Below are 57,671 nucleotides of genomic sequence, written 5' to 3'. Positions count from 1 at the left end.
AGACGATGCCGATGGCAAAATCCTTGCCGAAGGCCCCGAAGCCATAGCTCAACTTGGTTTTCAGCGAGACGCTCATGGTTTATCTCCTTGGGGGTTAAGCCCCCCGCAGGGGGCTCTTGCTCAGCCGTGAATCCACTCCGGCAACCAGCCGCGGTGGGCTTCAATCAGTTCGTCGATCAGGGCGTAGATCTCGTCCATGCCAAGCACTGCCGCCGTGTGGGGATCGAGCAGGGCTGCATGGTAGATGCTTTCCCGCTTGCGCTCGGTGATCGCTTCGGTGACTAGCGCCTGCACGTTGATGTTGGTGCTCATCAGGGCGACCAGATGGGTTGGCAGCCGACCGATGGCGGTGGGCTGAATGCCGTTGGCATCCACCAGACAGGGCACCTCCACGCAGCAGCCATCCGGCAGGTTGGTAATGAGGCCGTCGTTTCTGACGTTGCCATAAATGACGCTGGGCTCACCGCTCCAGAGGGAGTTGATGATGACGCTCGCATACTCGTTCGATTCGGGCACCTCGACCCGTTCGGCCTGACGATAGGCAGTGAGGTCATCCTGCCAGCGGGCAATCTGCTCGACGCAGCGCTTGGGATACTCGTCGAGCGGCACCTTGTAGCGCTCGATGAGATCGGGGCGTCCCGGCTTGATGAAGTAGGGGGTGTACTCGGCAAAGTGCTCGGAAGATTCGGTAACAAAGTAGCCAAACTTCTTGAACAGCTCGTAGCGCACCAGATTCTGGCAACGCTGGTTGTGGTGCAGGCCGGGTTTGGGGGCAGTCCCCGCTTCATAGGCAGCCAGCAGCTCGGGATAGAGATTGACGAATTCGCCGCTCTCCAGCTGATGCTCAAGGGTCAAATAGAAGGCCATGTGGTTGATACCGGCACAGCGATAACGCAAGGTCGCCGGATCGATGCCGAGATCACGGGCCAACTCGTGCGCCGTTCCCTGCACCGAGTGGCACAGTCCCACCTGCTTGATATGAGGGAACTGTTGATACATGGCCCAGGTGTTCATCGCCATCGGGTTGACGTAGTTGAGCATGGTGGCGTCGGGGCACACCTCGCTCATTACCTCGCACACCCGCCAAAGATGAGGGATGGTGCGCAGTGCCCGCATGATGCCGCCGGGCCCAAGCGTATCGGCAATGGTCTGTTCGAGACCGTGGCGTTTGCACACCTCGAAATCGGTCACGGTACAGGGCTCGTAACCGCCGATCTGGAAAGCAACGATGACAAAGTTGGCCCCTGCCAGCGCAGGTTTCAGCTCGGTATGGCAACTGAGCAGCCCCTTGGCACCGCTGGAATCCATCAGCTTGCGCACCACAATCTGGGACTCTTCAAGCCGCTGTGGATCTATGTCCATCAGGGAGATGTTGGCATTTTTCAGGGCCGGTTTGTGAAACACATCGCCCAGGATGTTCTTCACAAAGATGGTAGAGCCTGCGCCGATAAAGGTGATATTGGGAGTTCTCATGTCCATTGCTCCAATGACGGTGAAACCAGTGTGCCTACTATGCAGGGCTGGTCCCGTCAGGTGCGTCTCGCTTACGGAACAGAGACTCCCAAAAACTCATTTTTGATGGGCTGGCTGACAAGATCTTAGGAAACGGGACACTTGTTCCCGAAAGTGGGACTCCCTTCTCCTGGCATCGACCGGCTCGCAGACAGCCGGAACGTTACTCCGTTACCCCGGATTCGAGCAGCAGGCACTCATCGGCATCTTCGCTCAATTTGACCAGTCGACTGTGCACCAGCCCCAGCTTGGCCAGCAGGCCGATGGATCGCTCGTTGCCCGGAGTGACGATGGCAACTACCTGCCCGATCCCCAACCGGCTTTTGCCATCGGCAAGGGCGGCCTGCGCCGCTTCAATGGCGTAGCCCTGGCCACGATATTGCGGCAGGAAGGCGTAACCGATATCGACCTGCTCCAGGGTATCGCGCTTGATCAGACCGCAGATACCGAGGCTGGCACCGTCATCCTTGCGCTCCACCAGATAGAGCCCGTGACCATAGCGGGCATAGCTGACTGCCGGCCCCTGCTGGATATACTCCTGCGCCTGTTCGAGGGTGCGAATGCCCCGATCACCGATGTAGCGATAGAAGTCACCGTCATTGAGCAGCTCAAGGATGAAGGGGGCGTCGGTGGCGATCATTTCGCGCAGGATCAGGCGGGAGGAGGCAATCATGGCAAGGGCTCTCAAACGGAAAGTGAAGGGCAAAGAGTGCCCCGTCACTCCCGGGCTGGCAAGCCTGTGGCACCATCACTCATACAAAAGGGGCCGCAGTGCGCCCCCTGACGAGATGGGAGAAACGGGCTCAGGCGGCCAGCAGTCCGGCATAGCCGTTGCCCTGCTCGCGCAGCGCAGTGAACTGGGCAGCGCAATCGGCCCAGCTCAGCCCCAACGCATCTGCCACCTTGTGGGGCCACTCAGGGGGCGCCTCTTCCCCCACATCGGACTGGGCCGCCAGCACAATGGCCAGATGGATCAACCCGGCCTCGGCGGAAAATACCTTGGCCAGCATGGGATTGTAGTGATACTCCACCGCATTGCTGATGGTATCGGGAAACTTCCAGTAACGAGCCATGGCCGCCCCGACCTGGGCATAGTTGAAGCCAACCACCAGCTCTTCTGCCTTGGCCCGCCCCTTGTGCAGCTCCAGATCGTGAATGTGGTGGACAGTGTTTTCAGGCAGCCCCACGTGCATCACCAGCCGGCCAAGATCGTGCAGCAGAGCGCAGGTAAAAACCTCATCTCCCTTCATCCCTTTCTTCACCGCCAGACGGCGGGCCAGTTCAGCCACGTTGAAGACGCAGCCCCAGAAATGTTTGAGATCAATGCCGGGCACGGCCTTGACCGATTCGGTGAGCCCGCAGGCCAGCACCATGTTGCGCACCATCGCCAACCCCAGCCGCACCGCGGCTTCATTGACGGTGCCGATCTGACGACTGCTGCCGAATTTGGCCGAGTTGGCCAGCCGCAGCAACTTGGCGGAGATGACAGGGTCCTTGTTGATCAACTTGCTGATCTTCAGCAGATCCGGATCCTTTTCATTGAAGGTCTGGATCAAATCGCGCATCACTTCCGGGATCTGGGGCAGTAGCTTGGGCTCAGCCAGCAGGGAATCTATCGTGGGCATAGGCGTGTCCATCCATGTTATCTGTGTTCCAACCTGTTTGCCTTGGCAAACTCTTCCTAATTATGGGTAACAAATGGCCTCCTCATCGGATTGTTTATTCGCTGGCCATTCAAGGTGTTAGTCACATTCAGGCTATACTGGCCGCCACATTCACTGTTGCGGATATCCCATGAACGACACTCAGGAATTTTTTGACGAAGAGACGCTGCTGGAGATGGTGGAGAACCAGCTCAACGATGGTCACCCTCCCCATGTGAAGGCGACCCTGATGCGGCTGGTGATGAAGGGCACCCCGCGGGAAGAGGCGTTGCAATATATCGCCTGCGCCCTAGGGGCCGAGCTGATGGCGATGGAGGCCGATCAGGGCCCCTTCAATCTGACCCGCTACGGCGAATTCCTCGACAGCCTGCCCGAGATGCCGTGGGCTGACTGATAACCGGAGCTGACCAAGGCGCTACGCCTTTGCATGACTCCTTAAAAACAGAAGGGCGGGCGCCAATGGCCCCGCCCTTGTTGTATGGATCCGCTCCGGATCAGAACTGGGAGTTGATGACCACCTCTTCCCCCAGCGCCCCTGCCAACGGCAGTGGTCGATAGCTGGAGTTGGCGGCCCGCAGCAGCCGAATGCCGCGAATGCCGACCTCCTGCGCCGCCTTGATATCACCGTAGAAGAGCGTCATCGGCTTATCCTTGAGCCACTGCACCTTGGTGTTCTGCCCCGCTGGCCACCGGCGAAGATCACCGGATTGAGCTGGTCGGCCGGAATATTCATGGTCTGCTGCAGGATCTGGCTCACGGTCTCGGTCTTGGTGGCTAGCCCCCCATTTTATCCGCCCGGGATAAGCCTCCACCAACCAGGATATGACAAGCCTCTTTTGACCCTAGATATCGGCTGGAAGAGCCAGAGTGGGCTATAACTGCTTAACACCCGCTATTGATATCAAAATCAACGACTCTCTCTGGAGATGCCATGGACGCGCACACTTCCTCTTCCAATACCACAGGTTCGGCCCCTTCCACTCATCATGCCGGGATAGACACCCTCGATCAGGTGCTGGTACGGCTCGAACTCTCGCCAGAGGGGCAGATCCTTGATGCCAACCCGCGATTTCTGAGCCTCATGGGCTACACGCTAGATGAGCTCTCCGGCAAGCACTACGGCATGCTGCTCTCCCCGGACCAGGTGCAATCCGCCACACATGACACCTTTCAGGCCGCACTGCGCAGCGGCTCCTCGCAGGAGGACGAGCTTCACCTGCTGGACAAGCCGGGACGGGATGTCTGGATCCGTGGAGCCTGCAGCCCGGTTCTGGATGACAATGGACAACTATCTCGTATGACTCTGTACGCCATGGATCTGACCGGGCAGAAGCAGCTCACGGCCAGCTTCGAGGGCCAGCTCAATGCGCTGAGCCGGGTCATGGGCAAGGTCGAGTTTTCGCTGGAGGGCACCATACTGGATGCCAATCCACGCTTTCTCGACATAGTGGGTTACCAGCTGGAAGAGCTGAAAGGGCAACACCACAGGCTGCTGGTTGACCCAGACTACGCCCAGTCGGCGGATTACCTCGCCTTCTGGGACACGCTGCGCCGGGGCGAGTTTCTGGCTGGCGAATTCTGCCGCCTGAACAAGCAGGGACAGGAGGTATGGATCCAGGGCTCCTACAACCCCGTGCTGGATCTGAACGGCAAGCCCAGTAAAATCGTCAAGTTTGCCACCGACATCACGGCGCAGGTGGAGCAGCACCGCCAGCTCAAACAGGCGATGGTGGAAGCGGAAGAGGCCGCCAGAGTGCGCGAGGAGCTGCACAAGTCTCTGCAAGAGATGTCGACCCCTGTCACCCCTATCTGGGACGGGATCCTGCTGCTGCCACTGGTTGGGATCATCGACTCCATGCGCACTGCCGACGTGATGAACAAGTCGCTCACCAAGATTGCCGAAACCCGCGCCCGGGTCTTTGTGCTGGATATTGCCGGAGTCGCCACCGTGGACACTGGCGTCGCCAACCAGCTGATCAAGATCACCAAGGCGACCCAGTTTATGGGCTGTGAAGCCATCATCTCGGGAGTCTCCCCCGCCATTGCCCGTACCATGGTGGAGCTGGGGGTGTCGGTCGGTGACGTCCGTACCACAGCGACCCTGAGAGACGCCTTCGAAATAGCGCTCAAACGGGTTGGCTCAGCCCTCTAGGTCGCGGCAATGACCATGCAGCTCAACAACGATCTTGGCATCGCCGATATGGCCGACTGCATAGTAGTCAGCATGCGCCCCGATCTCGGAGACGACGGCATGCAGATGCTGATGCAGGCCCTCTCCCAGCGACTGGTACACGGGCGTCACCATGCAGTCTTGCTCGACTTCTCCGGCGTCATGCTACTGGATCACCATGAATTCAGACAGGTTTGCAAACTTGCCGAGGTGTGCCGTCTGTTGGGTGCCACCTGCCTGCTGGTAGGGCTAAATGCCGGGATCGCCGCATTTCTGGCGCTAGCCGAGGCACAGCCCGGGCCACTGCGCTGCTTCATCGACATGGACGACGCTTTTGCCCATGTCAGCCGCCTCCAGGGCGAGGAGTAAACCGCCATGATACAAGAGCATGCGACCCGGGAGGCCAGCTATCCGCTACGCCACGATATCGATCTGCACCTGGCTGTGATGTCGGTTCGTCGGCTCCCATTTATCGCCAACCTATCCGACGTGGATCGCGCCATGCTCTCCACAGTGGTCTCCGAACTTGGCAGCAATATCCTGAAATACGCCGGGCAGGGGGAGATCACCCTGATGCTCCATCACCCGAAGGGGAGATCCTGCATCGACATCATCGCCCGTGACAAAGGGCCCGGCATATCGGATGTCTATCAGGCCCTGCAGGATCACTACAGCACTTCCGGCACCCTGGGACTGGGACTGCCCGGCGTGCGGCGCATGATGTCAGAGCTCACCATCAGCACACCGCCGGAAGGGGGCACCCTGGTGCAGGCGCGCAAATGGCTGGGTTCTGTACCCTCGGTCCCACGTCTCATCACGCCCACCCAACAATGGGGGCAGGCAGGTCTGACACTGGTCTGGGCTAGCGAAAACAGACCCTGTTATCCGGAAAAGGTCTCCGGCGATCTGGTCTTTATCCGGCCCACATCCGACGGCGTCTTGCTGGTACTGATCGATGTCAGCGGCCACGGCTCCTCGGCCAACAAGCTGGCACTGATACTGCAAGAGGCGCTGCAAAACACCCCTGAACAGGAGCCGGCACCTCTGCTGCAGCTGTTGCACCAACACTGCATCGGTACCCGGGGAGCGGCCGCTGGCATAGCCCTGGTCAACAGTGAACGGGGTGAACTGAGCTACGCCGGCATCGGCAACACCCGCATCTGTCTGCGCGGCCATGACCTCTGGCGCGGTATCTCCCGTGATGGGGTGCTGGGGGAGCGCTTCCCCACCCCCTTGCTGCAACGGCAGCCCATCAAGCCGGGGGATGTGCTGATGCTCTATTCGGATGGCATCAGCGAGTCACTCAACCTGCGTGACGGCGCACTGGATCTGGGGGCTGATCCCGTCATTCTGGCCCGTCAAGTCATAGACCATAGTGGGCGCAGCACCGACGATGCGAGCTGTATTGTGCTGCGGGTACAACCAGAGAAGGAGCGCTAGATGCGGCAGCTGATCGGTGATATCAGGCTCTCTGGCCCGACGGCAGCCCTCACCGCCAGACGCAAGGTGATCCAGGTGCTCACCTGCATCGACAAGAGCCCCACCTTCGTGGCGCCGCTGGCGGGTACCACCTCGGAGCTGGTGCGCCAGCTGACGGCAACCATCGACTCACTGCAACTCCAGCTTTGGCTGGAGAGCAATACGCGGGAGCTGTGGGTCTCCCTCTCGGCCGACGAGCCACTGCAGCACAACGCACCCGGTGCAACCCATGGCAGCATCCGGCTGGTTCCTCATGCTGACACCGCCATCGCTCTGGTATGCCACCTGCCACACTGGCCCGATGACGCTCTGCTGTTGCAGATGCAGCAGCAGTTCGCTGAACCGACCCGGGATGAGCTGTTCGCCGTGATGCAGACCAAGAATCAGGAGCTGGAGCAGGCCTATGAGCTGGCAGAAAGCGCAACCCGGGCCAAAAGCGATTTTCTCGCCAACATGAGCCATGAAATCCGCACCCCGATGAACGCCATTCTGGGTATGGCCCACCTCGCCCTGCAAACACGCCTCGACTCGCAGCAGGCTGATTATCTGGGCAAGATCCAGCGCTCGGCCCATCACCTGCTCGGCATCATCAACGATATCCTCGACTTCTCCAAGATCGAGGCGGGCAAGCTGGATCTGGAGCAGATCGAGTTCGATCTCGACCATGTGCTGGAAAATCTGGCAACCCTGGTGGGCGAGAAGGCCGAAGCCAAAGGCATAGAACTGCTGTTCGAGGTCGATCACCAGCTAGACACCCTGCTCTATGGCGATCCCCTGCGGCTCGGCCAGATCCTGATCAACTACGCCAACAACGCAGTCAAATTCACCGAGCAGGGGGAGATACTGGTCAAGGTCACTTGTCTGGAGAAACGACCGCAAGAGGTGCTGTTGCACTGCTCGGTGCAGGACACGGGGATCGGCATGAGCCAGGAGCAGCAGCAACGGCTGTTCCAGTCTTTCCAGCAGGCGGACAGCTCCACCACCCGCAAATACGGCGGCACCGGCCTCGGGCTCGCCATCTCCCGCGAACTGGCGGCACTGATGGGAGGGGAGGTCGGCGTGCAGAGCGAACCGGGCAAGGGAAGCACTTTCTGGTTTACTGCCCGACTCGGCCGCGGCAGATACCGCTCACGCTATCTGCCAAGTCTGGATCTGCGTGGCCGCCGCATACTGGTGGTCGACGACAGTGCCAGCGCCCGCACCATACTGGCTGCCCTGCTGCGCAGCATGAGTTTCGTGGTCGACACCGCCGAATCGGGTCAGCAAGGGCTGCAGATGATCGCCTGTGCCGAGCAGGAAGGTAACGCCTACGAGGTGGTGCTGCTGGATTGGCACATGCCCGGGCTGGATGGCATAGAGACGGGGCGCCGCCTCATCGCCCGCGGCCTTGGCAAGCGGCTTTATCGGGTCATGGTGACAGGTTATGGGCGGGAAGAGATTTTTCGCGAAGCAGAGGCCGCCGGCTTTGATAGGGTGCTGGTCAAACCAGTCTGTGCCTCTGTGTTGTTTGATACCATCATTGGGCTGTTCGGCCAGCAAACCACGGCGACTGCCTTGAAGCCCACCCAGCCTACCCACAACTATCGCTTCGAGGGACTCCGTATACTGCTGGCAGAAGACAACGAGCTGAATCAGCAGGTGGCCATGGAACTGCTGCGAGCGGCGGGCATCGACGTCAGCATTGCTGCCAATGGTGCCATTGCTCTGGAAATGGCTGCGCAACAACCATACGACCTGATCCTGATGGACATGCAGATGCCGGTGATGGATGGACTGACTGCCACCCGTCAGTTGCGCCAGCAAGAGAGCGAAGGGCACCACACTCCGATCCTCGCCATGACGGCCAATGTCATGGCCGGTGACCGGGAACGCTGTCTGGCGGCCGGTATGGATGACCACATCGCCAAGCCCATCGACCCCGACAAGCTTTATGCCGCACTGCAGTGCTGGGCCCCTGCCTTCAGCGTTGAAACCGATGCAATACCCAAGAGCGCACCTTCACCACAGCACCAGCCATTGCAGCCTCAGTTAAGAGCGCTCGGACTCAATGCCGAAGCCGCCCTGCAACGGCTGATGTACAACTGGGGGTGGTATCAGGATCTGCTGCAACGATTTGCCCAACAGGGCACCCGGCCCATGCAGAGCCTGATCGCCGCCCTGCAGAAGAACGACCGGGAGGAGGCCCATCGTCAGGCCCATACCCTCAAGGGGATTACCGCCACTCTGGGCGCCGAACCACTGCGGGGTATCTCGGCCAGGCTGGAGAGTGCACTCTCCCGGGGGGATGACACCACCAGCCTGCTTCCACTGGCGGAACAGGGGCTGCAGATGCAGCAGCAACTGAGCGATGGCCTACAGGCCCTGCTACCCACCCAGACCACAGCCGACCTGCCGGAGCAAGAACAAGTCGACCTGGCGCCCCTGCTGGCGCAGCTGATCCGGCTGCTGGCGGAAGATGATGCCGGAGCTCTGACCCTGTTCCAGCAGCATCAGCAGCAGCTGACGAGAGTGCTGGGAGAGACGGCATCCAGGATAGCTGACGCCATTACCGGCTTCCGTTTTACGGATGCACTTGCACATCTGCAACGAGTCCGGGCCCTCAGGCCCGATCTGTTCAACCAAGAGTGAGGGCACCACCATGCTCAACCTGCTGGATCCCGATACCAAGCCCACCCTGCTGGTGGTCGATGACACCCCTGAAAACCTCTCATTGCTCAGCGCCTTGCTCAGCCCACAATACCGGGTCAAGGTCGCCATCAGTGGCCAGCGGGCACTGGAGATACTGTCATCAGACTCCCGGGTAGATTTGATCCTGCTTGATGTCGTGATGCCCGGGATGGATGGTTATCAGGTGATGCAGGCACTGCAGGAGATGCCGCAGGCACGGCATATTCCGGTGATTTTTCTGACTGCCAAGGTAGAGGAGAGCGCCGAGGCACATGGACTGGCTCTCGGCGCCGTGGACTATATTCACAAGCCGATCTCCCCCGCCATCGTGCTGGCCCGCGTCAGAAACCACCTTGAGCTGAAGGCGGCACGGGATCTGCTACATGACCAAAATGCCTATCTGGAGCAGGAGGTGGAACGACGCACCCGAGAAAACGAGCTGATCCAGAACATCACCATCCACTCCCTCGCCTCTCTGGCCGAAACCCGGGACAACGAGACCGGCAACCACATTCTGCGCACCCAGCATTATGTGAAGCTATTGGCGGAAACTCTCTGCGAGCACCCTCGCTTTCGTGCCGAGCTGACCCCCAAGACAATAGAGCTGCTGTTCAAGTCGGCCCCCCTGCACGATATCGGCAAAGTCGGCGTACCGGACCGGATCCTGCTCAAACCTGGCAAACTCGATGAAGATGAGTTCGCCCAGATGAAACACCACTCCACCCTTGGCAAGGAGGCCATAGTCCACGCCGAGGAGGCACTGGGGGTAGAGGTGGAATTTCTGAGACTGGCCAAGGAGATCGCCTGCTACCACCACGAGAAGTGGGATGGCACCGGCTACCCCTACGGTCTGATAGGAGATGAGATTCCCCTCTCGGCCCGACTGATGGCGCTAGCAGATGTGTACGATGCCTTGATCAGCAAGCGGTGTTACAAGGCAGCCATGACCCATGCAGAGGTGGTGCCCATCATTTTGGCGGGAAGGGGCAACCATTTTGATCCCGACATCACGGATGCCTTCGCTCACATCCACGTGCAATTTCACGAGATCGCGCTGCGCTACAACGACGACAAGAGCGATCAGGAGGCCAAACTCGACTAGGTGCTGGAATCAGCAGGCAACAAGTCAGTGAAGATGAAACCATCGCGCTCCACCGTCTTCCCCGTGCAGATCGCCAGCGGGCGCAGAAACATGGGGCCATCATAGGCCAGGGTGTGAAACTCGCCGTTCTCGCCGCACGGATCGACCCCCTCCGGCAGCGCCGCCAGCAGTGCCTCGTCAAAATTGTGCCCCCCCAGGCTGGCATCCAGCTTGTTCGGGTCGAGAGCACTGATCCGCGCCTTCAACCCAGCGGCCACCATCTGCGGCGCCAGTTCACGGGTATTGCTGCCCCACAGCGGGAACAGAGGTTCGATGCCGGTACCTGCCAGCTGCTTTTCACGGTAGGCGCGCACATCCTCGAGAAACAAGTCGCCAAAGGCCATATGGCGGATCCCCTGTGCCACCACATCAGCGATAAAGCCGGTCATGATGCGGGCGTAACCCTCGTTGCTGCAGGGCCAGGGCAGATCGATGGTGATAAGAGGCAGCCCTACGCAGGCGGCCTGCTCGGTCAACAGCTGCTTGCGCACCCCGTGCATCGCCACCCGCTCGAATGCCTGATTGAGGGTAGTAAACAGCCCCACCACCTCGATGGCGGGGTCTTGCCGCAACTGATGCAATGCCCATGCGCAATCCTTACCGCTGCTCCAGGAGAGCAGCACCCGTTTCTTTTCCATCATTCCTCCGCCAGCGGGGCATTCGGATTGCCCCAAAAAGATGCAAGACAGTGTTGCGAATTGCGCGATTTACACACAAGAGGCAGGCAGCATACTCTCGATCACCTGTATATGCCCCTTGCACGGGGTGACAATAACTAAAAAAACCGATGGGAAACATACGGATATGACCACGACCACACAACAGCACGATCACGCCCGCCCCCTCAATCGACAGGATTACAAAACCCTGAGTCTGGCTGCCCTCGGCGGCGCGCTGGAGTTTTACGACTTCATCATCTTCGTCTTCTTCGCCGTGGTCATCGGCGAGCTGTTCTTCCCGGCCGACATTCCCGAGTGGCTGCGCCAGTTCCAGACCTTCGGCATCTTCGCAGCCGGTTATCTGGCCCGCCCGCTTGGCGGCATCATCATGGCCCACTTTGGCGATCTCATCGGTCGCAAGCGGATGTTCACCCTCAGCATCATCATGATGGCGCTGCCGACCCTGTTGATCGGTCTGCTGCCCACCTATGCGGTGCTCGGCATCGGCGCCCCCATCGCCCTGCTGGGACTGCGGATCCTGCAAGGCGCTGCCATCGGCGGTGAAGTGCCGGGCGCCTGGGTATTTGTCGCCGAGCACGTCCCTGCCCGTCGGGTCGGGGTCGCCTGCGGCACGCTCACCGCAGGATTGACGGCCGGCATCCTGCTTGGCTCCCTCATTGCCACTGCGGTCAACAAGAGCCTGACGCCGGCCGAAGTGAGCGAGTGGGGCTGGCGGGTGCCCTTCCTGCTGGGCGGCATCTTCGGCATCGTTGCCATGTACCTGCGTCGCTGGTTGCACGAGACCCCGGTCTTCGCCGAGATGAAAGCCAACAAGACCCTGGCTGACGAGCTGCCCCTCAAGGCGGTGCTGCGCAACCACAAGAGCAGCGTCGTAGTCTCCATGCTGCTCACCTGGCTGCTCTCCGCCGGGATCGTGGTGGTGATCCTGATGACCCCGACCTATCTGCAGAAGGTTTATGGCATCAGCCCGGCGGACGCCCTGACCGCCAACTCGCTGGCGATCGTCGCCCTGACCCTCGGCTGTATCGTCTATGGTCGACTGATCGACCTGCTGGGCAGCGGTCTTACCTTCATGTTCGGCTCCCTGCTGCTGGCTGGCTCCAGCTACGCCTTCTATCACGGTCTGACGGCCGGTACGAGCCAGCTGGTGCCGCTCTACATGCTGGCGGGCTTTGCGGTCGGGATTGTCGGTGCCGTGCCTTACGTGATGGTCAACGCCTTCCCGCCGGTGGTGCGCTTCTCCGGTCTGTCGTTCTCCTACAACGTGGCCTACGCCATCTTCGGTGGCCTCACCCCGATGGCGGTGACCCTCTGGATGAAGAGCGACATGCTTGCCCCCTCCCACTATGTGGTGAGTCTGTCGGTGCTGGGTTTTGCCATCGGCCTCTGGCTCTGGTTCCAGCAACGGGCCATCCGACAACAGCAAGCGCCGCAAGCGGCCTGACCCGAACAACAAGCCCCGGTAACTGCCGGGGCTTTTTTGTACTGCTTATGTTCAGTTTCGCCAGCATAAGATAGCCTCCCTCTTGAGTCAGGTGACCACCTGGATCAAGGTATTCCCATTCATCCTTGCTACCCGAGGCTCAACATGTTCTTTCAGGTCGTATTTCTCGCCTTGCTGGCGCTGCTGCCCATGGTCAATCCCCCCACCACAGCCACCCTGTTGCTGGGGCTGAGCAAGGGGATGTCGCGCGAACACGTGCGCCGTCAGGTCAATATGGCGGCCATCTATCTGTTCTGCACCCTCTGCATCACCTTCTTTATCGGATCTTCGATTCTGGATCTGTTCGGGATCTCCATCCCGGGTTTGCGCCTGGCCGGGGGGCTCATCATCGGCTTTATCGGCTTTCGCATGCTGTTCCCCGCCCCCAGCCAGCAGAGCGGGGTCGATATCAACCAGAGCATCGCCTTCGTACCACTCACCATGCCCAGCATGTGCGGGCCGGGCACCATGGCGCTGGTAATAAGCGGGGCAGCCCAGATTGCCGAGCTGCCTGACGAGTACAACCGCCTCACTATCTATGGCGCCATGGTCACTGCATTTGCTCTGATGAGCCTGATCAGCTGGGGAGTATTGAAGCTGGCGGATCCGGTCTGCAAGATCCTTGGCGCCACCGGCATCGATGCCATGACCCGCATCATGGGCTTCCTGCTGGTCTGCATGGGTATGCAGTTTTGCATCAACGGCATCAAGGAAGTGGCACAGGATCCGGTCTTCCACGGTGGCCAGGCCGTGCAAACCGCACCGGCGCTACCGCAGGCTTCCGGCACGTTTGATCAGTTGCCGCAAAAGCCCGTCAGCCCTGATTGAAAACGGTATCAAAAAGTCCCTGACGATCTGCACTGATCTTGTTCCTGATCATGTTATTGACACAAAAATGGGTTAGTTTGTTTTTTATACAGACTTTATTCAGACGGACGCTGATAGGTTTGTTGATGAATACCCACTCAACTTCAGGAGAGTATGCAGATGGAGAAGATACTGACCGAAATAGGGAGCCATAGCCTGTTTCACGAGTACCTGAACGTGGTTGGGATTGCGAGCCCATCCCTCGCCAAAATTGAGCAACACTGGGAATATAAAAAGCGGGAGCAGCTGGTCGCCAAAATCCAGATCGACAAACAGGGCAATGCCCGTTACTTCATCGATGCTCGCGCAATATCCATCAACTGATACCGAATAACCAGCCAGCCCCGCTCCACCGAACGGGGCTTTTTGTTGTCTGCGATCCCGCACTCGCTGACCCGCATTATCTCTGCTGTTGCCAGAAGCTCTGTTTGTTTTTTGTACAGCACTCATTCAGCTCGACATGGCTATCTTGTATCTGCCCCCCTTGTTCCAGAAGAGTGCCCATATGACCAAGATGCTGACCGAAATCGGCAGTCATAGCCTGTTTCACGAATACCTGAATGTGCTCGGCATAGCCAATCCAGCTCTTGCCAACATAGAACAACTGTGGGAACACAGGCAGCAAGAGAGGCTGCTCGCCAAAATCCAGATCGACAAACAGGGTAAAGCCCGTTACTTCATCGACGCCCGCGCCATCTCGGTCAATTAACACCGATGATTCTGCAAGCCCCGGCCTACTGACCGGGGCTTTTTGTTGCATGTCCATCAAGCAGGCTAGCCAATCCCCCTGTCACTCCCTCTTCTCTCTATGCTCCTCTGATGGAATTTTACCTCCTTTAAAAAGAAAATAATTGGAATAATTAATTATGCGACATCAGTCTCATAATAAAAATCAAAAATCGAGCATGATGACCCGCATCGAGAAGAATGATTTACGCCGGGAATGGCGACGACCTGAAGTAGAGGAAGCGATGACCATTGACCTATCAAGCATGATTACTGAAACCCGCAATCCAGCCAGCATCGAGATCGATCAGCTCCCGACGCTGGATATGCTGCGGATCATCAATCAAGAAGATCAACACGTAGCAGTGGCTGTAGGCCAACTGCTGCCCGAGATCGCCAAGGCGGTCGATGCTATTGCTGCGGCATTTGGCAAAGGCGGCCGCTTGATCTACATCGGGGCAGGCACCTCCGGGCGCCTCGGCATTCTGGACGCCAGCGAATGCCCACCCACCTACGGTGTCTCTGCCGAACGGGTCATCGGCCTGATTGCCGGGGGCCACAAGGCCATACTGCAGGCGGTGGAGAATGCCGAAGACGATGCAGAACTCGGTGCCAACGATCTTAAAAACATCCACTTCAGTGCCAACGATGTACTGGTGGGTATCGCAGCCAGTGGACGAACCCCCTATGTACTGGGCGCCATGCAGTATGCCAGGAGCCTGGGTGCCACAGTGTGCAGCATCAGCTGCAACCCGGGCAGCCCGCTCGCCAAAGCGGCCGACATCAGCATAGTCGCCGTGGTCGGACCCGAGATAGTGACCGGCTCCTCCCGCATGAAAGCGGGCACAGCCCAGAAGCTGATCCTCAATATGCTCTCGACCGGTGCCATGATCCGCACCGGCAAGGTCTACGGCAATCTGATGGTGGATGTGGAGGCGACCAACGCCAAACTGGTGGAACGCCAGAAGCGCATCGTCATGGAAGCAACCGAATGTGACCGTGGCACGGCCGAGCAGGCTCTTGCCGCCGCAGATAGCCACTGCAAGACCGCCATCGTAATGATCCTGGCCAATATCTCTGCCAGCGAAGCACGAGAGCGGCTGAAAAACAGCGGCGGCTTTATCAGCAAATGCACTGATTAATCGGCCGACCGCACATTGGCCGCGCCAGTAATGGCGACAGGATAACCACATCAGCGGGGGCATCCGCCCCCTCACATCAGACTGACCGGGTTCTTTATGGCAAAAATAACTGATTCCATGATTGGCCAGATCATCCAGGCCATCGGCGGCCGGGATAACATCACCAACTGTGGCCACTGCATGACCCGCTTGCGGCTGAGCCTGGCGGACAGCCTGCATGCCGATCGCGATACTATCAAACGGATCGCCGGGGTGATGGGGGTGATTGAAAGCGACAACCAGTTCCAGATCGTGCTTGGTCCGGGCAAAGCCCAGACCGCCTGCGAAATGATGAACGGTATGCTGAGTACGGATGCTGGCATCCTCACCGCCCCCCGCCCGCAACCTGCGGATCTTGGCGACATCGCCGCCGCCAACAAGCAGGCGCTGAAGCAGAAGCAGAGCAGTGCGGCGCACCGCTTCCTGGCCAAGTTTGCCACCATTTTCACTCCGCTGATCCCCGGTTTTATCGCTGCGGGTCTGCTGCTCGGCTGTGCCACCCTGATCGAACAGACCCTGTTGCTGGAAGGACAGCAGACAGGGGGCATGCTGGCCGAATTCGTCGGCTACATGAAGCTCTTCAGCAAGGGACTGTTCAGCTTCCTCAGCATCCTGATCGGCTACAACGCCCAGAAGGCGTTTGGTGGCTCCGGCGTCAACGGTGCCATCATCGCCTCTCTGTTTGTCATGGGTTATGACCCTCAGGCCAGCAGCGGCATCTACTCCGGTATCACCGACTTCTTCGGGCATCAGATCGATCCCCGCGGCAACATCATCGGCGTGCTGATCGCCTGCATCATCGGCGCCTCGGTTGAGCGCCAGGTTCGCCGCTACATGCCGGACAGTCTGGATATGATCCTCACTTCCTGCATCACCCTGCTGATCATGGGAGCTGTCACCTTTATCCTGATCATGCCCCTCGGCGTGCAACTCTATAACGGCATGTCCTGGCTCTTCATCAACCTCAATGGCAACCCGTTCGGTACCGCTATTCTGGCTGGCCTGTTCCTCATCTCGGTGATGTTTGGCATCCACCAGGGGTTCGTTCCCGTCTACTTTGCGCTGATGGATGCCCAAGGCTTCAACTCCCTGTTTCCTATCCTGGCGCTGGCCGGTGCCGGACAGGTAGGCGCAGCGCTGGCGCTCTACAGCCGGGCAGGCAAGGATTCCCTACTGCGCACTCAGGTGAAGGGCACCATCATTCCAGGCATTCTGGGTGTCGGTGAGCCGCTCATCTACGGCGTCACCCTGCCGCGGGTCAAACCCTTTATCACCGCCTGCTGCGGTGGTTCGCTGGGCGGCTTCGTGGTTGGCCTGATCTCCTGGCTGGGTCTGCCGGTCGGCCTCAACACCGTCTTTGGACCATCCGGTATCGTCGCCCTGCCGCTGATGACCTCCGCCCAGGGGATCTTCCCCGGCATGATGGTCTATGCGGTCGGCCTCGCCGTTGCCTACCTCGGCGGCTACCTCTTCACCCTGATGTTCGGCTGCAAGAACGTCGATCTGAGTTAATCCCTCCTCCGGATTTCTAGCCAAGGTCTGGCCCCGAGCAATCGGGGTCATGGCCAAACTCATCCCGGCTCTGGCACAGAGCCCGTACAGGAACGATAAAAAATGAAAAAATCCATGCTTGCTCTGATTCTTCCCGCGCTGCTCGGCACAGGTTCCGCTCATGCGGCCGTCATCTATCAGGCTGACGATGGCTCCAACGTCGACCTCTACGGTCGTCTTGGCTTCAATATTTCCGACAAGAAGAGCGGCAATGATCAGGGTGACTTCGATGGCCGTATCGGCTTTACCGCCCGTCAGACCGTCAATGACGATGTCGCAGTGATCGGCATGGCGCAATATCAGGTCAATGCAGCCGAATACGCCAACAACGTGCAGAAGAACAGCAGCGATCTCACTGCCCGTTACGTCTGGGCCGGGATCGACGGTGGCCAGTGGGGCAAGGTGACCGGCGGGCGCGTCTCTTCCGGCCTCATCATGTTCACCGATATTGGCGATGTGTTTGCGGCCTCTGATGTCTCCATGGCTCGTCAGGCCAGCAAGGTGGACTCCACCGCCGTGCAGGTGTTCCGTCAGGATGGCACCCTGCAGTACCAGAACACCCTCGGCAATCTGGATCTCTCGCTCGCCTACATCCTCGGCAACAGCACTTCGGATCTCGATTACGGCTACAACGGTGCCCTGCGCTACACCTTCGATCTGGGCAGTGCCGGCAAACTGGCTCCGGTCGTGGCGTATCAGCAGACCAAAGCCGCCCAGAGCAGTGGCAGCAAGGTCGATCCCAATGCCGATGAGTATCGCTTCGCCGGGATTGGTACCCGCTACTATCTCGGCCCTCTGATGTTGGGTGCCCTCTATAGCAAGGATCAGGTGACCTATCGCGACGGCCGTGCCGACAGTGAAGACAAGGTGTGGGAACTGACCGCTGTGTATGACATCAACCAGAAGTGGGGGGCCCGCGCAGGCTATCGTCACCTCGTCAACGAGGGTGGCGACCAGATGGCACTGCGCGATACTACGCTGGAGCTGCAATACAAGCTCACCCCGCGATCTTCCCTCTACAGCGCCTATGTGATCCGCAATGGTGAAGATGGTCTGGCTGGTAGCACCATCACCAGCTTTGGTGGCAGCAGCAACAGCGAGAGCTTCTACCACCTCGGCCTGCGCTACGAATTCTGATCTGGTTGCCGGCCTGCGGGCCGGCTCCTTCATGGAGTCTTATGATGGCACGATCCTCCCTGCTCTCTCCCCTACTATTATCCCCCCTGTTTGCCCTGCTGCTCAGCGTACCGGCCACGGCCGCCCGACTGGAGCTGGCCGATACCCTCACCCTGCTCGCCTCGCCACAGGGCAAACCCTCGGCCTTCACCCGGATCATTGAGCTCCCGGCGGGAGAGTCCCGACTGCTGGTCCGCTTTGACAGCCCAAGTGACCCTCGCTCCACCAACGAGAGCCAGGGACGCGTGACCTCGGCTCCTCTGCTGGTTACCCTTACAGCACCATCACAAGGGACGCTGCAACTGACCACCCCGGTGCTGACCAGCTCCTCGGCTATCCGCCAGTTTGCCGCCAGCCCGGCCCTGCTGCTGAGTGACGACAAGGGCACCTCACAACCGCTGGCACTACAAGCCCTGCCACGCAACCAGGATAGTCTGGGCACCGATTACCAGGCCCTGCTGGCAAGCCATACGCCAACAGTGAGTCCGGCCCCCATTTTCGCAACACAAGCCGCAACTACCGCTCATACAGCTTCGGCACTTACGCCGGAGCAGGCGGATGCCACCCTGCGGGAACTCTATCTGGCGGCCGATGCCAAGCGGCGTAAAGCCTTTATCCGCTGGGCCCTTGACCTCTAGCAGACAACAAAAAACCACCTGTTCAGGTGGTTTTTTGTTGTACGGATGATGCTGCGGGAGAGCAGTCATCACTCCTTGTTGAGTCGGTCGATGGCATCCCGGGTACCGTCAATCAGGGCCCAGGCTCGCTCGTCTCTGCGCTGCACCAGGCCGAGGAACAGGATGTCGGTAATGGTGTTCTGGGCGGTACGGGAGGAGATGGAAGAGATACGCAGTTCGTTCTCCTCCGCCACCGTATCCAGCACCATGTCGGCCATCTGGCGCAACTGGGTTTGCCGGAACGAAGTCACGGCAATCAGGGTGGCACCATTGCGCTTGGCCAGCTCGGCCGCCGCCAGCACATCACGGCTGGCGCCAGAATAGGAGATGACCAGCTGCACATCACCCGGTCCCAGGGTCTGGGCGATGGAGATCTGCACATGGCTATCCTGGGCAAACAGGGTAGTTACACCGATCTTGAGCAACTTGTACCAGAGATCCTTGGCGGTCAGTGCCGAACCGCCAATCCCCACCAGCTGTACCCGCCCAGCGCCATCTATGGTGTCGAGTACCTGCTTCAGCAGAGCACTGTCGAGAGCCTGAGTGGTCTCGATGATAGAATTTATCTTCTCCTGCGCCAGCTTCTTGGCCATGGTCTCCAGATCATCGTCTCGCCCGATGCCATTGTAGAGATCACCGACATTGTCGGTCTTGATGGCATGCTTGCGCCCCAGATCCTCGCTGACCGCCAGCTTGAAGGCGGTGAAGCCCTTGAACCCGATCTTCTGGGTGAACTTCACTATGCTCGACTGGCTCACCTCCGCCTGCTGGGCCAGCTCCTGAGAGGAGAAGTGGGTCACCTGTTCCGGACAGGAGAGGATGTAATCGGCAATCTTGAGCTCGCTGGGGGAGAGCTGGCTCCTGATATTGGATATTTTCGACAGGGTAAGCATGGTTTCTCTCTGTTCTTGTTCTGCGTCGAGGCTTACTGGGTGCCACCCACGGTGAGTTGATCCAGTTTGAGGGTGGGCTGGCCGACACCGACCGGCACGCTCTGCCCCTCCTTGCCGCAGATGCCGACCCCGCGATCCAGCGCAAGATCGCTGCCCACCATGGAGACCTGGCTCATCGCCTCGGGGCCGTTGCCGATCAGGGTCGCCCCCTTGATGGGGGCGGTGATCTTGCCATCTTCGATGAGGTAAGCCTCGGAGGCGGAGAAGACAAACTTGCCGGAGGTGATGTCCACCTGACCGCCGCCGAAGTTGGGGGCATAAATGCCCTTCTTCACCGAGGCGATGATCTCAGCCGGATCATGCTGGCCCGCCAGCATGTAGGTGTTGGTCATGCGCGGCATCGGCATGGCGGCGTAAGATTCGCGGCGCCCGTTGCCGGTGAGCGGTACCCCCATCAGACGGGCGTTCTGCTTGTCTTGCAGATAGCCCTTGAGGATGCCGTTCTCGATCAGCACGTTGTAGCCACCCGGCGTCCCCTCGTCATCGATGGAGACGGAGCCGCGCCGACCCGGCAGGGTGCCGTCGTCGACTATAGTGCAGTGCTTGGAGGCCACCTGCTCGCCGATGCGGCCAGCAAACGCGGAAGATCCCTTGCGGTTGAAATCCCCCTCCAGACCGTGACCTACCGCCTCGTGCAGCAGCACGCCGGGCCAACCGGAGCCCAGCACCACCGGCATGGTGCCGGCTGGCGCGTCGATGGCTTCCAGATTGACCAGCGCCTGACGCACCGCTTCACGCACATAGCCAAAAGCGCGGCTCTCCAGCCCGTCCAGTTCGAGGAACCAGTCGTAACCAAAGCGGCCACCGCCACCGGCACTGCCACGCTCGCGGCGATCCCCCTTCTCGGCGATCACGGTCACCGACAGCCGCACCAGCGGACGCACATCAGCGGCCAGGGTGCCGTCGGTGGCGGCCACCAGCACCTCTTCGTAGACGCCGCTGATGGAGGCCATCACCTGATTGATGGCGGGGTCCAGACTTCTGGCGAACTTGTCCATCTGCTCCAGTAGGGCGATCTTCTGGTGCTTGTCGAGGGTCTGCAGCGGATCCATGGCCGGATAGAGCAGGTTCGCTTCGGTGCGAGTCCACGCCTTCACCTTGCCGTGAGCACCTGCTGCGGCGATGCCGCGAGCGGCAGTCACCGACTGTTGCAACGCCAGCAGGCTCAGCTCGTCCGAGTAGGCGAAACCGGTCTTCTCGCCGCTGACGGCGCGCACCCCGACCCCCTGATCGATGTTGTAGCTGCCATCCTTGACGATGCCATCTTCCAGCATCCAGGACTCGTGCCAGCTGCGCTGGAAATAGAGATCGCCGAACTCCACCTGATGGCTCATCAGGCTGCAGAGCAGCTGCTGCAGGCGCCCTTCGTCGAGGTCGTTCGGGGCCAACAGGGAGGCACTAACCTGGCTCAATAGACTCAATCTTCTTCTCCACTCTCGTAACGAGCTGTTTTAAATCGTCTTGCCGACGGGTTGGCAACAAGCCACACCATCACAACAAACGGGCATGCTCCAGCACGGGCAAACGGCTGCGTTTCAATTTTTCACCACACCATCAGAGCAAACGGGCGTGTTGCAGCACTGGCATGGTGCGTTTCAATTCGTCGATAAGCCCGGGCTCCATCTTCGCCAGCACTGTGCCGCGCCCGGACTCTTTGCTGGCCAGCACCCGGCCCCAGGGGTCGATCACCATGCTGTGGCCCCAGGTCTGGCGCCCCGTTTCGTGAGTGCCGCCCTGATTGGCCGCGACTACGTAGCACTGGTTTTCGATGGCGCGAGCCCGCAGCAGCGGCTCCCAGTGCGCCTCGCCTGTCACGGCGGTAAAGGCGGCAGGCACCAGCAGCACGCGGGCACCGGCACGGGCCAACTGGCGGTAGAGCTCGGGAAAGCGCAAATCATAACAGATCGAGAGGCCGAGGGGACCAAAGGGGGAGTCCACCAGCACGCAGTCCTGACCAGCACTGAAAGTTTCCGACTCCCGATAGCGACCGTGATTGTCCGCCACATCCACGTCGAACAGGTGGATCTTGTGGTAGTGGCCCCTAAGCTCACCACTTGGGTCAAACACCAGCGAGCTGGTGTGGATATGGTCAGAACCTGCGATGGTGGTCGGCATAGCCCCAGCCACCAGCCAGATGCCATAATCGCGGGCCCATTCGGCCAGTTGTTGTTGAATGGGCGTTGCTCCGCTCAGAGTGGCGCTGGGATCGGAGACGATTGCCTCGGCACCATCCAGATAGCCCTGTCGTTCGCCAAACAGGGCAAAGTTCTCCGGCAGCAGCACCAGCAGCGGCCGCTCTTTTGGCAAGGCTGCCAGCTCGGCGGCGATCTGCTCCCGGTTATCCTGCCAGTGACGGCCAGATACCAGCTGTATTGCGGCTAACCACATGACGTTCTCCTTGTCGCTTGGGCCATCAGACGGTGACAGCATCCCCCGCCTGCAGGGTGTAATCCAGCACTATGATGCGCTCCAGCACCGGGCGGAAGATGGCCTTGAGGGCATCGTGATCCGGATGGGGCAGATAGCGCTGGCGGGCTGCTTCGTCGGCGAAGGTCATCAGCACGCTGTGGGTAAAGCCATCATCCCTCCCCTCCGGGCTGTCATTCTCCCCCCACTCCATGGCGGTCACGCCGCTGACCTGATGGGGAATGGCGAGAAAGGCGGTACGCACCGCATCTATCTGGGCAGGCTGGGTGCCCGGCTTGAAGGCGATCAGCAGGATATGTCGGATCATGGCTCACTCCTTGTGATGGTGCCGGGCCGCTCGTTCAGCGCTGAGCGGGCCCCGCGTGTTTAGGGCTCAGCAGGAAAGGGGTCACCTCTTGGGTCGGCAGGCCGGGGGCAACGGCGTCAACCGCCTCTTTCTGCTGCTGGTTGAGCTTGATGCGCGCGCGATCTCGTCCCGCCTCGATCAGCTTGGGTGCGTCGAGCGGGCCCGAGATGCGAAAATCGATGCGGGTCACCACATCCACCACCGGCTCCAGCAGTTTGGAGAGGGCCAGCACATAGAGACCCGTGATCGGCGTGATGGAAAAGGCCGCCACCACCGGCAGGGTGCCACCCAGATTCGGGGAAAAGCTCAGCTCGTAGTCGAGCCGCCAGCGCACCAAATCGGCGATCCCCTCGCCGCGCAGATTGCCTGCCGCCCCCTTCATATAGAAATCATTGTTGCTGACCTGCCCCTGCTTGATGGTGGCAGAAGCAGACATGGATTCGAAGTAGAAACCCTTGTCGAACACATCGCGAAAATCGAGGCGCAGCTTGCGCAGCAGGGAGTCGAGACTGAGCAGGGAGAGCAGCCGTGCTCCCTTGTCGTTGACCTCGCGCAGGGTGCCGCCCTCCAGCTGATAGTTGGCACTGCCCCCCAGAGTCGGCAGGCTCGGGCGATAGGGCACATCCTGCCAGTTCAGATCAAAAGCGAGGGAGCCGGGGGCATCGCCGATGGGGGAGGTGTAGCCGAGCCGCTTGAGCAGCAGCTCGCTGTTGTTGCTAGTCAGCTTGCCACGGGCGCGGGTCTCCATCCGATTGCCATCGGCCAGCCAGTCGACGCTGCCGGTGAGCTGACTACCTGCCAGCCGCATATCCAGTCCCTTGAGGGTCACCTTGTTGGCGCCGGGCACCAGCTCCCCTTTCACTTCGCCGAGCGGCAATGCGCCAAAGCGGCAATCGACGCAGCTGAATGTCAGCCAGGGGATGGAGGCCATGATGGCGTTATCCTGCCTGGCATCGGGATCCGGACTGAGATCCGAACTCTTGCCGGACCAGAAGATGCGGGCAAACTTGGCGTCTACCGGGCGATTGGCTACTGCGGGCTGGCGGATCACCCCCATCACGTCGGGGCTGTCGATCATCACCTCGGTCGCCTGATTGGTCGGCCCCACGGTGAAACGTACCGCCTTGAGGGTGGCACTGCCGATATAGGCGCGAGCCAGCTGCCCATCCACCCACCACTCCTGCGGCAAGAAGGCCGGTCCAACCACCGCATTGCCGGTCTGGTTCTGCGCTGGCAGCCACTGCTTGAGTCGTGCCAGCCAGCTGCCAACGTCAGCCTCCTGCTGGTTGATGGCAAGCAGCATGGGGGCATCGCGCAGCACCCGGGCACCCGGCTGTCCCACATCGACCCGCACCCGGCTGAGATAAGGCACCCCTTCGCCGTAAACCAGTCGGGTCTGCATATCCACATCAGCCCCAAGCACGGCGCGAATGTCGGCGCTGCCATCCCGGCCACGGGCGATCACCTTGAGCGGCAGCCGGCTGGCTCTGCTCTTGGCCAGAGGCAGCGGCAGATCCAGCCCCATCCCCTGCAGGTTGGAGTCGAGCGCCAGCTGGAAGCTGAATGGCTTGCTCTCGGGCAAGGTCAACCCGAGCTTGCCGCCCCAGTTGCTGCGGCCGTTGAGGATACCGTACGAGGAGATGGCGGCGGGTTGGCGGCGGCTATCCCACTGCCCCTTGAAATCGAGGTCGACCTGATAGTGATCCGGATGCTGGCGCCCCTGATAGTCGAGGGTCAGCGGCTGGTTCCACAAACTCGCCTTGAGGTTACTGAAACGGGTCTGTTCGTTGTCATATTCGAGGCGCCCCTCGACCTTCTCCAGCGGCAGATCCAGACTGGCGACCCGCACCTTGTTGTTGCTGAAGGTGGCATCGCCACTCGCCTTCACCTCGCTCTCGCCATCGAGAGGAATATCGAGCTTGACCGATCCTGCCATCGGGCCGCGGATCTCGATCTCCCGCAGCGCCTGACCTACCGAACTGCCCAGCGGGGAGTCCTGCAGGTAGTCGCTGATGGCCTTGCCCTCCCCCTGCACCTTGGCATCCACATAGAGGTGGGCGCCGGGGGAGAGATCCGGGATCCAGGCATGCACCGAGTCGGAGCTCGCCTTGCCGAGTTTGGTGGATCGGCTGCGCATATCGAGACCGGCATTCTGGAACAAGAGATCGATCTGCAGATCGGTAAGCGGTTGCCAACCGGGGAAGAACTCGTAGGTGGCCTGCTCCAGCGGCACCGCCACCTGGAAGATGCCCTTGCCATTGTCGTAGGGGAAATCCCGAAACTCCCCATACCAGAGCAGGTCGGCCCCCTTGGCCTTGCCTCCCTTGATGGCGCCACTCAGGTAATCCACCAGCCCCTTGTCCATCGCCTGCAGCGGGAAGTAGCGATCCGCATGGCCCGCATTCTTCACATCGATGCGGCCGGTCAGGGCGAGGAAAGGGTGCTCGAACAGATCGAGGCGGAAACGGCTGGCCAGGGTCAGATCCGGGTTATCCAGCGCGATATCCTGCCCGTAGAGCACCCAGCCCTGTTCCTCGCGCCACCAGTCGAGGCGGGCCGAGAAGTTGTCGACCGGGATCGGCATCTTGAAGTGACGGGCGGGATCCACCTTGTCATTCGCCAGCGCCAATCTGGCGCTACCGCCGGTCGGGGTAAGCCAGAACTCGCCGTTGAGATCCTGCATTCCGGGTATATCTTGCCAGGCCTTGAGGCGCACCTTGCTGAAGCGGCCACTGAAGGAGAGATCCTGCCAGTCGGCATTGGCCAGCAGCGTCAGATCCTGCACCGCCCCCTGCGGATTGGTCTGGCGCAGGGTCTCGCAGAGTGTGGGGTAGAGCGCCGAGACCAGCTGACTGATCTGGGTGATCTTGTCGAACTCAATACTGGGCAGATAGCCCTGCACCCGATCCCCGATCCGTTCCAGTTGCAAGCGGCTCTGCAACCAGGGTTTGCCATCCAGCTTGAAGGTGACGTTGTGGCTAGCCAGTTGCCAGTCAGTGCCGTCACGGCGCAGCTGGATCTTGCCACCATCGAGACCGAAGCGGTGCATCTCCCCTTTCTTGGGATCCTTCCAGATCAGGTAGTTGTTGCCAAACGCCAGCAGAGTATTGCCCAGCTTGCCACTGTCAAACTCGCTCCAGAGCTGGAAGTCGAGCTGACCGGCAACCTTGGGTTCGCCCGCATGGATCCTGGCGAGGGTCGGGGTAATATCGAGCTGGCGGGCACCCAGATAGAGCTGCCCCTTGAGGCGATCGAGCCGATCTTGTGGCGTATCTACATCGAGTATCAGGTCCAGGGTGCTCTCGCCTACCCCGTTGATGAGATAGGCCTTACCGACCCCCTGATGGCGCTTGCCACGATTCTGCCAGCGCAGTTGGGCAATATCGAGTGCTCGCATGTCTCCCAGTGCGGTGGTGACATTGAGCCGGGTGTTATGGATGTCAAAGGTGGAGAGCTGGGTCAGCAGAAAGCGCAGCAGGGCGCCCTGCTGGGGATCGCCGGAAGGGCTGTCGTCAGCCGGTTGGCGCAAGTCGAGGGTGATATCGCCATCGCTGAGGATCAGCTCGCCAAACACCGGCTTTAGCTCGTTAATAGTGCGCCAGAAGTCGAGATGCACCCAGGCCTTGCCGAGCTTGACGGTATAGCGTTTGGAGTCGGGGGCAACGGCGAGCTGTTGCAGTTCGAGGGCCGGGCCTGACTGTGTCCAGCTCAGTCCAATTTGATCGACGCTGACCTTGATTTGCGAATCGCCGAGCAGAGTGTGGATAAGGCTCTCTCGATACTGATTCAGCAAAGGGCCCCCGACCCGCACCAGGGTGACCAGCATGGCCAGCAGTACGAACAGGACCCCCAGGGCTAACCAGCCCCGACTCAGCCAGCGATAGACCAATTACATCATCACCACGTCGAACTGCTCCTGGCCGCAGAGAGGCTCGCTCACCACCCGCACCTGCTTGCCGATAAACACTTCCAGCTCCGCAAGACTGTGGGACTCCTCGCCATGGAGATAGTCGGCTACGGCAGGGGCTGCGTAGACGGTGAACTGATCTGCATCGTAGGCACGGTTGACCCGGATGATCTCCCGCAGGATCTCGAAGCAGACCGACTCCACCGTCTTGACCCGGCCGCGTCCCTTGCACTCGGGGCACTCGGAGCAGAGCACATGCTCCAGACTCTCTCGGGTGCGCTTGCGGGTCATCTCCACCAGGCCCAGCTGGGAGAAACCGTTGACGTTGGTCTTGGCGCGATCCTTGGACAGCGCCTGCTCCAGACTGTGCAGCACCCGGCGGCGGTGATCTTCCGACTGCATGTCGATGAAGTCGATGATGATGATGCCACCGAGGTTGCGCAGGCGCAGATGACGAGCGATGGCTGCCGTCGCCTCGACGTTGGTATTGAAGATGGTCTCTTCCAGATTACGATGGCCGACAAAGGCGCCGGTGTTGATATCCACCGTGGTCATGGCTTCGGTCTGGTCGATGATGAGGTAGCCACCGGATTTCAGCTCCACCTTGCGCTCCAGCGCCCGCTGGATCTCGTTCTCCACGTCGTAGAGATCGAAGATGGGCGACTCGCCGGGGTAGTACTCCAGTTTGCTGGCCAGCTCCGGCACGTACTCTTCGGTGAAGCGCTTGAGCTGATCGAAGCTCTGGCGGGAGTCGACGCGGATCTTGTCGAGTTCTGCGCCGACGAAATCGCGCACCACCCGGAATGCCAGACTGGGATCCTCGTAGAGGATCTTGCAGGGGGGATACTTCTGCTTGCGCTCGAGGATCTTGCGCCACAGCCGCTTGAGGAAGGCGGCATCCTGCTCCAGCTCCTGCTCCCCCACCCCTTCGGCGGCGGTGCGGATGATGTAGCCGCCTAGTTCATCCACATAACCTGCCACGGTGCGCTTGAGGCGCTCCCGCTCCGCTTCGGACTCGATTCGCTGGGAGACGCCGACGTGAGCGCTGCCCGGCATAAAGACCAGATAGCGGGAAGGCAAGGTGATATCGGTGGTGAGACGGGCACCCTTGGTACCCAGCGGGTCTTTCACCACCTGCACCATGATGTCCTGCCCCTGACGCACCAGCTCGGCGATATTGCCGACCTGGAACTGCTCCTTCTCCTTCACAGCCACACACTCGGTATGGGGCACAATATCGGAGGCGTGTAAAAAGGCCGCCTTGTCCATACCGATATCGACGAAAGCCGCCTGCATGCCCGGGAGCACCCGGCTGATCTTGCCTTTGTAGATGTTGCCGACAATGCCGCGTTTGGCCTGACGCTCTACATGCACTTCCTGCAGCAGACCGTTTTCGACCAGAGCGACCCGGGTTTCGGAGGGGGTAACGTTAACCAGCAGTTCTACCGACATAAGTAACCTTGCCTGTTCCAGTTTTGAATTCTTATACAGCCAATCCGGTACAACGCGCGCAAGGAAGAACGCAGCAGAGCACAGCTGACGGAAAATTACTTGTGTTGTTCCAGATGCTGCTTGATCAATAGATCCGTCTCCAGCAGCGGCAGGCCGACCACGGCGCTATAGCTGCCTTCGATGCGGCTGACAAACTTGCCGGCAATCCCCTGAATGCCGTAGGCCCCGGCCTTGTCACAGGGCTCTCCGGTTTGCCAGTAGGCCTCAATCTCGGCCTCGTCCAGCTTGCGAAACGCCACGTTGGTGGTGACCAGTCGCACATCGCAGCGCTCGGGGGTGGCCAGCGCCACCGCGGTCATCACCTGATGTACCTTGCCGGAGAGTGCCTCCAGCATATCCTTGGCATCGAGCAGATCGGACGGTTTCTCCAGCACCCGATCCCCCAGCACCACTATGGTGTCGGCACCCAACACCGGCAACGCCGTCGGCGCACACGCCACACCAGCCATCGCCTTGTCGCGGGCGAGACGGCAGACATAATCCTGCGGTTTCTCCCCCTCTTCCCGTTGCTCCGGCACATCCAGTTTCAGCACATCAAAACGATAGCCAAGCTGGGCCAACAGTTCGCGACGACGGGGGGAACCCGATGCAAGATAGAGTTGCAGTTCGTTGTTTTTGCTCATATTTACCTGATATTGAAGCGGCGCCGCACTTTGCGCAACACCAGAAACACCCAGGGCCATATTAGCATCGTCGTCAACGTCGACCAAAAGTAGGCGAAGTTGAGGCTGGCCCGGCTAAACAGGTGTTCGGCCCAGAACACCGTCAGCTTGCCTACCAGCGACAGCCCACCGATGATCAGGGCCTGCTGCCAGAGGGAGAAGTTGCGGATCTTCTGGAACTGGAATGCTGCCAGATAGGTGGTGATGGCCATCGCCATGGCCCGCACGCCGAGGGTGCTGCCAAGCAGCACATCCAGCAGCAGGCCGGCCACCCAGGCGGTGCCGACGTTGGTCCGGTGCGGCAACGCCAGTGCCCAGTAAATGAGCACCATGGCCAGCCAGTCCGGACGAAATGGATCAAATTCGAAAGGAAGCGGCAGGATCGACAGGCTCAAAGCCAGCAGGATCGAAATCCAGATCCAGATCCAGATCCTGCCGCTGGCAGGTTGCAGCATCAGCGAGTGGCTCCTGCGGCGGAGGCAGCCGTTGCCACCCGTTCGCCATTCTCATCATCATGTACTTCGGGTTTCTTGTCGGTCCACAGCAGCAGCAGATAACGCAGCCGATCCAGCTCTACCAGCGGCTTGGCCTCGACCTGGGCGAAGGGCTTGCCCTCCACATATTCGGATCGGGTCACGGTCGCCACCGGATAACCTTCCGGGAAACGGCCACCCAGACCCGAGGTGACCAGCAGATCCCCCACCTGAATATCGGTGTTGCGCGGCAGGTTGCGCAGCTCCAGCTTGTCGAGCTCGCCACTGCCGGAGGCGATGGCGCGCAAGTCGTTGCGCAGCACCCGCACCGGAATACCGTGGCTGGAGTCGGTGATCAGCAGCACGCGACTGGTGGTGGAGCCCACGTGGAGCACCTGACCAATCACCCCCTGATCGTTGATCACCGCCTGACCGTTATAGACGCCATCCAGCGCCCCCTTGTTGATCAGCACCTGATGGCTGAAGGGGTCGGAATCCACCGACAGCAGCTCAGCCACCATCTTGCGGGACTCTTTGTGCACCGGTGAACCCAGCAGCTCGCGCAGACGCTGGTTCTCGTGCTCCAGATGATCCATCTTGAGCAGGCGAGAGCGCAGGGTAAACAGCTGTTGCTCCTGCTGCTTGGTCTGCTCGATGAGATCGGCACGGGTCTGCACCTGGGTCGACATGGTGTCGAGCAGGGTACCGGGCGCATTGGCCATGTATTGCAGGGGACTGACTAACGAACTGAGGTAGACGCGGACATGGGTAAACACACCGAAGCGGGAATCCGCGACGATGGCAGCGATGGAGATGATGACGGCGAGAAACAACCGTAACTGAAGCGAAGGGCCTCTACCAAAAATGGGTTTCATGGGTCGTCAAAAAAGAGCCGGCACGCTGGCCGGCTTTGGGTCTTATTCGTAGTGGAACAGATCGCCACCGTGCATATCGATCAGCTCCAGCGCCTTGCCGCCGCCACGGGCCACACAGGTGAGGGGATCTTCGGCCACGACGACAGGAATGCCGGTCTCTTCCATCAGCAGACGGTCGATATCTTTCAGCAGAGCGCCACCACCGGTCAGCACCATGCCGCGCTCGGAGATGTCGGAAGCCAGTTCCGGCGGAGACTGCTCCAGCGCCACCATGACGGCGGCCACGATACCGGACAGCGGCTCTTGCAGCGCTTCCAGGATTTCGTTGGAGTTGAGGGTGAAACTGCGCGGTACACCTTCAGCCAGGTTGCGACCACGGACTTCGATCTCGCGCACCTCTTCGCCCGGATAGGCGGAGCCGATCTCGTGCTTGATACGCTCGGCAGTCGCTTCACCGATCAGGCTGCCGTAGTTGCGACGGACGTAGCTGATGATCGCTTCGTCAAACTTGTCGCCACCGATACGGACTGACTGGGAGTAGACCACACCGTTCAGGGAGATGATGGCCACTTCAGTGGTACCACCACCGATATCAACCACCATGGAACCGGTCGCTTCGGATACCGGCAGGCCGGCACCGATGGCAGCAGCCATAGGCTCATCGATCAGGTAGACCTCGCGGGCACCGGCGCCCAGTGCGGACTCCTTGATGGCGCGACGCTCAACCTGGGTTGAACCGCACGGTACACACACCAGCACACGCGGGCTGGGGCGGAAATAGTTGTTGTCGTGAACCTGCTTGATGAAGTGCTGCAGCATCTTCTCGGTCACGTAGAAATCGGCGATCACGCCATCTTTCATCGGGCGGATTGCGGAAATGTTGCCCGGGGTACGGCCCAGCATCTGCTTGGCGGCATGACCGACAGCAGCGACCGATTTGGCGTTCCCGCGCTCTTGGCGAATGGCGACAACTGAGGGTTCGTTAAGGACGATCCCTTGATCTTTTACATAGATCAGGGTGTTGGCAGTTCCCAAATCGATCGACAGATCGTTGGAAAAGACGCCTCTGAGCTTTTTGAACATGGCTACGGGAAATCCTAAGAATTTGGAGGTGCAGAAAACCGGCTAACTTTACCAATGCCCACCCCAATGGGCAAGCGCTCAAACTGTCGCCAATCAATCAGGCGCGACAAAAATGCGAGTCATCACTCACTCGCACACGCTTGCAAACACTAATAAACAAGGATTTAGGGGGATGCTGTTGAGCCAACCCCCCTTACACATCAATTACTGCAATACTTCGCGCCGATAAATAATTCTGTCATTACCCCGGCTGGAGCCGAAAATGGCCTCACCTTGCAGGTTGCCGTCATTGGCACTCGTTGGGTCAGACAACCAGAGTGGCGATGATGGCTGTTTTGCCAATTCGACCTTGTAGGGGATGCGCACCGAGATGTCCGGCTTGGCAAAGTGGAACAGGATCTCCCCGTCTTTCGCCAGTGCAGCATCCCCACCCGGTGCCGAACTGCCCAATCCCAGCTTGATCTTGCGACCTGCCCCCAGATTCAGCTCGCGAGTCGCCGCATCAAAGGTGTGACTCGGATTGAGGAAAGTGAACCCCTGATTGGCCAAAGAGAACTGGGTACATTGATCTTCCTTGTTTTGCAGCCAGTTGCCCCCTTCGTAATATTGCATCTGCAGTGGAATGGCCAGCGGTGCCGAGGCCAGACCCGCCGCCGTGCCCGCCTGCAGGCGGCCAAAATAGGCTTTCATAGGCACACTGTCTATCTGACGGGCATTACAGCCGCTGCCACTGCAGTTACCTACCACGGCATCATTGAAATTCGGGCTGGCAATCAGCGTTCTGTCGCCATCGTTATCCCTCATATACAGACCAAACAACAAAGAGTTGTAGGGACCATCCGGTTGCGTGCCAGAGAGGCGCACAAACTCGCTGCTACCGGTAGTCAAGGCCGCACGGCCATCGAGCCATGGCAGCGGCTGCAGACTGCGCAAGCGGCTCGACAGGGATTTACCATCCTTATCATTGGCAACCGAGAGATAGGCTTCGCCCTTGGCAAAGGGCCCCGTATAGTTTCGGGTCTGTACGCCCATCGTATTACGAGCCAGCACATCCAGCATGACGCCAAAGGGCTGCCCCATATAGGAGAACGCATTGCAGGCTGGCACTATGTCGCCGCTCACCAGATTGAAGTCGGCAGGAATAAAACGCCCCACCGGCTGGCTCTGGGTTGATGGGATGGTGTAATTGAAGTAGCCATTGACTGGCGGCGTCGCCGTCATCCGGAATACTCCCACCTCGCTCACAGTCTGGCTAACGCTATTGATACTGTTGGCCGCAGCAACATGGTTATAGGTGGTAGTACCCAGCGTTGCATTAGTGCCCGGATTGGGTGCCACCAGCGTACTGCCCAGAGCAATATTGGGCAGGGCAAAGTTGGGCGTAGTCTGATTCCCTACGCAGATATCCCCATCATTGGCGGATTCCCAGGCCATCGCCTTGATATCTACCTGGAACGTTTCCCCCGCTTTTTTGAATACCGGACAGCTGCTGTCACCTGCCGCGCAGACCCCTTGCGGGGGCGTGATGCACAGACCGACCGGGCGAGCCACAAACTGATCCGCGCCTAGCATCACCAGACCGGCTTCACTGCCAGTACCATCATAACGAGCATCCAGTTGCACCTTGCCCGCATCCGGGTACTTAACCGTTATGCTCGACTGCCCCTGCGCATCGAATACGAGGGAGAGCGGCGTTGCAGCCCCCTGACTGGCACCAATCGTACTGCTGTTGACGCTCATCTGGCTGTTATAGGGGTTACTGGTGGGGGTGATATAGCTGCTCCAGAACTTGACGCTCTTGCTCTGGCTGGCAAACCCCGGCACACACTGCTTGGTCACATCGCTCTTTTTGACCGCCTTGATGGTCACCGTCTGCGGCTGGTTCGAGTAGGTGTCGGGCACGTCGAAGATAAATCCGCTGTCGGCAAAGGTGAGCGTACAGGCAGCCGCACTCTTGGCGCCACCGCCAACCCGGCACAGGGTGGTACTCAACGGTTTGGTCGAGGGCGTCGAGCCGCTGACCCCGACGGTCACCGTACCGGCGGTATTCTGTCGCAGCGCCAGCGTGGTGGTTCCTCCGCTGAAGCTCACTTGATTGCCTCCCACCCAACCACCGCTGCTACTCGTTGCGGGTTGCAGGGTGGCAGTCACGGGTTCGGTCACCAACAGGCTGCAGTCGGCATTGGCACAGGCCCGAATGGTCAGGGTTTCAGGGTTGCAGGTCAGCGCATTGCCGCTGTGATCGAATTCGAAATGATCGATCTGGGTGCCCACTGGACTGGAACGCAGCGCACAGATCCGCACGTTATCGATCTCGTGGAAGTTGGTCACCGACCCGGTGGACCCAGTCAATGACAGCAGGAAGTTGCCCGGTACTGTCGCTTGGCCGGTCTGGCTCGTCATGTTGATTGGACCAACGAGCGTACGAAACCCGTCACCGCTATCCCGTTCGACGGTGGCCACCGAGTTGCCCGCCGTGCGAGAGTCGACCGTAATGCGATAGCGGTGGGGGCGATTGCTGTTGGTACCGCTGTCGACGGTCGGGTTGAGATTGCTGGCGGTTCCGGCCAGGTAGCGGTAACCGGAGGTACCGGAGCCGGATCCGCGAATAGAGACGGCCTGCGGTCGGGAGCCGATATTATAAGACCCCCCCTCATTGGCGTAGTTGCCGTATTCGTCGATCCCGACACCAAGCCAGCCGCCCGCAAAACCACTGATCCCGGTCTTGAAACCGTATCCCAGGGGGCCACCAAATGCACCAGGTTGTGGCGTCAGGGTGGCATCCGAGAGCACCACCGCCATGCCATCCGCCCCGCTTGTGCCGGAAGTCTTGTAGGCGTATTGATCGAACTCGACCGTCACCAGGTTACCTGCACCGGGGAAGAGGCGCTGGAAAGTGGCCGACGTGGCCTGGTTGGTGACGTTCTGGGTGAGACGCAGGCGACCATTCTGCACCGATGGCAATGTGCTGTTGTTGCGCTGAGCCACGACCCAACTGTCGGGGTTGATCTGGCTGCTTTCGAAACCGTCGACAAAACAGGTCAGCATCGGCGGAAGTACCGCTTCATTGATGCTGGACTGGGCATCCATGGCCAGATAGCGGGCCGTCACCCTGCCATAGACGGTGGCATTATTGTTCATGGTGAGCTTCCCATCGGCATAGAGATAACCATAAAACGTGGTGCGGTTGTCGATCACCATGTCGTTATAGTTAACCCAGATGAGACTGCCCTGATTATTGGCATTGATATTGACCGTATTGACCAGCTTGACATCCTGATTGACGAAAATCCGGGTGGTGCCACTGCCTGAGAGACGGATGGTACCGCTGTCCAGAATCAGCTTGTCGATGAAGTAATCCCCCTCCCCCAGCACCAGGATCGCGTTGTTGCGCACTGTCAGCGTCTTGATCAGGTAGGTGCTGCGGCTGGGGAACGTCATAGTGCAGTTTTCTACCGTCATCGCACCATAAGAGGTACTGGAAGCCGTTTGCGCACCGAACGAACAGAGCTGGGTCGAATTGGAGGTGATGGCGGGAAAAGCATTATTCCCGCTCAGGGACAGCCCGCGGATATCTTTGCCAGTAACGCTACAAACCATGTAGCCGCCAGTACCATCATCGCAGCGCGGCGTATTGTTCTGATCCGGCTGGATGGAGCAGAAGTTGAGAGGCAAACCGCCGGAACCGTTGATCTTGGCGTTGTTGAGTTGGCTAAGCTGGTAGCCGCTAATCTGATGGCAAACGTTATTGTTGTTGCCATGATGCCCTTGCACCACATCCGGAAAGAGCGTGCCTGTGTCGATAGGGTCGAAGGCCCAGACATGGCCAGTAAAGAGGGCAAGCGCCCATACCCATTTCATTGTCCGCCTCCGTCATACGCTTCAAGCATCAGAGTTCTGCTCACGGCAAAATCGGGACTCGCACTATCCAGTTCAGAGGAACCACAGGTTCCGACACTCTCGAGACGATAGCCATTAGTCACGGCACCGTTATAGGTCACCGGAACCTGAGTGCAACGCACAGCAACTTGGCACTGCACCAGACCGGTAACGCCGGTGAACGAGGGGGTCGGGCTGATCCAGTCACAACGATCCTGGGGAGATGGCGCAGCAGGCCGGTTCGGAAACAGCTGATACAGAGCAATCTCCAGCCCGCTCTGGGCGGCCAGCAGAGCCCGCACGCTGCGCACCTCCACGGTATTTTTCTCGCCGCTATCGACCAGAAAACGGCCCATTGCAGCCGCCAGCAGCGCCATCACCACAATCACAAACAGGGCGATCATCAAGGCACTGCCTCGCATCCGTCCGAAAGCCTGTGGATCAGGGCACATTGAACACCTCTATCTTGTGGTTGAAGGTGACCGACTCCCCCTTGCGTTCGAACAAGAACCGCATGCCAAACTCCCCTTCCGCGTTGAATGCCGATGTTTCCCGATAGAAACCGCCAGCGCGGAGCGACTCTGCCATCAGCACGCCTTGCGCAGGTAAAGGAGCACCGATTGCGGCACTGGCACGAGTGAGGGTGCCCCCATCAACGCAATAACGTACCTGTTGATTGGCAAAGTAGACACGGCTACCGGGAGAGAGGCCAGCCAGACTCTCGCTATTGGTATAGCGGATCGTTTGTGCGCCGGAGACGGGCGCCAGCACATCAGCAACCCTGGCCACACAGCGGCCATATTCACAATTGCTCAGCAGCGACCCTGCACTTGGGTCAGGTACCGGGAAAACGATCATCCAGTCACCTTTGCCGACGGCTAACGGATCTGCACTCGACGGGCTGGCAGCAGAAGCCGGGGTCGCCATCACCAGCTCAAGGGTGGCCGTGCTCCCCGACATGGCACGGTTAAGCGCCAGATAGCGGCTGGAGGTGCTGATAGGCCAGAACCGCAGGCAAGCCCCCGAGTCAACCCAGGTACCATCAAGCGTCTCGATCCGCTCCGATCCTGGCACCGCATCGCGCAGTTCGCGGTTAAGCCGCTCCATGGCGAAACGGGCATCGCTCATCAACTGTTCACGACTGCTGGCATCACCATAGATCTGGCTGCCGATGCCGATAAACTGGCTGGTAAATGTCGCCATGATGCCCAGCAGCAGGATCACCATCACCAGCTCGACCAGGGTAAAGCCACTGTTACCCCCAGGTTTACGGTAAGTTCGACTAGCCGCCAGACATAATCGGAAGCCGGAAGTGGTTACAGGAGCGGACTTTCGGACAGGCAGGCAACCCCCGACAGCGGAACGATTCATCAGTAGTTCCCCCGGTAGAAGGAGAAGTCGAGTACGCTCTCATCCGGCAGCTTGATCTGCAGATCAATCCGCTTGCCCACAGAACAGGGTGCGGTACAACTCTTGAAGGTGCCATCGCTAAAATCGACGGCGCTGACCGCAATCCTGACCTGATAGTTGCGATACTCCTCGCCGCTGATCCCCGCCGCCGTCTGGGTAAACAAGCTGGCATCCCGCCAGTTTCCCGCAGTATCGAAGTCATCCACATCGTTATAGGCGTAGGGAGCCGGCTCACCATCGGGGCCATAACTGCCGGAGCAGGGAGCTATGTTCACCCCCGCCACCTGCTCGCCACAACGATAACGGCCACCATTATGATCCGAATGTTCATCAAACGACTTTTGCAGGATCTCGCCGGAGAGGCGCTGGGCCAGCTGGGCGGCGCGTACCTGCTGCACCGGGTCTACCGCCTGCGGCGCCTGATTGATGAGTAACCCCAATATGCCGGTCAAGGCCACCGCCAGCAGCACTATGCCAACGATCAGCTCAATCAGGGTAAAGCCGCGCTTAAGGGATCTCATGGATATACCCCTCAGACTCAATCTGGATGCGGCTGGTTTCGCGACCATCACTCACCAGCAAGGTACAACCGTTGGCACAGTTGCCTAGCGGTCTGCCCATCTGATCGAAGCGGAGTACGAAGCTTCTGTTGCTGTTCAGGGAAAGCGTGATTCCGTCAGAGGCGGTCACCAGCCGACCACGGGTGCGCAGGTTATCGGTCCAACCACTGCCCAGATCATCGCTGGCGGGACACGCCGCATAAGTACGGTGGGCAAAACGGGGAGAGGCGACCACCAGCAGGGTACAGCGGTTGGCAGGCTCATGCATATTGACGGTCTGTACCAACCGTAGACGGGTCAGCAGTTCATCACGCACAGTTTGAGTTTCAACGCCGCCTTTGCCCAGCCATTTGGGCACGACAAAGGCGGCGAGAATCCCGAGTAACAGGATCACCACAACCAGTTCAATCAGGGTAAAGCCCTTGGTTGCAGGCATGGTTTTTCTCATAGGGGGAAAGAAGAAAGCGAGGCCAAAGCCTCGCTTGATAATTCAATCAGTTGCTACAACCTGTCACATCAACACTGAATGCAGCGGCTGAAGTGGCCTCATTGTATTTAACTTGGCAATTAGCGTTATTGCCAGCCGCCTTGGGCTTGAAGGTCCCTTTGGATGCAGATACTTCATCCCACCCATCTAAAGTAACGGCGTTTGCAATGGTACCTACTGTCGGATAGCCATACTTGGCATCGACGGTAGTGCCAGCAACAGAGACTGCCGCAGAAGAGTTTTCAATACCTTGGATAGCCGCCTTACTGTAAATCATCTGAGCCGCACTCTGTAGTGATGCTTTGACCCCATCAGCAGCTGCTTTACGCGCATCATCCTGCAGATTCAGGAACTTGGGTGCAGCGGTGACCGCCAGAATACCCAGAATAATGATCACGATAACCAGTTCGATCAGGGTAAAACCCGCCTGTTTTTTCATTTCACTTTCCTCTGTCAATTGATGTTGGTAGTCACCTGACCGGACGCCGGACGGTAACTGAAACTCATGAATGCATCAGTACTGCCTTGCGGATCCTGATACTTGCCATCGCTGCCCTTACTCAAACTATTGACCAGATAGTAACGACAGACCGAATCCAGTCCATTACTGCTCACAGTGGCATAGTATTTCAGGTCATTGCCGCTACCGCGTACTTCATTGAAGTTGGCCGTAGCCTTGGGCGGGTTTTGCAGCAACCCCTCCCAAATCTTGAGACAACGCTCTGCGCTCAGATTGGCCGGATCCACATCCGGATTGCCGCTGGCCGCAGTATCCATGGGATAGCCGGGAGACAACTCGCCGTTGCTGATCTGGGCATCGGTCGGCGTGGTCAGATAGAAGCGGCTGCCGTCATAGAGCACGGTATTGAGGCTATCCTGTTTGGCGCGCCCTTCCGCTTCCCACTGGGCCCGCACTAGCGACACTCCTGTTGCAAAACCACCCGAGACGCCCTCGACGCTGGCCTTTTTCGCCTCGTCGGTTACATCCAGAAAACGGGGCAACGCTGTTACCGCCAGGATCCCCAGGATCACGATAACGATCACCAGCTCAATCAGGGAGAAGCCGGCGGTCACTCTTGTCATCCCGTTATTTGGCATTGATGGTGCCATTGGTTTCATTTTCATGCTCCCTTGGTAATGGCCGATATTATTTCATGCAGACCTAAAAAAATCATGTAGTTGGGTCATATGATTAGCCTCATTCAAGGCTTTTTAATCACTCGCCCGTCGGAAAACAGATAAACCAGCCAATAACCATCCCACCCCATCTCGCACCCGCTGCCATCGGGGCGGGCCAGAAACTGCAAGGGTGGCATGCCCCCCTCCGTCTCTCCCACCAACGCCAGCCACAACTGACGACAATTTTCTGATGGTGATTGCAGGGGCAACAGTCCGAGTGGCCAGCCACGCTCATCAAATTGCCAACCATGACCCGCGCTATGCAGGGTGTCGGGGCGCCGCTCATTCAGCCAGATCCCGTGCAAACGCTGTGCCCGCTCCGCAAATTGCTCCCCCAGCAGGGTGAGCGAAAGCTGTTGCGCCTCCTCCCGGTTGATCTGATAGCTGCGCACCAGGGTCGTGACGATCACCATCAACAGCATTATCACGGCGATCCGCCGATATCCGGCCAGCCAGCGATCATCCTGTTGTGTCTGTCTGTTCATCCACTCCTCGACTCCCTCGCCCTATTGCCTCTTACGACGCTCATCATGCCCAGCCACTCAGGTGTGAAGATGCCGAGTTACTTGCTACGAACCACTCACATCCCGCTCGCATCATGTCCCACCATTCTGGCGTGAAGATACGGGGTTACTTGCCTCTTACGGCCCGCATCATGTCCCACATCGGCGTGAAGATACCCAGCGCCAGGATCAATACCATGACCGCCACGATCCCGATCAGGATCGGCTCGATCCGGGCGGTGAGGCTCTTGAGGTCATAGTCCACCTCCCGCTCGTAATACTCGGCCGCCTCGTGCAGCAGATCATCGACCTGGCCTGTCTCTTCCCCCACCGCGATCATCTGCATCACCAGCGGGGTGAACAGGCCGCTGCTGCCGGCGGTGCGCAGCAGGCTCTCGCCCCGCTCGATGCCGGCCCGCATGTCGCGGATCCGGCCCGCCATCCAGGCGTTGTCCACCGCATCGGCCACCAGACTCAGAGCCGTGTTGAGCGGCACCCCGGCCTTGAGCATCATGGAGAAGCTGCGGGCGAAACGGGCCAACAGGGAGCGCTCTATGATGGTGCCGACAATCGGCAACTTGAGCTGCCAGCGGTGCCAGGTCAGCTTGCCCTTGGTGGTGGCGACCCAGCGGCGCCAACCGAACACCATCCCCGCCAGAATAGCGAGCAGCAGCCACCAGTAGTTGACAAAAAAGTGCGAGGTGGCGAGCAGAATGCGGGTCGCCAGCGGCAACTCCACCCCGAATTTGGCGAACATGCCGGCAAACACCGGGATCACCATGATATTGAGGATCACCATGGCGATACCGATGGCGATCATCACGAAGCTGGGGTAGCGCATGGCGGTCTTGATCCGCTTGCGGGTTTCCAGCTCCAGCTCGAAATAGTTGGCAAGCTGCAAGAACGCCTCTTCCAGCTGACCCGTGTTCTCCCCCACGTGGATGATGGCCACGAACAGGCTGCTGAACACCCTGGGGTGGGCCTGCATCGAGCTCGACAGCGGCCGGCCGTTGCCCAGATCCTCTCCCAGCGCGTGCAACGCACGCTTGAGCGGCTTGCTGTGGGCGCTCTCCTCCAGCCCGGCGATGGCGCGCAGGATGGGGATGCCGGCCCGGGTCAGGGCATACATCTGGCGGCTGAACACCACCAGCTCGTCCAGCCGCACGCCCCGCTCCAGCAAGAGCGACCAGTCGAGGGCGGCCGCCTTCGCCTTGCCGGGTTTCAGCTCGGTCGGCATCACGCCGCGGCGCATCAGCTGCTCGGCCGCAGCCATCTCGTTGGCCGCTTCCACCACCCCGCTGACGGCATTGCCCTGGCTGTCGCGCCCCTTGTAGGCGAAGCTGCTCATGGGGTGCCTCGCGCCAGCCGGCCACGTTCATTGCCGATGAAGTTGGTCATCACTTACCCCAGGTCCTCCGCCAGCCGCAGCACCTCGTCCACCGAGGTGATCCCCTGGCGGGCGTAATCGAGCGCGGTCAGCGCCAGCGGCCGGTAGTGCGGGTGCTGACGGGCCGCCTTGGCAAACCCCTCGGCGTCGTTGCGGCGCAGGGAGTCCATCATGGGTTGATCCAGCTCCAGCAGCTCGTACACCCCGATCCGGCCGGCATAGCCGGTAAAGTTGCAGCTCTGGCAGCCGCGCCCCTTGTGATAGACGTGCTGGCCCGGCGCTTCGCCGGAGAGCACGGTCAACCAAGTGGCCTGGCCTTCATCCGGCGCCTTCTCCTCGACACAGTGCTCGCACACCCGCCGCACCAACCGCTGGGCCACCACGGCCCGCAGCGCGCTCGCCACCAGATAGCCGGGAGCCCCCATGTCGATGAGGCGCAGGGCGCTGGTCACCGCATCGTTGGTGTGCAGCGTGGTCAGCACCAGGTGACCGGTGATGGCGCCGCGCAGACCGATCTCCACCGTTTCGTTGTCCCGCATCTCGCCCACCAGCAGGATGTCCGGATCCTGACGCAGGGTGGAGCGCAGCACGTGGGAGAAGGTGAGCCCGATCTTGGGATTGACCTGTACCTGATTGACCCTGGGCAGCCGGTATTCCACCGGATCTTCCACCGTGATGATCTTCTGGCTGGCCTGGTTGAGCTCGGAGAGAGCGCCGTAGAGGGTGGTGGTCTTGCCGCTGCCGGTCGGCCCCGTCACCAGGATCATACCGTGGGGTCGCTTGAGCTGGCGCCGGAAGCGGGTCAGGATCTCCGGCGGCATGCCGGTCTCGGTCAGCGACAGGATGCCGGAGGATTGATCCAGCAGACGCATCACCACAGACTCGCCATACTGCACCGGCATGGTGGACATCCGCACATCCACATCACGGCCGCGCACCTTCATATTGAAACGGCCATCCTGCGGCAAGCGCTTCTCGGAGATATCGAGCCCGGCCACCAGCTTGAGACGCAGCACCAGCGCCTGGGCGATGCGCACCTCGTTGAGGATATTCTCGTGGAGGATGCCGTCGATCCGCTGGCGAATGCGCAGCACCTTCTCGTCCGGCTCGATGTGGATATCCGACGCTCCCACCTGCACCGCATCCTCGAACAGGGAGCGCAGCAGCTTGGCCACCGTCGCCTCCCCCTCGTCATTGGCCCCCAGATTACCTGAACCCAACTCGAAGCCGGAGTCCTGATACTCCTCCTGCAGCTGTTCGGCGAAGCTCTCAATCTCGCGGGTACGGCGATAGAGGCGGTCAAAATAGTCCAGCAACTGCCCTTCCCGCGCGACCGCCAGCACCATCTCCCGCGGGCTCAGCAGGGCGGCGATGGCATCCAGCGCACTCAAGTCCGCCGGATCCGACATCGCCACCGTCACCTTGTTGTCGGTGAGGTTGACTGCCAGCGCCCGATAACGGCGCGCCTGCACTTCGGGCAGCAACGGCACCGCGGCGGCGTCAATGGTGAGGTTATTGAGATCGAAGAAGGGCACATCCAGCTGGCGAGCGAGGAACTGCAGCAGCTGTACCTCGCTGATAAAGCCGAGGTCAATCAGAGTGGTACCCAGTTTGCGTCCGGTCTGACGCTGCTGCTGCAAGGCAAGCTGCAACTGATCATCAGAGATGATCTGCTCCTGGACCAGCAGGTCGCCGAGGCGCATTTTCAGTCTGGGTTGTGCCATGTTTGCTCCGATATCTGTTACTTCACACCCGTTGCCGCATCCGATGAGTCTTCGATCATCGAATCTGCGTTTATCAAGGGGTTAGTTGGCCAATTCGTTGTTCCAGCCAGTTGGTCGACGCCTCGCCGAGATTGCCGTGCAGCAGGGCGTTGCGATAGGCATCGAGTGCCCGCTGGCTGTGCCCCTGACCATCCTCGGCGACACCGAGACCAAGCCACCAGCGGCCCTGATCCGGCTGCTGGCGCAGCAGCTTCACATAGAGCGCCGCCGCATCGGCATTTTGACCCAGCTCCTGGGTCAGACCCGCCCAAGTGGCGTAATAGTCCAGGTTGCTGGCAAGATCAGGTTGATAACCGGACAACCAGCCAAGCGCCTGCTGTTGCTGCCCCTCGTTGATGGCAAGACGGGCCAGCAGCAGACGAAAATCGGCCTGTTGGGGATCGAGCCGGATCCCCTCCTCCAGCAGCTGGCGCGCCTCGGTCAGGCGCCCCTCGCCGTAGAGCAACCCCGCCAGTTGCTCGCGCGCCCCCTGGTTATAGGGATCGTGGGCCAGCACCTGATAGTAGTTGTCCTGCGCATCCCGCAGGCTTCCCTTGGCCATGGCGGTCGTCGCCTTGCGCTCCGCCAGTGCCGCCAGCTCCTTGGCCGACAGCTCGACCGTCTCGATCTTCAATATGCCCGGTTTACGCGGGGCGCTGGCGACAGCCTGCTGCTCTGCCGCCAGTTCGGCGTAGAGCTCGGGCTGCAGCTCTTCATCGGTCGGCTCCGAATCGTCAACATCGCTGGAGGCATCAAAGGGGGCACCATCGGCCATCTCTCCCTCTACCTGCCCGCCAGCGGTATCAGCCACTCTCTCATCCCCACCCGGCAACGGCAGCGCAGCCGCCACCTCGACCGGCTCGGGCGGATTGACTGGCTCGGCGGCCCGTGTCACCACATCGGGAACCACCACTTCGCTGGCGGCGACGACAGGGTGTGTCTGCTGCCAGTAGATCCAGGTGCGCCAACCGAGGATCCCCAATGCCAGACCACAGATCAGGGTCAGCAGCAACATCCACCACCCCTGCTGGCGCGCAGGGGCAATATAGACGGCAGTTCCCTCGGCGCCTTGCTGGCGCCGATCCAGATCTTTCAGCATCTGGTTGATAACGCTCATGGCCAGACTCCATAAGCCAGGGCGCACCCCAGCAACAGTAACAGTAACAGGGGCCACCAGCGCAATGGCGCAAAGCGGCTGGCATCGTCGGTATCGCGAATGGCGAGCCTCACCAGACGGCTATCGATCCGGCGCCTCCCCTGACCGTAGGCCAGCATCAGGCACTTGTGCGCCAGGATGTTGATAAGTCTCGGGATCCCTCGCGAGGCCCGCCACAGCATCCGCATGGCGCGGCCGGCAAACAGTGGTGCCCCGCGGTAGCCGGAGACCTGCAATCTGTGCTCCAGATAGGCGCGGGTCTCGTCAAAGCGCAGCGGGCGCAGGCAGTATGAAAAGCCGATCCGCTGGCGCAGTTGGCGCAGGTGGGGCCTGGCCAGTCTGATATCCAGCTCCGGCTGGCCGAACAGCACAATCTGCAGCAGCTTGCTCGATTCGGTCTCGAGATTGCCAAACAGGCGAATCGCCTCCAGAGTCTCGTCAGGCAGCGCCTGGGCCTCATCGATCAGCACCACCACCCGACTGCCCTGCTGGTGCAGGCTGATCAGGTGACGATGGATGCGATCGGTAAGATCCAGCTCACTCTGCTCCCGCACCGACAACCCCAGTTCCAGCGCCAGCGCTGTGCGCAGCTCGGCCGGGCTGAGGTGGGGATTGGGCAACCAGGCGAGCCGCACCGGGCACTCTTCCGAGCCCAGCTCGCTCAGCAGTTTTCGGCAGAGCAGGGTCTTGCCGGTACCCACCTCGCCGGTCACCTTGATAAATCCCTCCCCTTGCGCCAGCGCCCAATTGAGCACCTGTTGCGCCTCCTCGTGAGGGGGCAGGCCGTAGTAGAAGCCGGTATTGGGGGTGAGGCCGAACGGCGCCTCCTGCAGGCCGAAGTGGCTCAGGTACATGGGCGCTCACCAGCCAGTACGGGGAACCTGCGACCGCGAGCCTCGGCCCGCAGTACGGCGGAATGGAAAGATGCCAATCGCCAGCTCATGGCTTACCCCTTCGCCGGATACCACTTGTCGAGCAGATCTGCGGAACGCTGCAGCTCGTTTTGCCAGGTATCTTTCTCCACCACGGTCGGTTTGAGCATGATCACCAGCTCCACCTTCTTGGTGCTCTCGCGACGATTGGTAAAGGCTTCGCCCACCCAGGGAATATCTCCCAGCAGCGGCACCTTGCTGACGATCTCCTGCTTGTCGGTCTTCATCAGACCACCGATGACGATAATGTCGCCGTTATTGGCCTGCACCACGGTATCGGACTCGCGGATCGAGCTCTTGGCGAGCGGCAGCTCCAGCGGTTTGGCGGTACCGACGTTGATGGTCTTCTTCTGCTCTTCTGTGTCGATAACGGAAGGGTGGATATGGAGCAGCACCTTGCCCTCTTCATCGATTTGCGGCGTTACGTCCAGCGCAATACCGGAGAAGAAGGGGGTCAGCTCCACATTGGGGGTCACGATAGGTTCGGCCGTGCCGGTCGAGGTCACCGTAGTGGTCGAGGCATTGGTGACGAAATATTCGTCCGTCCCCACCTTGATCACCGCCTTCTGGTTGTTGGTCGCAGTGACCCTCGGGCTGGAGAGGGTATTCACATCGCCCTGGGTCTTGAGCAGGTTGACCGCCACCTCGAAGTTGCCATCAGAGATCGTGAAACCGGCGCCGCCGCCCAGCGCACTGAAGATCTGGTTGGGGGTGGTGGGCAGCTGGGTCTTGGCAAGTGACTGGCCGCCGGTAATACCCTTGCCGCCATCCCAACTGGCGGAGAGACCGCTCCAGTCAACCCCCTGCTCATACCCTTCGTTGAGGGCGACTTCGATGATCCGCGCCTCCAGCACCACCTGGCGCTTGAGGTGACTCTCGGATTGATTGAGGAATTCACGTACCGCCTTGAGCTCCTTCGGATAGGCGCGAATAGTGACCAGACCCGCCTGCGGGCTGGTGATCACGGCGCGACCATCACCCGTGCCAATCAGGGTCTGCAGGGAGTCGCGCAGATCGGTCCAGTAGTCGCTGTTGGTGTCAGTCTCGATCCGGGTACCGTTGCTGTTGTCACCGCTCGAGTTGTTGCTGGAGGAGCTGTTGCTGCCGCTGTTGTTGGACGCGCTGTCGAAACTGCTGTTATTGCTGCCATTGTTGTTGTCATTGGCAGTCACCCCGCCGGTGCTGACCGAGGTGCGGGATAGGCCACGGCGGGACATCATCAGATAGTTGACCGGAATGGTTTCGGTGCGCAGACCCGCCGGATAGATGTGGAAGACATTGCCCTTGCGCTGCACGTCGAAGCCATACATGTCACCTACCACCGCCAGCACCTCCGGCAGGGTCACATCCTTGAGCTCGACCGAGACCAGCCCGGCCACCCCGGGATGAACCGCCACGCTGTAGCGGGAGCCCTTGAACAGGGAACCGAAAAACTCCACCGCCTCCACGTCGTGAGCCGCGATGCGCAGCCGCTTCTCCGGCATGCCGACCGGCATCTGCGGCCGGTTCAGCTGCAGCAATTCACTCTGCACCGATTTGGGCAAGGCGGTCAGCGGGGCAGCCTGCTTCTGCTGTTCGTTCATGGCCTGTTTGAGAGCATCCTTGGCCTGGGTCGGCTCGGGGTGCTGATACGTGGTACAGCCTGCGGCCATCATGGCCATGGTGATCAGACAGAGACGGTGTTTTTTCATGTAATTAGAGCACCCTGACTTGCAATTAAACTCGATAAAGCCGCTCCACCTCTCGAAAGGCAAGCACGACTCAAACCCGGATCTTGCTGGCAAAGAGTGTGACCGCGTGGCGTTTGCCCGCCTTTTCCAGCACCACGGCATCTGCCGTGATGGCCACCAGCGTATAGCCATCCACCTGTTGCCCGACCCGATAACTCTTGCCATTAAGCACCGCCAGCGCCGGGCCATTGCCCAGCACCACACTCTGCAGCTTCGGTAAACCGGTGTTGCTCTCGCCGGTCGCACGGGCGCCAATCGCCACATCCGCCAGCGGTGCGGTGGGATCCTGCAATACCTCGACCTGCTCCGCCTTTACCAGCACGCTGAACAGGCAACAGCACAACGCAAACACTCTAGCCACGGATAAACTCCTTGCTGGTACTCAGGGTGTAGATCTCCATCTCCACCACCGCGCCGGGATAGGATTTGACCCGGTAGTCGAACTGCTTCCAGTAAAAGTGGCGCGGCAAGGCTTCCAGCGCTTTAAGATATTGATAAACATCGAAATAGCCACCTTCAAGCTGAAGCCGGATACCATGTTTGTAGAGATTGACCTTCTGTTCTCCCGCCATCAGCGGGGTCGGCTCCAGCGAACTGAGCGCCAGCATGTGAAGGTTGGCGGAGCGGGAGAGCAGCGCCTCCAGCACCTGCGGCATCTCGTGCGCCGGGATCAGATCGACGGTCTGGGCCTTCAGCTCATCGTCGATCCGGGCCAGATCCGCTTCGACCTGCGCCAGCTGGTCGCGAACGCCCTGATTGGGATCCCGCTTGAGCCGAGCCTGTTTGCCGAGGTTCTCCAGCTCCATGATTTCGAGGTCGCGCTCGGCGGCGCTCAGGGCCATGCGATCCTGCTGCAGGCGAGTATCAGCGCCATCGATCCAGCCGTAGAGTCCGGCCGCGCCCAGCAGCACCAGACCGGTCAGCAGGATCAACACCCGCTCCCGCTGGCTCAACACGGCGATACGCTGGCCCCATGCCTGCCATTGTGCTTTCAGATTCATCAGGGTTTCTCCCGCGCAATGCCGCTCAACTGGAAGGTCAGACGGCCCTCCTTGTCACGGCCGAGGGTCAGTTCACCAAACTCCTTGCCTACCAGACTCGGGGTCTGCTTGAAGCGGTTGACCCAGGCCGGCACATCCTGACTGCGTCCGGCAAAACCGGAGAGGTTGATCCGCCCTTCGTTGATCTCGATGCGCTGCAACGAGAGGTTGCTGCTGCGAATGCGGGAGAGATCCGCCATCACGCTGGCATAGCCCTGGGATTTTTGCAGAGACAGGCTACCGAGCTGACGCATCAGCCCCTGCTTGGCGGTCAGCTCATCCCGTTTATTGACCAGTTGCTGTTGCAGCCGGGGATCTGCCTGATGGCGCGCCAGCTCGGCATCGAGGCGTCTGGCCTCGCTGCGCTTGAGCTCCAGCTCGGCGGTGCGTTGCGCTAGCGCCCGGCTGACCTGTTGCTGCTGCCAGCTGTAACCGATAGCCGTCAGCAGGATCAGCAACAGCGCAACACCCCATACCAACGCCATCTGATTGAGGCTGGCCCACTGCCGCTTGGGACGAAACTCGGCACCATAGAGATTTATCTGACGTTTCATCACGCATCCTCCCCGATGGCGGCTGCGTAGGCAGAAAGGTATTCGACGCCAGCCAGCAACATTGTCTTGTTGACCATGGCAGCAAGGGGGAATAACACTCTCATTGATCATCCCCCAATGCCGCAGCATAAGCCGAGAGGTATTCGACGCCGGCCAGCACCGCCTTGTTGGCCATGGCGGAGACGGCAAAGCCGAAGGTCTGCTCCATGTGACGCACCAAGGTACCGATAAAGGGCGAAGCGACGGCAAACTGCATCTGCCCCAGCTCGGGCAATTTGAGCTGGCCCGCCAGATAGTCGAGGGAGCGCTGGATCTCCAGCGCCAGTGAATCGAGCAGCATGGCGTCAGGCTCATGTTCGCCGGTCAGGCTGGTGAAACCGCGCAGCTGGCGGGAGAAGCAGAGCCCGCCCTGATGGAAGACCAGCAGTTGCAGATCCTGCCCCTTGGGCTGCCACAGCAGCATGCGCACAGTGTCATCCGCTTCATAGAGAGAGGTGAGCGCCAGCTCGTCGCTGATGATGGATTGCAGGGTGGCGATGCCGTTGATGGCATCGGCCAGCTGTTGCACCCGGCTCTTGGGCAGGCAGATCACATTGATGCGCGGACGACCGGCAGGCGGGGTGGGCAAGTCCACATAATCCATCGCCAGTTGCAGCACGGGTTCGCTGACATAGTCCTTGATGGCCCAGGGGAGCGCCCCCGCCATCTCGGCGTCAGGCACGGCAGGCTTGTCGATCTGGATCTGTTGATAAAGGCTGGCGGCGAGGGCTACCCGCACTTTAGACTTGGCCAGCCCATAACGGCTGAACAGCTCGTTCATGGCCACAGCCCACTCCTGTGGGCCGTTGATGGTGCGCGTCGCGAAGACGGGGGGATTGCCCACTGCAGCCAGCATGATCCTGTCATTGGCCAACAAGAGCCCGACCTGGCGGCTTGGCGTCGACCGTCTGAACAGTTTTTTCATGTAAGCCCGCCCATCAATAGTGATTAAATGTATGAAATATTAACATAAACAGCAGATTAGCCTCTATATAAAAGACGGACTCACCATTGCAAGCCAGCCTTCCAGCCGAGCCAGAGGGGTCAGCTATCCTGCCCTCCCCCCTGCACCCCCTCCACCACCCGTTGCTGACCCGCTACGGCGTCGAACTCTGGTGCAAGCGGGATGATCTGATCCATCCGACCATCTCCGGCAACAAGTGGCGCAAGCTCAAATACCACCTGCTTCATGCCAGAGAGCACGGCAAACGGCATCTACTCTCGTTTGGCGGCGCCTACTCCAATCACATCCATGCACTGGCAGCAGCAGGGTGCCAATCTGGCCTTCGAACTACCGGTATCATACGGGGCGAATCTGATGCCGTCAGCAATACCACCCTGAGGGATGCCAGACGCTGGGGTATGGATCTCGTTTTCGTCGACCGCCAGAGTTACCGCCGTCGCCAGGATCCCGACTGGCTGGCCCAATTCGATGCACCCGATACCCTGATCGTGCCGGAAGGGGGCAGCAGCCCGCTGGCTATCCCCGGGGTTGCCGAACTGGTCGGCGAGGTACCCTTCTCGCCGGATCTCTGGGTACTGCCCTGTGCCAGCGGCGGCACCCTGGCGGGCCTAATCGCTGGCAAACAGGACCGGGAGCAGATCCTCGCCATTGCGGTACTGAAAGGAGGCGGCTTTATCGCTGACGAGGTGTGTCGCCTCCATCCCGCTGCCGCCAGCATCCCCGGCTGGCGGGTCGCACTCGATCACCACGATGGTGGCTACGCCAAATTCAGCCCGGCCCTCTGGCAGTGGGTTCAAGATTTCAGCGCCGAAACAGGTCTGCCTTTGGAGCCCATCTACAGCGGCAAGGCGATGTGGGGGCTGTTTCGCGAGCTGGCTGCGGGCCGCATCGCCCCCGGCAGCAAGATTGTCTTTATCCATACCGGCGGCATGCAGGGATTGGCCGGACTGCGGGAGCAGGGGCGACTGTGAGCCCCGCCTGACGGCAACCGAAAACGAGAGAGGGTCGCCCCACGACGACCCTCTCTTGTTTATCTCAATCACCAGCCGGCTCCTGCACCAACCGGCGTGGCTCGGCAAACCAGGGCCCCTGCCCGGCATGCACCCCGAGGTGGCGCAGCATCTTCCACTCATCGCCACTCTCTACCCCCACCGCCAGCACCCGGGTACGGGTATTGGCGCAGCCCCCCACCAGACTGCGGACCGCCATCTGGTTCACCTGTCGGGCGTGAATCTCCCGCACCAGGCTGGGGTGCAGCTTGAGGAAGTTGATCTCGAACTCCTTGATGTACTGGGTGCTCACCACATCCTGGCCAGCATGATCGATGGCCAGCTGGCAGCCCAGCATCCGCAGGGAGCGCAGCGGCCGCTTGAGTGCTTCGAAGTGGCGTGTGACCTGAGCCTCCGAGAGCTGCAGGATCAACCGCTCGTTGGTGCTGCGCGGCAGCTGGAACAGGGCGAAGAAGAGCCAGCGCTGGAACTCGCGGTTGAGCAGACTCTGGGCACTCAGGGTCAGAGTGATGGAACAGCTCTGCTCGGAACGCTGGCGCAGCAACACCAGCGTTTGCTCCGCCACCAGCCGATCCAGTTGCAGCAGCAGGCCCACCTTCTCCGCCATTGGCATGAAGATCCCTGCTTGCAGTTCCCTCCCCTGCTCATCGTGGATATAGGTGAGCAGATCCTGCTGCAGTACCACCTGATCCCGATCCTGCTGGACCGGTTGGGTATAAAAATCGATCCCCTGCTCTTCAAGACGGCGACTGATGAGGGTGCGCCAGCGCACCGTCCCCTTGCTGCTCTGCTCCTCGTCCAGCTGCTTCTCGTAGAGGAACCAGCCGTTGTGCCCCTGCAGACGTGCACTCTTGAGGGCCAGCTCGGCCTCCTCCTGCACCTTGAGCAGAGTGTCTTGCGCCTGGTAGCAGACAGCCCCGATATAGATGGCCGTCTCCGGATTGACCTGCTGCGGCCAGTGTAGCCGTTGCAGACTCTTGAGCAGCTGGCTGGCACTGTCCACCATCTCGCTCTCCGACATGTTGGGCAACAATACCGCAAAGACATGTCCGGCATAACGAGCCTGCAAGGCACCGTTATGCTTGCGCACAAAAGCACTGATCACGGCGCTCGCCTCCAGCAGCAGATCATGCCCCTGCAGCTCGAACTGCTCCGCTTCCAGCTCTTCCAGACAGGCGAGTTCAATCAGCAAGACACCGCCACTCATCACGCTCGCCTCCATGATAGCGCTCTCGAGCCGGTTATCGAAGAAGAGGCGGTTGCCGATGCCGGTCATCTTGTCGACGAAGGCGTTGCTGCGAATGAAGTTGTCGAAGCGGCTGCGCTCCTTGCGGGCATCCGCCAGCTCGGCGAGCAGATGATCGAGGGCCTGACTGGCGGCCACCGGCCACTCTTCGACGGGGTCATGGCTCAGTTTGGAGAGCTTGTCATCGAGGATCAGCTGGGCGCGAATGCCCAGCAGCTCGGCGCCGCGCAACTGCTGACGCAACCAGCGGATGGAGTACCAGAGACCGAACACCACGATGAAGATCCCGAACGAGATGCCCGACATCGCCTTGATGGAGTATTCCGCCTCCTTGAAGGGGCGCTCCAGCTTGAAGCTGGCCTGCATGCCAGCCTGATGGGGCAGCGGATGGCTGTATGGCACCAGCAGCGGTTCATCAACCGGACGCTGTACGTCACGGAACCAGTAGACCCGCTGGTCATTCTGGCGCACCTCCAGCTCCACCACATGAGCCGCCCGCAGCAAGGTGGGCAACCAGCGGCTCATATCCTCCATACCGTGAGCAACGTCGAGTTGCTTGTCGATCACCTCGACCAGCGCATCGACCTTCTTTTGCTGCAACTCCATGCCCAGCTCGCGAAAGCTGAACACCCCGCCAATCAGCACGGTCGCCATGGCAGCGATCACGCACAAGGTAATAAACGAGACAAGATGTGTTGTGAGTTTCATGTGCCTTTCCGTGTGCCCGGCATCATCCATTGGAGTTCATGGTAGCAGTGGCGCTGTGGCCATCACTATGGACGGGGATCCCGCTTCTGTAATTTAAGCGGGGCAGCATACCCAAAGCAGCGGGAGAATACCAAGGAAGGTACACAGGTGGAGCAGGGGAAGATAGCAGACAGAAAAATGGTCCCTCAAAAGGGACCAAAAGGAACACTCATATCAAAACTAACACTCTGTGCTACTGACAAAAAACAGATACAGGAGTATTGAACACACGGTGAGTCAAACCGCAGGGGTACTCTAAAGCAGTTCGGATAAGTTGAGCAATTGTCATTTATGACAGGTCAGCGATTGAATCTTTTCAAGGTTAATAATAAAAACATTTAAAATCATACATTTAAAAAATCATCCAATAAGTGTGACAAGTAGATCTCAAATTGATTGTACTAATGCACTATGATGGCTTGACCCATTTGTGTCTCGTGAAACTGGCAGGCGCCCTTGTTACGCATCCCCCCCCTCTGGATCACTGTACTGCTACTGCTCTTGCCCATCCTGGCAAGCCAGTCCGTCGGTCTGTGGCTAACAAAACCGATGGCCAACCACCTGCTTGAGCAGAAGGTGGCCGAGATAAAGCGAGCCATGGCGATACGCCATCACACGCTGGACAAGGCCATGAGCGAGCAGCTGACGCTGTTTGATTTCGATTGTGGTGCCAACGACATGGCACTGCTGCGGGATCCCCGCTTTTACAACACCCATATTCGTCTGCAGGGGCTGGAACTGGCATCAGGGAAAAGCTGCTCAAGCCTGGGTGTGGGTATTTCGCTCATCAAAAACGCCAACCAGGATGGCGCCCTCCCCGACAAACTGGGGCTGACTGCTACAACGGCCAGTTTCAATACGGAACAGGAGATGGTTGCCTACTACAAAAACGGCGGCAACATTGCCTACTGGGTGCTCGATAACAGCTGGAGCCACGATCTGCTACAGCTCCCCTGCAGTGACTGTTTCTATCTGGAGTTCAGCCAGCGGGATCCCGCAGCGATGACCCCCCGCTTCCCGCGCGGTGACCGGACCATCAAGCTGGAAGAGGGCAGCCGCAGCCTGAGCTTCTTTGATCAGGACAAACTGACCCGACAAACCATCTGGGCCGGTTCTGCACTGGACCTGTATGCTCGCGAGCAAGTCAGACGAATCGCACTCTGGAGCGGCACTATCCTGGGCCTGCTGCTGGTGACCGCTTACTGGTCGCTGCGAAACTATCGCCGCTCGCTCAAGGGGCTATTGCAGGCCGGATTGGTGCGCCAGGAGTTCATCCCCTTCTATCAACCCGTGGTGGATCTTCGAACCTGGCAGGTTGCCGGTTTTGAGGCGCTGCTACGCTGGCAACGTGGACACGAGCTGATCCCCCCGAGCGCTTTCATCGAATATGCTGAAGATCAGGGACTTATCCTGCCTATCACCAGGCAGTTGCTGGAGCAGGTGATCACGGATCTGCCGCTGTTGCCACCAGAGCAGTGGATCAGTGTCAATCTGATGGCCACCCATATCGAACAACCCTTGCTGCGCAACATGTTGAGTGAACACCATAACCCTTCGCCCGAGCGCCTTACCTTCGAGCTGACAGAACGCAAGCCGATCCTCGACATCAAAGCCGCTACCGAGGAGATCACCCTGTTGCAGCAGATGGGATATCACTTCAAACTGGATGATTTCGGTACCGGCTACGGTGGTTTTGCCTACCTGCAGAGCCTCGGGATCCGCCAGATCAAGATCGACAAGATGTTCGTCGATACCATAGGCACCAACGACCTCAAACGCAGCGTGCTGGATGCCATCATCACGTTTGGCCTGGAATCAGGCATGGAGATGATTGCGGAAGGGGTTGAGACGCGGGAACAGGTTGATTACTTGCGGCAACACGGCGTCTATCTGATCCAGGGTTACGTCTTTGGCAGGCCCATGGCGCTGGCAGATCTTGCCATCTGGCAGCAGACATGGCCTCCACAATATTCGCAAGAGAGCTGACACCGATATTGCACAGGCCAGCGCTGGCAGGGCTCCCCCCACCGGGAGCACACGCACCCTTTTGCACAGAGGCTGACACTCCCAAAGCCTCTGCCACGACCTGGCTCATCGCCCTTGAACCACCATTTACATTCAGCAACAAAATGATCTGCCCCTGAGAGGATGGAACCCTTATCATAAGCATTCGGCTACCGTGAGCACCTTCACGTACGCCTCCCATCAATCCCTGTCGGCCAGCGCCGTCCCGAGATGAGAACCATTGCCTATGAAGACATTTATCCGGCAAGAGATTGCCCTGCCCGTCGGCCTGCTGACCCTGCTCTTTTTCAAGACGATCGGGAGCGACCTGCTGACAGAGACAACTCCGCTCGGGATCTATCTTCCGGTTTCGGCGGCACTACTGGCCATCGTCACCTGGGCCATCTTCTCGGTGGTGCGCCACTCCGATGCCCTCGCCATCAAGCTGGGCGAGCCCTTCGGCACCCTGATCCTCACCCTCTCGGTCATCTCGCTGGAGGTGGTGATGATCTCCTCGGTGATGCTGACCGGTGAGCCCAACCCCACCATGGCCCGCGATACCATGTTTGCGGTAGTGATGCTGGTGAGTACCGGTCTGGTGGGCTTCACCCTGCTGTTTGGCGGCTGGCGCTACCACACCCAGAGCTTCAATCTGGACGGGGTGAAATCCTATCTGGTGGCCATCATCCCGCTCGCCCTGCTCTGTCTGGTGCTGCCCAACTTCACCGAGGGTGGTGCAATCGGCAGTATGTCGCGCGCCATGTCGTGGATGCTGATCATCATCTCGATCCTGCTCTACGGGGTCTTTCTGCTGATCCAGACCCGCAGCCACAGCCACTTCTTCGTCGACAGCGATCACGAGGATTATGAGGAGCACCACGGCCCGCTGCAGAGCAACGTCTATCACACCATCCTGCTGCTCGCCTACCTGCTGGTGGTAATCCTGCTGGCCAAGACCCTGGCCATCCCCATCAACTACGGGGTGCATGTGATGGAAGCACCCGCCGCACTGGGCGGCTTTATCGTCGCCTGCATCGTGCTCGCCCCCGAAGCAGTCGGCGCCATCAAAGCCGCCTTCAACAACCAGCTGCAGCGGGCAATGAACCTCTACTTCGGCTCGGTGCTGGCCACCATCGCCCTCACCGTGCCTGCCGTGCTCTTTATCGGCTCCATGCTGGATCAGGAGGTACGCCTCGGCCTCTCCCCCGCCGATATGGTGCTGCTGGTCACGACTTTGATGGTCTGTAAAGTAACCTTCAGCAGCGGCCGCACCAATGTGCTCCATGGTGCGACCCATCTGGTGTTGTTCGTGGTTTATCTGTTCCTGATGTTCGAACACGAATAACCGCGTTCAACCAACGTCAGAAACGCAAAGACCGCCCGATTGGGCGGTCTTTTGTCATCTGCTCCCGGCTCTCACCGGCGCCTGTGAAGCGGCGTCCCCCTCATCCCCTACCCTTCTCCCGCCAGGGGAGAAGGGGGATCAAGGCTTACAGGCTGGGCAGCACCCCGGCCGGGATCAGGTCGTTGTAGCTGGCACGGCCCAGCAGGGCGGCGGCCGCCTCGATATCCGGCGCGAAGTACCTGTCCTTGTCGTAGAAGCTCACCTCTGCCCGCAGTCGTCCCTTGGCCAGCTCGATCAGCTCGGTACTGCGCAGGGGAGCACGAAAATCCAGTCCTTGCGCTGCCGCCAGAAGTTCGACAGCCAGAATGCCACGGGTGTTCTCGGCCATATCGGCAAGCCGGCGGCCGGCGAAGGTCGCCATGGAGACGTGATCCTCCTGATTGGCCGACGTAGGCAGGCTATCCACCGAGGCGGGATGGGCCAAAGTCTTGTTCTCGGAGGCCAGCGCCGCCGAGGTGACCTGAGCGATCATAAAGCCGGAGTTGACCCCGCCGTTGTTGACCAGAAACGCCGGCAGACCGGACATCCGAGAGTCAATCAGCAGTGCCATGCGCCGCTCTGAAAGGGAGCCGATTTCGGCGATGGCCAGCGCCAGATTATCGGCGGCGAAGGCCACCGGCTCGGCGTGGAAGTTGCCGCCGGAGAGGATGTCTTCATCCTCGGCAAACACCAGCGGGTTGTCGGAGACCGCGTTGGCCTCGCACACCAGCACCTCGGCGGCCTGACGGATCTGGGTCAGGCAGGCACCCATCACCTGCGGCTGGCAGCGCAATGAGTAGGGATCCTGCACCTTCTCGCAGTTGTGATGGGACATGCCGATCTCGCTGCCATCCACCAGCAGGTGGCGATAGCAGGTGGCCGCGTCGATCTGGCCACGCTGACCACGCACCACGTGGATGCGAGCATCGAATGGACGGCGGCTGCCCAACGCGGCCTCCACGCTCATGGCACCTATGGTGATGGCACCGGCGTAGAGATCCTCGGCGTGGAACAGCCCTTCCAGCGCGAAGGCGGTGCTCGCCTGGGTGCCGTTGAGCAGCGCCAATCCTTCTTTGGGTGCCAGCGCGATGGGCTCCAGCCCGGCAATTTTCAGCGCAGTGGCGGCGTCGATCAGCTCGCCCTTGTGGCGGGCCTTGCCTTCACCGATCAGCAAGCAGCTCATATGGGCCAGCGGCGCCAGATCGCCGGAGGCGCCGACGGAGCCCTTCTTCGGCACCACCGGATAGACTTCGGCGTTGATGAGGGTCATCAGGGCCTCAAGCACCGTCAGCCGGATGCCGGAGAAGCCCCGCGCCAGCGAGTTGAGTTTGAGCACCATCATCAACCGTACAGTGGCGTCATCCATGTATTCGCCGATGCCAGCGGCATGGGAGAGCACGATGGAGCGCTGAAGCTCGTCCAGCTGCTCCACCGGAATGCGGGTGTTGGCCAACAGACCAAAGCCGGTGTTGATGCCATACACCACCCGGTTCTGTTCGATCACCTTGGTAACCACAGCAGCTGAGGCGTGGATCTCCGGCAGGGCGGCCGGATCCAGTGAAACATGTACCGGCTCGCGGCTGACGCGGCGCAGGGTGGCAAGATCCAGCTCGCCAGGAGTAATAGTCAATTCAAACATGGTGTTACACCTTTCCTTTGACACCGTTGGCGCCGTCAATCATCGGCAGATCTAGTTTCGCCTCATGGGCACAGTTGATGGCAATCTCGTAGCCGGCATCCGCGTGGCGCATCACCCCGGTGGCCGGATCGTTGCGCAATACCCGACCGACGCGGCGGGCCGCGTCATCGGAGCCGTCGCAGACGATCACCACGCCGGAGTGCTGGGAGAAGCCCATGCCGACCCCGCCGCCGTGGTGCAGAGAGACCCAAGTCGCGCCGCCAGCGGTGTTGAGCAGAGCGTTGAGCAGCGGCCAGTCGGAGACGGCATCGGAGCCATCCATCATGGCTTCGGTCTCGCGGTTCGGGCTCGCCACCGAGCCGGAATCCAGATGGTCGCGACCGATGACGATGGGGGCTTTCAGCTCGCCGTTTTTCACCATCTCGTTGAAGGCCAGACCGAGCCGCACCCGATCCTTGACCCCGACCCAGCAGATCCGCGCCGGCAGTCCCTGAAACGCGATGCGCTCGCGGGCCATGTCGAGCCAGTTGTGCAGGTGAGGATCATCCGGGATCAGCTCTTTCACCTTCTGATCTGTCTTGTAGATATCTTCCGGATCGCCGGAGAGGGCCACCCAGCGGAACGGCCCAATCCCCTCGCAGAACAGCGGGCGAATGTAGGCGGGGACGAAGCCGGGGAAGTCGAAGGCATTTTTCACCCCCTCCTCAAGCGCCATCTGGCGGATGTTGTTGCCGTAATCCAGAGTCGCCGCGCCGCGCTCTTGCAGGGTCAACATCGCCTCCACCTGACGGGCCATGGAGCGACGAGCAGCCAGATTCACCTCCTGCGGGGCACTCTGTTGCAGCT

Annotated in this window: 53 protein-coding genes (2 of these 53 cut by a window edge); 17 read left to right on the top strand and 36 right to left on the bottom strand. The window is 60.0% G+C overall.

Going from position 1 to position 57,671, the window contains the following annotated elements:
• The 4 genes from melB to G5137_RS06350 all read right to left on the bottom strand — a co-directional run.
• A protein-coding gene (gene melB, locus G5137_RS06365) for a melibiose:sodium transporter MelB (RefSeq protein WP_216952768.1) crosses the window boundary here: on the bottom strand, positions 1-76 show its 5' end (the start). The gene continues 1,325 nt to the left of window position 1, outside the view; the window shows 76 of its 1,401 coding nt (coding positions 1-76); its start codon is at positions 74-76; its stop codon lies beyond the left edge, outside the window.
• Positions 77-120: 44 nt separating this feature from the next.
• The gene (locus G5137_RS06360; protein ID WP_421255078.1) at positions 121-1,473 is read right to left on the bottom strand and encodes an alpha-glucosidase/alpha-galactosidase; all 1,353 of its coding nucleotides are present in this window, start codon (positions 1,471-1,473) and stop codon (positions 121-123) included.
• A 202-nt stretch (positions 1,474-1,675) separates the two neighbouring features.
• Positions 1,676-2,185 (bottom strand): GNAT family N-acetyltransferase, encoded by a 510-nt coding sequence (locus G5137_RS06355; protein WP_421172677.1) that lies wholly within the window; start codon positions 2,183-2,185, stop codon positions 1,676-1,678.
• A 130-nt stretch (positions 2,186-2,315) separates the two neighbouring features.
• Entirely contained in the window at positions 2,316-3,137 is an 822-nt protein-coding gene (locus tag G5137_RS06350; protein WP_201937502.1) for an HDOD domain-containing protein, read from the bottom strand.
• A 169-nt stretch (positions 3,138-3,306) separates the two neighbouring features.
• On the opposite strand from G5137_RS06350, the gene G5137_RS06345 reads away from it, so the two are divergent.
• On the top strand, positions 3,307-3,570 hold the full coding sequence (locus G5137_RS06345; protein ID WP_042658108.1) for a hypothetical protein: 264 nt from the start codon (positions 3,307-3,309) through the stop codon (positions 3,568-3,570).
• Positions 3,571-3,670: 100 nt separating this feature from the next.
• Here the strand turns inward: G5137_RS06345 and G5137_RS06340 are convergent, their stop codons facing one another.
• On the bottom strand, positions 3,671-3,817 hold the full coding sequence (locus G5137_RS06340; protein ID WP_302055900.1) for a hypothetical protein: 147 nt from the start codon (positions 3,815-3,817) through the stop codon (positions 3,671-3,673).
• Between the two features lie 290 nt (positions 3,818-4,107).
• Here G5137_RS06340 and G5137_RS06335 point away from each other — a divergent pair, with 290 nt between their 5' ends.
• The 5 genes from G5137_RS06335 to G5137_RS06315 are packed head-to-tail and all read left to right on the top strand — an operon-like array spanning position 4,108 to position 10,594.
• On the top strand, positions 4,108-5,328 hold the full coding sequence (locus tag G5137_RS06335) for a PAS domain-containing protein (protein ID WP_216952764.1): 1,221 nt from the start codon (positions 4,108-4,110) through the stop codon (positions 5,326-5,328).
• A 15-nt stretch (positions 5,329-5,343) separates the two neighbouring features.
• Positions 5,344-5,715, top strand: a complete 372-nt coding sequence (locus G5137_RS06330; protein ID WP_216954502.1) for an anti-anti-sigma factor — start codon at positions 5,344-5,346, stop codon at positions 5,713-5,715.
• A gap of 6 nt (positions 5,716-5,721) precedes the next feature.
• Entirely contained in the window at positions 5,722-6,786 is a 1,065-nt protein-coding gene (locus tag G5137_RS06325; protein ID WP_216952763.1) for an ATP-binding SpoIIE family protein phosphatase, read from the top strand.
• A complete protein-coding gene (locus G5137_RS06320; protein WP_421205585.1) occupies positions 6,787-9,453 on the top strand; it encodes a response regulator in 2,667 nt (888 codons plus the stop codon).
• Entirely contained in the window at positions 9,392-10,594 is a 1,203-nt protein-coding gene (locus tag G5137_RS06315; protein WP_216952761.1) for an HD-GYP domain-containing protein, read from the top strand. The genes G5137_RS06320 and G5137_RS06315 overlap by 62 nt, the downstream gene beginning before the upstream one ends.
• On the opposite strand, the gene G5137_RS06310 is transcribed toward G5137_RS06315, so the two are convergent.
• Positions 10,591-11,271, bottom strand: coding sequence for an ATP-binding protein (locus G5137_RS06310; RefSeq protein WP_421255100.1), 681 nt, complete (start codon positions 11,269-11,271; stop codon positions 10,591-10,593). The genes G5137_RS06315 and G5137_RS06310 overlap by 4 nt on opposite strands.
• 166 nt (positions 11,272-11,437) lie before the next feature.
• On the opposite strand from G5137_RS06310, the gene G5137_RS06305 reads away from it, so the two are divergent.
• The 8 genes from G5137_RS06305 to G5137_RS06270 all read left to right on the top strand — a co-directional run bounded on the left by G5137_RS06305 (position 11,438) and on the right by G5137_RS06270 (position 18,935).
• Positions 11,438-12,757 (top strand): MFS transporter, encoded by a 1,320-nt coding sequence (locus G5137_RS06305; RefSeq protein WP_421244939.1) that lies wholly within the window; start codon positions 11,438-11,440, stop codon positions 12,755-12,757.
• 144 nt (positions 12,758-12,901) lie between these two features.
• Positions 12,902-13,624 (top strand): MarC family NAAT transporter, encoded by a 723-nt coding sequence (locus tag G5137_RS06300; protein WP_151287145.1) that lies wholly within the window; start codon positions 12,902-12,904, stop codon positions 13,622-13,624.
• Positions 13,625-13,783: 159 nt separating this feature from the next.
• Positions 13,784-13,987, top strand: a complete 204-nt coding sequence (locus G5137_RS06295; RefSeq protein WP_216952760.1) for a hypothetical protein — start codon at positions 13,784-13,786, stop codon at positions 13,985-13,987.
• A 181-nt stretch (positions 13,988-14,168) separates the two neighbouring features.
• On the top strand, positions 14,169-14,372 hold the full coding sequence (locus G5137_RS06290) for a hypothetical protein (RefSeq protein ID WP_041209699.1): 204 nt from the start codon (positions 14,169-14,171) through the stop codon (positions 14,370-14,372).
• A gap of 262 nt (positions 14,373-14,634) precedes the next feature.
• Complete coding sequence (gene murQ, locus G5137_RS06285; protein WP_421255077.1) at positions 14,635-15,531, top strand: N-acetylmuramic acid 6-phosphate etherase; 897 nt, start codon at positions 14,635-14,637, stop codon at positions 15,529-15,531.
• A gap of 96 nt (positions 15,532-15,627) precedes the next feature.
• On the top strand, positions 15,628-17,082 hold the full coding sequence (murP, locus tag G5137_RS06280; RefSeq protein WP_421250821.1) for a PTS N-acetylmuramic acid transporter subunit IIBC: 1,455 nt from the start codon (positions 15,628-15,630) through the stop codon (positions 17,080-17,082).
• Between the two features lie 102 nt (positions 17,083-17,184).
• Positions 17,185-18,258 carry a porin gene (locus G5137_RS06275; protein ID WP_337073126.1) on the top strand — a complete coding sequence of 358 codons (1,074 nt, stop codon included), beginning with the start codon at positions 17,185-17,187 and terminating at the stop codon, positions 18,256-18,258.
• 41 nt (positions 18,259-18,299) lie between these two features.
• Positions 18,300-18,935: a DUF2057 family protein gene (locus G5137_RS06270; protein WP_421205591.1), complete on the top strand. Its 636-nt coding sequence runs from the start codon at positions 18,300-18,302 to the stop codon at positions 18,933-18,935.
• 68 nt (positions 18,936-19,003) lie between these two features.
• Here the strand turns inward: G5137_RS06270 and G5137_RS06265 are convergent, their stop codons facing one another.
• The 27 genes from G5137_RS06265 to G5137_RS06135 all read right to left on the bottom strand — a co-directional run bounded on the left by G5137_RS06265 (position 19,004) and on the right by G5137_RS06135 (position 48,756).
• A complete protein-coding gene (locus G5137_RS06265) occupies positions 19,004-19,867 on the bottom strand; it encodes an SIS domain-containing protein (protein WP_108588468.1) in 864 nt (287 codons plus the stop codon).
• Positions 19,868-19,899: 32 nt separating this feature from the next.
• A complete protein-coding gene (gene tldD, locus G5137_RS06260; protein WP_266134577.1) occupies positions 19,900-21,348 on the bottom strand; it encodes a metalloprotease TldD in 1,449 nt (482 codons plus the stop codon).
• A 133-nt stretch (positions 21,349-21,481) separates the two neighbouring features.
• Positions 21,482-22,315, bottom strand: a complete 834-nt coding sequence (locus G5137_RS06255; RefSeq protein ID WP_266134576.1) for a carbon-nitrogen hydrolase family protein — start codon at positions 22,313-22,315, stop codon at positions 21,482-21,484.
• Positions 22,316-22,340: 25 nt separating this feature from the next.
• A complete protein-coding gene (locus G5137_RS06250; protein WP_266134575.1) occupies positions 22,341-22,661 on the bottom strand; it encodes a Dabb family protein in 321 nt (106 codons plus the stop codon).
• A gap of 34 nt (positions 22,662-22,695) precedes the next feature.
• Complete coding sequence (locus tag G5137_RS06245; RefSeq protein WP_421255076.1) at positions 22,696-26,589, bottom strand: YhdP family protein; 3,894 nt, start codon at positions 26,587-26,589, stop codon at positions 22,696-22,698.
• Positions 26,590-28,059, bottom strand: coding sequence for a ribonuclease G (rng, locus tag G5137_RS06240; RefSeq protein WP_005340056.1), 1,470 nt, complete (start codon positions 28,057-28,059; stop codon positions 26,590-26,592).
• A gap of 95 nt (positions 28,060-28,154) precedes the next feature.
• The gene (locus G5137_RS06235) at positions 28,155-28,742 is read right to left on the bottom strand and encodes a Maf family protein (RefSeq protein WP_005342909.1); all 588 of its coding nucleotides are present in this window, start codon (positions 28,740-28,742) and stop codon (positions 28,155-28,157) included.
• Between the two features lie 2 nt (positions 28,743-28,744).
• Positions 28,745-29,236 (bottom strand): rod shape-determining protein MreD, encoded by a 492-nt coding sequence (gene mreD / locus G5137_RS06230; RefSeq protein WP_421255075.1) that lies wholly within the window; start codon positions 29,234-29,236, stop codon positions 28,745-28,747.
• A complete protein-coding gene (mreC, locus tag G5137_RS06225) occupies positions 29,236-30,129 on the bottom strand; it encodes a rod shape-determining protein MreC (protein ID WP_005342907.1) in 894 nt (297 codons plus the stop codon). Before mreC ends, mreD begins: the two co-directional genes overlap by 1 nt.
• Positions 30,130-30,171: 42 nt before the next feature.
• Entirely contained in the window at positions 30,172-31,212 is a 1,041-nt protein-coding gene (locus G5137_RS06220; RefSeq protein WP_005340051.1) for a rod shape-determining protein, read from the bottom strand.
• Between the two features lie 204 nt (positions 31,213-31,416).
• A complete protein-coding gene (locus G5137_RS06215) occupies positions 31,417-35,073 on the bottom strand; it encodes a DUF6701 domain-containing protein (RefSeq protein ID WP_421255074.1) in 3,657 nt (1,218 codons plus the stop codon).
• Positions 35,070-35,543: an MSHA biogenesis protein MshP gene (locus tag G5137_RS06210; protein ID WP_421249449.1), complete on the bottom strand. Its 474-nt coding sequence runs from the start codon at positions 35,541-35,543 to the stop codon at positions 35,070-35,072. Before G5137_RS06210 ends, G5137_RS06215 begins: the two co-directional genes overlap by 4 nt.
• The gene (locus G5137_RS06205) at positions 35,533-36,462 is read right to left on the bottom strand and encodes a PilW family protein (protein ID WP_421249448.1); all 930 of its coding nucleotides are present in this window, start codon (positions 36,460-36,462) and stop codon (positions 35,533-35,535) included. The genes G5137_RS06210 and G5137_RS06205 overlap by 11 nt, the downstream gene beginning before the upstream one ends.
• The gene (locus G5137_RS06200) at positions 36,462-37,022 is read right to left on the bottom strand and encodes a type IV pilus modification PilV family protein (RefSeq protein ID WP_421255073.1); all 561 of its coding nucleotides are present in this window, start codon (positions 37,020-37,022) and stop codon (positions 36,462-36,464) included. The genes G5137_RS06205 and G5137_RS06200 overlap by 1 nt, the downstream gene beginning before the upstream one ends.
• A complete protein-coding gene (locus tag G5137_RS06195; RefSeq protein ID WP_421249446.1) occupies positions 37,009-37,497 on the bottom strand; it encodes a type II secretion system protein in 489 nt (162 codons plus the stop codon). Before G5137_RS06195 ends, G5137_RS06200 begins: the two co-directional genes overlap by 14 nt.
• 58 nt (positions 37,498-37,555) lie before the next feature.
• Positions 37,556-37,987 (bottom strand): prepilin-type N-terminal cleavage/methylation domain-containing protein, encoded by a 432-nt coding sequence (locus G5137_RS06190; RefSeq protein WP_319920144.1) that lies wholly within the window; start codon positions 37,985-37,987, stop codon positions 37,556-37,558.
• A gap of 14 nt (positions 37,988-38,001) precedes the next feature.
• Positions 38,002-38,673: a prepilin-type N-terminal cleavage/methylation domain-containing protein gene (locus tag G5137_RS06185; RefSeq protein WP_106844142.1), complete on the bottom strand. Its 672-nt coding sequence runs from the start codon at positions 38,671-38,673 to the stop codon at positions 38,002-38,004.
• A 77-nt stretch (positions 38,674-38,750) separates the two neighbouring features.
• Entirely contained in the window at positions 38,751-39,212 is a 462-nt protein-coding gene (locus tag G5137_RS06180) for a hypothetical protein (RefSeq protein ID WP_216979622.1), read from the bottom strand.
• A 145-nt stretch (positions 39,213-39,357) separates the two neighbouring features.
• Positions 39,358-40,578: an MSHA fimbrial biogenesis protein MshG gene (gene mshG, locus G5137_RS06175; protein WP_421255072.1), complete on the bottom strand. Its 1,221-nt coding sequence runs from the start codon at positions 40,576-40,578 to the stop codon at positions 39,358-39,360.
• Positions 40,579-40,631: 53 nt separating this feature from the next.
• Positions 40,632-42,341: an MSHA fimbrial ATPase MshE gene (gene mshE, locus G5137_RS06170; RefSeq protein ID WP_421255071.1), complete on the bottom strand. Its 1,710-nt coding sequence runs from the start codon at positions 42,339-42,341 to the stop codon at positions 40,632-40,634.
• A 73-nt stretch (positions 42,342-42,414) separates the two neighbouring features.
• Positions 42,415-43,497, bottom strand: coding sequence for a tetratricopeptide repeat protein (locus tag G5137_RS06165; protein WP_181281662.1), 1,083 nt, complete (start codon positions 43,495-43,497; stop codon positions 42,415-42,417).
• Complete coding sequence (locus G5137_RS06160; protein ID WP_216952746.1) at positions 43,494-44,390, bottom strand: ExeA family protein; 897 nt, start codon at positions 44,388-44,390, stop codon at positions 43,494-43,496. Before G5137_RS06160 ends, G5137_RS06165 begins: the two co-directional genes overlap by 4 nt.
• A 92-nt stretch (positions 44,391-44,482) precedes the next feature.
• Positions 44,483-46,159, bottom strand: a complete 1,677-nt coding sequence (gene mshL / locus G5137_RS06155; protein ID WP_216952745.1) for a pilus (MSHA type) biogenesis protein MshL — start codon at positions 46,157-46,159, stop codon at positions 44,483-44,485.
• 70 nt (positions 46,160-46,229) lie between these two features.
• A complete protein-coding gene (locus G5137_RS06150) occupies positions 46,230-46,559 on the bottom strand; it encodes a SctD/MshK family protein (protein WP_106844136.1) in 330 nt (109 codons plus the stop codon).
• Entirely contained in the window at positions 46,552-47,199 is a 648-nt protein-coding gene (pilO, locus tag G5137_RS06145) for a type 4a pilus biogenesis protein PilO (RefSeq protein WP_421231345.1), read from the bottom strand. Before pilO ends, G5137_RS06150 begins: the two co-directional genes overlap by 8 nt.
• The gene (locus G5137_RS06140; RefSeq protein WP_421231344.1) at positions 47,199-47,792 is read right to left on the bottom strand and encodes a PilN domain-containing protein; all 594 of its coding nucleotides are present in this window, start codon (positions 47,790-47,792) and stop codon (positions 47,199-47,201) included. Before G5137_RS06140 ends, pilO begins: the two co-directional genes overlap by 1 nt.
• Positions 47,793-47,892: 100 nt before the next feature.
• Complete coding sequence (locus tag G5137_RS06135) at positions 47,893-48,756, bottom strand: MSHA biogenesis protein MshI (RefSeq protein ID WP_421205609.1); 864 nt, start codon at positions 48,754-48,756, stop codon at positions 47,893-47,895.
• A gap of 86 nt (positions 48,757-48,842) precedes the next feature.
• Here G5137_RS06135 and G5137_RS06130 point away from each other — a divergent pair, with 86 nt between their 5' ends.
• Positions 48,843-49,766, top strand: a complete 924-nt coding sequence (locus G5137_RS06130) for a 1-aminocyclopropane-1-carboxylate deaminase/D-cysteine desulfhydrase (RefSeq protein ID WP_216952742.1) — start codon at positions 48,843-48,845, stop codon at positions 49,764-49,766.
• A gap of 64 nt (positions 49,767-49,830) precedes the next feature.
• Here G5137_RS06130 and G5137_RS06125 read toward each other — a convergent pair whose 3' ends face one another.
• Complete coding sequence (locus G5137_RS06125; protein ID WP_421255070.1) at positions 49,831-51,759, bottom strand: EAL domain-containing protein; 1,929 nt, start codon at positions 51,757-51,759, stop codon at positions 49,831-49,833.
• Positions 51,760-52,254: 495 nt separating this feature from the next.
• Here G5137_RS06125 and G5137_RS06120 point away from each other — a divergent pair, with 495 nt between their 5' ends.
• Both G5137_RS06120 and G5137_RS06115 read left to right on the top strand, forming a co-directional pair.
• Positions 52,255-53,784 carry an EAL domain-containing protein gene (locus G5137_RS06120; RefSeq protein ID WP_421208893.1) on the top strand — a complete coding sequence of 510 codons (1,530 nt, stop codon included), beginning with the start codon at positions 52,255-52,257 and terminating at the stop codon, positions 53,782-53,784.
• Between the two features lie 265 nt (positions 53,785-54,049).
• Positions 54,050-55,147 carry a calcium:proton antiporter gene (locus tag G5137_RS06115; protein ID WP_216952739.1) on the top strand — a complete coding sequence of 366 codons (1,098 nt, stop codon included), beginning with the start codon at positions 54,050-54,052 and terminating at the stop codon, positions 55,145-55,147.
• A gap of 145 nt (positions 55,148-55,292) precedes the next feature.
• On the opposite strand, the gene hutH is transcribed toward G5137_RS06115, so the two are convergent.
• Positions 55,293-56,825 carry a histidine ammonia-lyase gene (gene hutH, locus G5137_RS06110; protein ID WP_216952738.1) on the bottom strand — a complete coding sequence of 511 codons (1,533 nt, stop codon included), beginning with the start codon at positions 56,823-56,825 and terminating at the stop codon, positions 55,293-55,295.
• Between the two features lie 4 nt (positions 56,826-56,829).
• On the bottom strand, positions 56,830-57,671 hold the 3' portion of the coding sequence (gene hutU / locus G5137_RS06105; RefSeq protein WP_216952737.1) for a urocanate hydratase. It continues 868 nt past the right edge of the window; 842 of the gene's 1,710 nt are visible here — the last part of the coding sequence; the start codon falls outside the window, past its right edge; it ends in the stop codon at positions 56,830-56,832.

Origin of the sequence: Aeromonas sp. 600282, assembly GCF_049175755.1 — a bacterium.
GTDB lineage: Bacteria > Pseudomonadota > Gammaproteobacteria > Enterobacterales > Aeromonadaceae > Aeromonas > Aeromonas veronii_A.
This window is presented reverse-complemented; position numbering and strand designations above follow the sequence as displayed.

Coding starts and splice junctions, on each gene's coding strand:
- G5137_RS06360 (WP_421255078.1), bottom strand. CDS start 1,473: ATGAGAACTCCCAATATCACCTTTATCGGCGCAGGCTCTACCATCTTT.
- G5137_RS06355 (WP_421172677.1), bottom strand. CDS start 2,185: ATGATTGCCTCCTCCCGCCTGATCCTGCGCGAAATGATCGCCACCGAC.
- G5137_RS06350 (WP_201937502.1), bottom strand. CDS start 3,137: ATGCCCACGATAGATTCCCTGCTGGCTGAGCCCAAGCTACTGCCCCAG.
- G5137_RS06345 (WP_042658108.1), top strand. CDS start 3,307: ATGAACGACACTCAGGAATTTTTTGACGAAGAGACGCTGCTGGAGATG.
- G5137_RS06340 (WP_302055900.1), bottom strand. CDS start 3,817: ATGACGCTCTTCTACGGTGATATCAAGGCGGCGCAGGAGGTCGGCATT.
- G5137_RS06335 (WP_216952764.1), top strand. CDS start 4,108: ATGGACGCGCACACTTCCTCTTCCAATACCACAGGTTCGGCCCCTTCC.
- G5137_RS06330 (WP_216954502.1), top strand. CDS start 5,344: ATGCAGCTCAACAACGATCTTGGCATCGCCGATATGGCCGACTGCATA.
- G5137_RS06325 (WP_216952763.1), top strand. CDS start 5,722: ATGATACAAGAGCATGCGACCCGGGAGGCCAGCTATCCGCTACGCCAC.
- G5137_RS06320 (WP_421205585.1), top strand. CDS start 6,787: ATGCGGCAGCTGATCGGTGATATCAGGCTCTCTGGCCCGACGGCAGCC.
- G5137_RS06315 (WP_216952761.1), top strand. CDS start 9,392: ATGCACTTGCACATCTGCAACGAGTCCGGGCCCTCAGGCCCGATCTGT.
- G5137_RS06310 (WP_421255100.1), bottom strand. CDS start 11,271: ATGGAAAAGAAACGGGTGCTGCTCTCCTGGAGCAGCGGTAAGGATTGC.
- G5137_RS06305 (WP_421244939.1), top strand. CDS start 11,438: ATGACCACGACCACACAACAGCACGATCACGCCCGCCCCCTCAATCGA.
- G5137_RS06300 (WP_151287145.1), top strand. CDS start 12,902: ATGTTCTTTCAGGTCGTATTTCTCGCCTTGCTGGCGCTGCTGCCCATG.
- G5137_RS06295 (WP_216952760.1), top strand. CDS start 13,784: ATGGAGAAGATACTGACCGAAATAGGGAGCCATAGCCTGTTTCACGAG.
- G5137_RS06290 (WP_041209699.1), top strand. CDS start 14,169: ATGACCAAGATGCTGACCGAAATCGGCAGTCATAGCCTGTTTCACGAA.
- murQ (WP_421255077.1), top strand. CDS start 14,635: ATGACCATTGACCTATCAAGCATGATTACTGAAACCCGCAATCCAGCC.
- murP (WP_421250821.1), top strand. CDS start 15,628: ATGGCAAAAATAACTGATTCCATGATTGGCCAGATCATCCAGGCCATC.
- G5137_RS06275 (WP_337073126.1), top strand. CDS start 17,185: ATGAAAAAATCCATGCTTGCTCTGATTCTTCCCGCGCTGCTCGGCACA.
- G5137_RS06270 (WP_421205591.1), top strand. CDS start 18,300: ATGATGGCACGATCCTCCCTGCTCTCTCCCCTACTATTATCCCCCCTG.
- G5137_RS06265 (WP_108588468.1), bottom strand. CDS start 19,867: ATGCTTACCCTGTCGAAAATATCCAATATCAGGAGCCAGCTCTCCCCC.
- G5137_RS06255 (WP_266134576.1), bottom strand. CDS start 22,315: ATGTGGTTAGCCGCAATACAGCTGGTATCTGGCCGTCACTGGCAGGAT.
- G5137_RS06250 (WP_266134575.1), bottom strand. CDS start 22,661: ATGATCCGACATATCCTGCTGATCGCCTTCAAGCCGGGCACCCAGCCT.
- rng (WP_005340056.1), bottom strand. CDS start 28,059: ATGTCGGTAGAACTGCTGGTTAACGTTACCCCCTCCGAAACCCGGGTC.
- G5137_RS06235 (WP_005342909.1), bottom strand. CDS start 28,742: ATGAGCAAAAACAACGAACTGCAACTCTATCTTGCATCGGGTTCCCCC.
- mreD (WP_421255075.1), bottom strand. CDS start 29,236: ATGCTGCAACCTGCCAGCGGCAGGATCTGGATCTGGATCTGGATTTCG.
- mreC (WP_005342907.1), bottom strand. CDS start 30,129: ATGAAACCCATTTTTGGTAGAGGCCCTTCGCTTCAGTTACGGTTGTTT.
- G5137_RS06220 (WP_005340051.1), bottom strand. CDS start 31,212: ATGTTCAAAAAGCTCAGAGGCGTCTTTTCCAACGATCTGTCGATCGAT.
- G5137_RS06215 (WP_421255074.1), bottom strand. CDS start 35,073: ATGAAATGGGTATGGGCGCTTGCCCTCTTTACTGGCCATGTCTGGGCC.
- G5137_RS06210 (WP_421249449.1), bottom strand. CDS start 35,543: ATGTGCCCTGATCCACAGGCTTTCGGACGGATGCGAGGCAGTGCCTTG.
- G5137_RS06205 (WP_421249448.1), bottom strand. CDS start 36,462: ATGAATCGTTCCGCTGTCGGGGGTTGCCTGCCTGTCCGAAAGTCCGCT.
- G5137_RS06200 (WP_421255073.1), bottom strand. CDS start 37,022: ATGAGATCCCTTAAGCGCGGCTTTACCCTGATTGAGCTGATCGTTGGC.
- G5137_RS06195 (WP_421249446.1), bottom strand. CDS start 37,497: ATGCCTGCAACCAAGGGCTTTACCCTGATTGAACTGGTTGTGGTGATC.
- G5137_RS06190 (WP_319920144.1), bottom strand. CDS start 37,987: ATGAAAAAACAGGCGGGTTTTACCCTGATCGAACTGGTTATCGTGATC.
- G5137_RS06185 (WP_106844142.1), bottom strand. CDS start 38,673: ATGAAAATGAAACCAATGGCACCATCAATGCCAAATAACGGGATGACA.
- G5137_RS06180 (WP_216979622.1), bottom strand. CDS start 39,212: ATGAACAGACAGACACAACAGGATGATCGCTGGCTGGCCGGATATCGG.
- mshG (WP_421255072.1), bottom strand. CDS start 40,578: ATGAGCAGCTTCGCCTACAAGGGGCGCGACAGCCAGGGCAATGCCGTC.
- mshE (WP_421255071.1), bottom strand. CDS start 42,341: ATGGCACAACCCAGACTGAAAATGCGCCTCGGCGACCTGCTGGTCCAG.
- G5137_RS06165 (WP_181281662.1), bottom strand. CDS start 43,497: ATGAGCGTTATCAACCAGATGCTGAAAGATCTGGATCGGCGCCAGCAA.
- G5137_RS06160 (WP_216952746.1), bottom strand. CDS start 44,390: ATGTACCTGAGCCACTTCGGCCTGCAGGAGGCGCCGTTCGGCCTCACC.
- mshL (WP_216952745.1), bottom strand. CDS start 46,159: ATGAAAAAACACCGTCTCTGTCTGATCACCATGGCCATGATGGCCGCA.
- pilO (WP_421231345.1), bottom strand. CDS start 47,199: ATGAATCTGAAAGCACAATGGCAGGCATGGGGCCAGCGTATCGCCGTG.
- G5137_RS06140 (WP_421231344.1), bottom strand. CDS start 47,792: ATGAAACGTCAGATAAATCTCTATGGTGCCGAGTTTCGTCCCAAGCGG.
- G5137_RS06135 (WP_421205609.1), bottom strand. CDS start 48,756: ATGAAAAAACTGTTCAGACGGTCGACGCCAAGCCGCCAGGTCGGGCTC.
- G5137_RS06125 (WP_421255070.1), bottom strand. CDS start 51,759: ATGAAACTCACAACACATCTTGTCTCGTTTATTACCTTGTGCGTGATC.
- G5137_RS06115 (WP_216952739.1), top strand. CDS start 54,050: ATGAAGACATTTATCCGGCAAGAGATTGCCCTGCCCGTCGGCCTGCTG.
- hutH (WP_216952738.1), bottom strand. CDS start 56,825: ATGTTTGAATTGACTATTACTCCTGGCGAGCTGGATCTTGCCACCCTG.